Raw genomic sequence first — 53,047 nt, forward strand, 5'->3', positions numbered from 1 at the left:
CGGATCGTGAACTCATAGGTCTTCTCGCTGTCGAGCATTCGCCCGCATAGCTTGGTCGCTTCGCCCAGCGCGATCGGCAGCACGCCCGAGGCAAGCGGGTCGAGCGTCCCGCCATGGCCGACCTTGACCTTGCCCCAAAGGTCGAAGACGCCTGCCTCGCGCAGATTGCGCTTCACCGCCGCAACATCCTGGATCGAGCCGAGGCCGACCGGCTGGTCGAGGATGTTCCAGCCATGGAGTAGCGGGCGCATTTCACTCATGCGGGCGCCATAGGACGAGTTAGACTGCCTGTCAGGCGCTTAGCCCTCGGCGGTTTCGTCTTTCTTGTCACGTTTCCCGGGAGGCTCGCCTTCGATCCGCTCGAACGACTTGAAGCTGTAGCTTCGCCCTTTGACGAGGATCTCGCCCCATTTGTCGAGCCGGCTCCCGCGATTGGTGTCGATCCCGATCGTGAGGACATAGGGCAGGTCGTGGGACGGGACCAGCAGCTCGGCCTTGTACCAGTTCTTCCGGCGATCCTGGAAATAGATCGTGTCGCGATCTTCGGCGTACCAGTTCCGTACCCCGCCATGATCGGCAAAGGCGATATAGTCGCGGTTCTTGGCCTTATCGGCGGATGCTTCCGAATCCTGCGCATTCGCAGCGGCAGGCAATATAGCGAAAGCCGCGAGCGGCAGGAGAATTGCAGAGAGTTTCATCGTCATCTCCTTGGCCGCAAACCCTATCCTGTCGAACAATAACCGGTGCTGAACGCCGCGTCCTACCGTGCTGCGACCCAGTCCGCGAGCCGGTAATAGTGATTGAGCATCCATTCGACCGGAGGCCAGACCACATTTTCGATCACACCGCTGTTCGGGAACGCCCAGGTGATCGCGATCAGCAGGATGAAGAGGAACATCCCGTATTGCCGGAATTTCGCATAGCCCTCGGCCGCGGACCGCGGGAGCAGGCCCTCGACGATATGCGATCCGTCGAAGGGCGGGATCGGCAGCAGGTTGAACATCGCCAGGAACACATTGATCAGCAGGAAATACTGCAACATCATCACGGTCAGCGACGACTGGAACTGCTCGGTGGACAAGCCGGCATAGCCGAACAGGAGGCCGAGCAGGATCGCGCCGATGCCTGCCAGCAGCAAATTGCTCGCCGGTCCTGCCGCGCCGACCAGCATCATGTCCCGTCGCGGATTGTTGAGGCGGCGGCCATTGACCGGGACCGGCTTGGCCCAGCCGAAGATCGGCCCGCCGAGCAAAGCCAGCGCGCCCGGGACCAGCAGGGTCCCGACCGGATCGACATGGCGGATCGGGTTGAGCGACAACCGCCCGCGTTCGCTGGCGGTCGGATCGCCGAGCAGTTTTGCGACATAGCCATGCGCCACTTCGTGGAACACGATCGCGACGACGAGCGCCGGGACCAGCGCGATGATGGAGAGGATCGTTTCGTTCATTGACGGGAGATAGGGGGCTGCATCGGTTTGGCCAAGTCAGTCGCCGGAGCGGTGTGGCCATTCTCCGGCGAGGATCGAGAACACCACCGTATCGCGGACATGGCCGGTCCAGGTCACCCGCTCGGCCCGCAGCACGCCCTCCCTCACCGCGCCAAGCCTGAGCACCGCGGCCTGCGACCTGGCATTGCGCTCGTCGACGCGGAACTCGACCCTGGTCAGTCCGCAGCGGTGAAACGCGTGGTCGAGCATCAGCCGCTTGATCCGGCGATTGAGCCCGGTGCCGCGAGTTTCCGGCATGATGTAGCTGTTGCCGATCTCGATTGCCCAGCCCGGCTCGCCCCGTTCGATCCAGGCGGTCATCCCGACGACGCGGCCACGCTGCAAGATCGCGTAGGGCCGCCTGACCGGCGCCGCCGCCAGCAGGCGGTCGAATTGCGGATCGAAATCCGTGCCCTTGTAGCTTACCGGGTAGACCCGCCAGATTTCCGCATCCGCAGCGGTTGCCGCGCGCAATCCTTCGCGATGGGTTTCCGCCAGCGGCTCGAGCTTCAGGTCGCCCTCTGCGAGCGGCACGTAAAGCGCATCGTTCACCTGCCGAGCGCCTCGCTGAAATGCTTGCGGCAGAGCGCGACATAGCGTTCGTTGCCGCCAATCTCGGTCTGCGCGCCCTCGCGGATTGCCTGGCCGCCAGCGTCAACCCGAAGGTTCATCGTCGCCTTGCGCCCGCAATGGCAAATGGCCTTGAGCTCGACCAGCGTATCGGCAATCCCCAGCAGCACCGCCGAGCCGGGAAACAACTCGCCCTGGAAATCGGTCCTGAGGCCATAGCAGAGCACCGGAATTCCCGCTTCGTCGGCCAGCCGCGCCAATTGCCAGGCCTGCTCCTTCGTCAGGAATTGCGCCTCGTCGACCAGCAAGCACGAGATCGGCGTGGCCGCATGGCAAGCGTTCACCGCCTGCCAGAAGTCGGTTTCTCCGTCGAAGAGATGGGCATCCGCATCAAGCCCGATCCGGCTGGCAAGCGGCTTGCCGCCCGAACGGGTATCGAGCGCTGCCGTCCACAGCATCGTCGCCATGCCGCGTTCGCGATAATTGAAATCGGCCTGCAGCAGGGTGGTCGATTTCCCCGCATTCATGCTGGCATAGTAGAAATAGAGCTTGGCCATCGCGTTCCAGCCTGTACCCTCCGAACCCGCAACAGGTAATCCCCTTTCGGGGTATAGCAGGGGTACAGTCGACCATGGCGAGCGAAACACTGGCGGCAGTGCCGGCGAAGGGATTTCTGGGCTGGATCGAACGGACCGGCAACAGGCTGCCCGATCCGGTGTTCCTGTTCCTGTGGCTGATCGCCGGGCTGATCGTGCTCTCGCTTGTCGCCGCCGGGATGGGCTGGTCCGTGACTCACCCGACCGAAATCGACGAGGCGACCGGCCAGGCGCGAATCATCGCCGCGACCAGCCTGCTCTCGCCCGAGAATATCCGCCGCTTGTGGGTCGAAATGCCGACAACCTTCACCCATTTCCATCCGCTCGGCTATGTCCTGGTGGTGATGCTTGGCGCGGGCGTGGCCGAACGTTCGGGCCTGTTCGGAACGGCGATGCGCGCCGGCGTGCGCAATGCGCCGCTGTTCCTGCTCACCCCGATCGTCGCCTTGGTCGGGATGCTGGGCAACCTCGCCGCCGACGCCGCCTATGTCGTGCTGATCCCGCTTGCCGGGATCATTTTCCACGCCGCCGGGCGCAACCCGATCGTCGGCATCGCGGCCTGTTTCGCGGGCGTCGCGGGCGGGTTTTCGGCCAACCTCCTCCCGGGCCAACTCGATGCGCTGCTGTTCGGGATCACCGAGGCGGCGGTGGAGAGCGCGTTCGGCGAATTCACCGCCAATATCGCCGGCAACTGGTATTTCATCATGGCGATGCTGGTGCTGTTCCTGCCGGTGATCTGGTACGTGACCGACCGGATCATCGAGCCGCGGCTGGGGCGATGGGATCCCGCAAGGGCCGGTTCGGCCCATGCCGACGAGCAGCAGGACCGGGCATTGACCGATGGCGAACGCAGGGGGCTACGTTACGCCGGCCTCGCCCTGCTCGCGGTGGTCGCGCTGTGGCTGGTGTTCGTGTTCGGCCCGGGCACGCCGCTGATCGACATAGAGGCCACGCCCGAGGCGCGGCTGACCCCGTTCTACCAGAGCCTGGTGGCCGGATTCTTCCTGCTGTTCCTGCTGGCAGGCTGGGCCTACGGCAAGGGCGCGGGGACGATTACCGACCATCGCAGCCTGGTGAAGATGATGTCGGGCGCGATGGAGGACATGGCCTATTATCTCGTGCTGGCTTTCGCCGCGGCGCATTTCGTGGCGATGTTCGCGTGGTCGAATCTCGGCCTGATCACTGCGGTCGAAGGCGCGGACGTGCTGCGCTCGACTGGACTGCCGGCTTGGGCGCTGCTGGTGATGATCGTGATCTTCGCCGCCCTGCTCAACTTGTTCATCGGCTCGGCCAGCGCCAAATGGGCGTTGCTTGCCCCGGTGCTGGTGCCGATGCTGATGCTGCTGGGGATCAGCCCCGAAATGACCACCGCCGCCTATCGCATGGGCGACAGCACGACCAACATCATCACCCCGCTGATGGTCTATTTCCCGCTGATCCTGATCTTCTGCCAGCGTTGGCAGACCGATTTCGGCCTGGGCAGCCTCGCCGCGACGATGCTGCCTTATTCGCTGTGCCTGCTGGCGGTCGGGCTGGTGATGGTGGGCGGCTGGGTCGCGCTCGACCTGCCGCTGGGTCCGGGCGCCAGCGTGTTCATGGAGATACCCGGCAGCTCGGCGGGTTAGTCGTCGCTTGCGCCCAGATCCCGTTTCACCTTCGGGTCGTTCAACAATCGCTCGATCCGGCTCGCTTCGTCGAAGCTCTCATCGGCTCGGAACTGCAGTTTCGCAGCGAATTTGAGGCCGAGCCGCTTGGCCACCTCGCGCTGGAGATAGGCAGTGTTCTGCTGCAGCGCCTTGACCACCTCGTCCTCGTCCGCGCCGAGCAGCGGCTTCACATACACGGTGGCGTTCCTGAGGTCCGGCGTCATCCGCACTTCGGTAACGCTCACCGTGTGGCCGGTCAGGGTCTCGTCGTGGACTTCCTGCCGGGTAAGGATTTCCGCGAGAATATGGCGCACGCGCTCGCCCACCCGCAACACGCGGACGGAATGTTCTTCGGCGCTGTATTGCTGCCTGCGGGCCATAGTTTTCCTGGCGACTCCCTGGGTGGGACTCGAACCCACCAAACAACCAACCGAAATTAGTCGCCCTCGCCGACCGAGTCAGGAGCCAAAAGTTACAGCGTCCTCTCGCGCAGCTCGATCTCGAACACCTCAAGGCTGTCGCCCGGCTTGACGTCGTTGGTATCGGCCAGCACCACGCCGCATTCGAGGCCGGCGCGGACTTCCTCAACATCGTCCTTGAAGCGCCTGAGCGACGCGATGGTGGTCGCCGAGACGATGACATCGTCGCGGGTGAGCCGTGCATGGAGGCCCTTCCTGATCGCCCCTTCGGTGACCAGCAGGCCGGCCGCCTTGTCGCGCTTGCCGGCCGGGAAGATCTCCTTGACCTCGGCCCGTCCGACGACGTTCTCGATCTTCTCCGGACCGAGTTCACCCGCCATTTCGGCGCGGATGTCGTCGGTCAAATCGTAGATCACGTCGTAATATTTCATCCGCGTCTTGTTGCGCTCGATCAGCTCGCGCGCCTTGGCGTTGGGGCGGACGTTGAAGCCGATGATCGGCGCGCCGCTGGCCGAAGCCAGGGTCACGTCGCTTTCGGTGATGGCGCCGACCCCCGAATGGAGGATGCGGGCCTTGATCTCGTCGTTCGAGATCGCGTGGAGCGCATTGACGATCGCTTCCGCCGTACCCTGGACGTCGGCCTTCACCACCAGCGGGAACTCGATCACGTCGCTCTTGAGCCCGGCGAACATCGCATCGAGATTGGTCGGCGCGGTCGCGGTGCGCTTCTCGGTCGCCTTTTCCTGGCGATATTGCGAGACTTCCCGCGCGCGCTGTTCGTTTTCGACCACGGTCAGCATGTCGCCCGCCATCGGGACGCCGGCCAGGCCCAGCACTTCGACCGGGGTTGACGGCCCAGCCTCCTTGACCTGCCTGCCCATGTCGTCGACCAGCGCGCGCACGCGCCCGCTCTCGGTGCCGACCACGAAGACATCGCCGCGCTTCAAGGTGCCGCGATTGACCAGCACGGTCGCGACCGGGCCGCGGCCCTTGTCGAGCTGCGCCTCGATCACGGTCGCTTCGGCATTGCGATCGGGCCGCGCCCTCAATTCGAGCAATTCGGCCTGGAGGGTGATCTTCTCGATCAGTTCGTCGAGCCCGGTCTTCTTGGTGGCCGAAACTTCCACGTCCTGCACGTCGCCCGACATTTCCTCGACGATCACTTCGTGTTCGAGCAGCCGTTCGCGAATCTTCTGCGGGTTGGCTTCGGGCTTGTCGCATTTGTTGATCGCCACAATCATCGGCACGCCCGCCGCTTTGGTGTGATGGATCGCCTCGATAGTCTGCGGCATCAGCCCGTCGTCGGCAGCGACCACCAGCACGACGATGTCGGTCACCTGTGCGCCGCGCGCGCGCATCTGGGTGAAGGCCTCATGGCCGGGCGTGTCGAGGAAGGTCAGCCTGTCGCCATTCTTGGTGGTGATCTGGTAGGCGCCGATATGCTGGGTGATGCCACCGGCTTCGCCCTTGACGATATCGGTACCGCGCAAGGCATCGAGCAGCGAAGTCTTGCCGTGATCGACATGGCCCATGATCGTTATCACCGGCGGACGCGGCTTGAGCGTCTCTTCCGGATCCTTGTCCACGGTCGTGTCGATGTCGACGTCGCTCTCGGATACACGCTTGATATTGTGGCCGAATTCTTCGACCAGCAATTCGGCGGTATCCTGGTCGATCGTCTGGTTGACCGTGACCATCATGCCCATGTTGAACAGCGCCTTCACCAGGTCGGCGCCCTTTTCGGCCATGCGGTTGGCCAGTTCCTGGACGGTGATCGCTTCGGGCACGACCACATCGCGCACCTGCTTCTCGCGCGGCTGGCTGGAGCCGCCGCCATGCAGGCGACGCTCCTTTTCGCGGGCGCGCTTGAGCGCGGCAAGGCTTCGCGCACGGCGGCCTTCGTCCTCGTTCAGGGCGCGATTGACGGTCAGCTTGCCCGATCGGCGGTGGTCGCCGCGTTCGCCGCGATCGCGGCCAGGCTTCTTTTCCTCGCGGGCCTTCTTCTCGCTGCGCTTGGGTTCGGGACGCGCAACCGGCGTAAACTTGCGCGCTGCGGGCGCGCCGGCTTCGGCTTCGATTGGGGCCAAATCCGCTTCGGGTTCGGGAGCCGCCCGCTCGGCCTCTTCGGCCTGGCCCACCTTTTCCTTGGCCTTTTTCGATACCTGCGCGCGATTTTCCTCTGCCCGACGCCTTTCTTCCTCGAGCGCCTGCTGCTTTTCCTCTTCCTCGCGCCGGCTCGCTTCCTCGGCCATCTTCAGGCGGGCTTCCTCGGCCTCGCGCTGGAGACGGGCGGCGCGTTCCTGCGCGGTTTCCTTGGGCGCGGCCGGCTTGGCAGGCGCAGGCCTGGCCTCGACAGGAGCGGGAGCAGGCGCCGGGGCCGGCGCCTCGGCAGGCGCCGAGCCGGGCTTCACGATCTTGCGACGCTTCACCTCCACGACCACCTTGTTGGTCCGGCCGTGGCTGAAGGTCTGCTTGACCTCGCCTGCTTCGACCGAACGCTTGATCCCCAGCGGCTTGCGGGTGCGCGTCGGTTTTTCTTCGCTATCGCTCATTGTGCTCAATCAGTCCTTTGTATTCTCATTCTGTCGTTGTTTCGGGCAGGGCATCGTCCGCCGCCCGGTCACCGGAAGCATTCGCAGCCGCAGGAATGGTCCCCGCAAAGCGCATCAGGCGCCGAAGAGGGATTGCGACCCTTTCGGCCGACGCCCGGTCGGCCAGCGCCAGATGAACGACATTGTCGCGGCCCAATGCCACAGACAGCGCCGCCCGGTCCAGTGGCAAGCGAGTTCCAACAATTCCAGACCCTTCCGCATCCATCCCGACGCGCCAGGCCTGGTCGAGCTTGCGGCACCCGTCCTCGCTGGCATCGGAAGCATGCGCGAGCCAGTGGACCAGGCCCTTGCGCGCCTGCTCGGCGATCCGTTCCGAGCCGGTCAGGAGGCGGCCAAAACGAAGTTCCAGTCCCAGCCGCTGGAGGAACGCGCGCAGCAAGGCATTTTCGATCAGCTCGCAAAGATCGGGCGGGATCTCGATCCTCCCGTCCCTGAACGCGCGGGACAGCGCGCCTCTAAGCTGGCCATTGGCGATCGCCGTTTCAAGTTCCGAACGACCGACACCGATCCAGGCGCCCCGCCCCGGCGCACGCGCCAAGGCATCAGGCAGGACCAGGCCTTCGGGCGATATTGCGAGCCGCAACAGCTCGTCGCGTCCCGCGGTCGTCCCGGTCAGCACGCATTTGCGCTCCGGGCAAGCGGGTTCGCTTCCGTTCGCGCGTTTGCGCGAGCGACCCTTGCCAGCGATGTCGGGGCCTAGCGCCTCATTGGGAGGTGTCCGCATCGGCGGCCTCCCCTGTGTCTTCCGGCCCCGGCTTGCCTTCGCCGGCCGCAGGCGCCTCGTCATCGAACCAGTGCGCACGCGCGGCCATGATGATCTCGTTGCCCTGCTCCTCGGTCAACCCGTAGTCGCCCAGCACACCGCCCTTGTCCTCGGTTCGCACATTGCGGCGCAGCGGCGGGCCATCGGTGTTGCGGCGGCGCGGTTCGGTGCGCTTCTTCTGGATCAGTTCGTCGGTCGCCAGGTCCGCGAGGTCGTCGAGCGTCTTGATCCCGGCCTTGCCGAGCGTGACGAGCATTGCTTCGGTCAGATGCGGCATGGTGGCAAGATCGTCTTCGACGCCGAGCGCGCGGCGCTCCTTGCGATGCGCCTCCTCCTGCCGTTCGAGCGCTTCGACCGCGCGCGACTGGAGTTCCTCCGCAAGATCGTCGTCGAAGCCTTCGATCCCGGCGAGTTCTTCCATCGCGACATAGGCGACTTCCTCGAGCTCGGCGAAGCCTTCGGCCACCAGCAACTGCGACAGCGTTTCGTCGACGTCGAGTTCCTCCTCGAACATTTTCGAACGCTCGGCGAATTCCTTCTGGCGCTTTTCCGAGCTTTCCTGCTCGGTCATGATGTCGATCTGGCTTTCGGTCAGCTGCGAGGCGAGGCGGACATTCTGCCCGCGGCGGCCGATCGCCAGCGATAGCTGGTCGTCGGGAACCACGACTTCGATCCGGCCCTCTTCCTCGTCGATCACCACGCGGCTGACGGTCGCCGGCTGGAGCGCATTGACCACGAAGGTCGCGGTGTCCTCGCTCCACGGGATGATGTCGATCTTCTCGCCCTGGAGCTCCTGCACCACCGCCTGGACGCGCGAACCCTTCATGCCGACGCAGGCGCCGACCGGGTCGATCGAACTGTCATGGCTGATCACGCCGATCTTGGCGCGGCTGCCCGGATCGCGGGCGGCGGCCTTGATCTCGATGATCCCGTCATAGATTTCGGGCACCTCCTGGGCGAACAGCTTCTTCATGAATTCGGGATGCGCGCGGGTGAGGAAAATCTGCGGCCCGCGATTGTTGCGCTCGACCTTCATGATCAGCGCACGGACCCGCTCGCCCACGCGGGCGGCCTCGCGCGGGATCTGCTGGTCGCGCCGGATAACACCCTCGGCGCGGCCGAGGTTGACAATCACATGGCCGAATTCGACCGACTTGATCACACCGGTGATGACCTCGCCCGCGCGATCCTTGAATTCCTCGTACTGGCGCTCGCGCTCGGCGTCGCGGACCTTCTGGAAGATCACCTGCTTGGCGCTCTGGGCGTCGATCCGGCCCAGGTCGACCGGCGGCAGCGGATCGACGATGAAGTCGCCCAACTTGGCATTGGGATCGAGCTTCTGCGCCTGCTTGAGGTCGACCTGCTTGAAATAGTCCTCGACCTCGTCGACCACCTCGACCACACGCCACAGGCGCAGATCGCCGGTGTTGGGGTCGAGCCTGGCACGAATGTCGTTCTCGGCACCGTAGCGCGCTCGGGCTGCCTTCTGGATCGCTTCTTCCATCGCTTCGATGACGATCGATTTGTCGATCATCTTCTCGGTCGCGACCGAATTCGCGATCGCAAGCAACTCTGCCTTGTTGGCGGAAATCGCACTGGACATGGGTGTCAGCCTTCCTCTTCTTCGAGAATCTCTTCGGCGCCGCTGCTATCGAGCGGGCGGGTGGCGGCAATCAGCCGGTCGGTCAAGACCAGCTTTGCCGAATGAACTGCGGCGAACGGGAAAGTGACTGTCCCGTTCTTCCGGTCTTCGATAGTGACGAGCTCGCCTTCAATGCCAGCGAGGTCGCCGCGCAGGTCGCGCAAACTCCCGGACTCCGTGACGACCTTTTCGGACAGCGAGACCTTGGCCTCGTGACCCGCCCAGTCGGCGAAATCCTTCAGCCGGGTGAGCGGCCGGTCGATCCCCGGCGAGGATACTTCGAGCCGGTAGGCGCCTTCGACCAGCACTTCGCCCGCTTCCTCGAGGGCATCGATCTTATCAGAAATCCGCCGCGAAAGCTCGGCACATTGTTCGATCAGGAGCTGGCCCGTCGCCGGGTCCTCGGCCATCACCTGGAGCGCGGGCTCGCCTTCCCCCGCTTCCGCACCGATCATCTTCACGCGCACGAGCTCGAAGCCCAGGGCCTTAGCCTCGGGTTCGATAATTTCGGTCAGGCGCGCCAGTTCGGCCATTCGTGCTCCAACTATCCGACTTGTGTGGTAAACGGGTTTTGGGCCGGCCCCTGCGGCGCCAGCATCCAAACCTGATCAACAATGTCGGGATGGCGGCGAGATAGGCGCGATTGCAGGCAAATGCAAGTAAATTGGGCAGCGACCCGACGCTATTGCACCAGCCCATGCTTCTTGATGCAGTGGCGCAGTTGGTCGTAGGTCAGGCCGAGCGCCTTGGCGGTCTGGCGCTGGTTCCAGCGATGCTTGCCCAGGGCATGTTCGACAATCGACTTTTCGTGTTCGTCGACCGCCGCGCGCAGATCGTCGATCGCATCGTAATCGGGCGGAGCCGAACTTGCAGGCGCGATCTGCGCAACCGCGCCAGGCTCGTTCGGCTTCGGTTCGCCTTTGGGAATCCAGGGACTCTCGAACGGGTCGAACTGGACATAGGCGATCGGCTCGTTCCAGTCGTCCCAGCGATAAACCGCGCGCTCGACGACGTTGCGCAATTCGCGGACATTGCCCGGCCAGTCATATTCCTCGAGCTGCCGCTGGACGTGTTCGGCAAAGCCCGGCCATGCTTCCCAGCCGATCTCCGCCGCCATCCGGCGAGCAAAATATTCCGCCAGCACGCCGATATCGCCTTCGCGCGCGCGCAGGGGCGGCAGCGTGATCACTTCGAAGCTCAACCGGTCGAGCAGGTCCGAGCGGAACTTGCCCTGCCTGGCCAGCCTGGGGAGGTTCTCGTTGGTCGCGGCGACGATCCTGACATCGACCCGGATCGGGCGCGAGGAGCCGATCCGCGTGACCTCGCCATATTCGACCGCGCGCAATAACCGCTCCTGTGCCGCCATCGACAGGGTTGCCAGTTCGTCGAGGAACAGCGTGCCCCGGTCGGCTTCCTCGAACCGGCCCTCGCGCGTTTTGGTAGCACCCGTGAACGACCCGGCCTCGTGGCCGAACAGTTCGGCCTCGATCAGGGTCTCGGGCAGCGCCGCGCAGTTCATGGTGACGAGCGGCTCTTCCCAGCGGTTGGACAGACGATGGAGGCGCTCGGCGATCAGTTCCTTGCCGGTCCCGCGCTCACCGATCACCAGCACGGGGCGACGCATCGGCGCGGCGCGGCTGGCGCGCTCGACCGCATCGAGGAACGCGCCGGATTGGCCAATGAATTGAGTGGTTTCCCGCTCCATTCCCATCTTATAGTGCCGAATCCCAAGACATGGCAATAATTACCAACGCACATGGGAGAATCTTGTGGAATTCCTTCGGATTCGGGCGGCCTTGGGAAATTGGCACGCAGCTTGCAAAGCAACTTTCAAGACGCTGAACGGATTATTTGGAGGAATGAAAGCCATGTACGACCGCCGCTTTTTCGCCAGCAAGCTCGGCAAGGCCGCGATCATCAGCATTGCCGCCATGCTCGCTTTCAACGTGCTGGCGCTCAGCCAGCAGTTGCAGGCTTCGCCGGTTTCGGTTGCCGTCGCTTCGACCGGAGTGGAGCTCGCGTGAGCAAGCCGGAAGACAATCCCTTGTCCCCGATCGGGACGCAGCAGGGCTCGGGGCGCGCTGACCCCCCCGAGAGCGGGAACCAGTCCCCCCGCTCTACCAGCGCCCAGGGCTTTGCTGCGTCCCAACCGCACCGCTCGCGCCTCGACCGGGAAGTCGAGCGCTTGCGCCGGAGCCCGACGCCGACCACAACCGAAGACACATCGATCAACTTCCTTGGAGGAGTCCCTTGGATGGGCATTTTCTCGCGCACCCGTGACATCATCGCCGCCAATTTCAACGAGCTGCTCGACCAGGCCGACGACCCGTCGAAGATGATCCGCATGATCATCCTCGAGATGGAAGAGACGCTGGTCGAGGTGCGGGCGAGCGCGGCGCGGACGATTGCCGACCAGAAGGAAATGCATCGCCATACGGTCAAGCTCGAACGGTTGCAGGCCGATTGGGGCGAAAAGGCCCAGCTGGCGCTGTCGAAGGATCGCGAGGACCTGGCCCGCGCGGCCCTGGTCGAAAAGCGTAAGGCCGCCGACATGGCCGACCAGCTCAAGGCCGAGATCGCCGTGCTCGACGACGCGCTGCGCGCTTATGAGGACGACATCCAGAAGCTTCAGAGCCGGTTGCGCGAGGCTCGCAGCCGCCAGACCCAGATCGCCGCGCGGCTCGAAAGCGCCGAGAACCGGGTCAAGCTGCGCACCCTGCTTTCGACCGAGCGGGTCGACGAGGCGCTTTCGCGCTTCGACCAGCTCGAACGCCGGGTCGATTACGCCGAAGGCCGCGCCGATGCGCTGAGCATCGCCGAAGGCAACCGGCCGCCGAGCCTGGCCGACGAGATCGCCGCGCTCGAAGGCGCGGACAAGGTCGACGAGGAACTGGAAGAGATGAAGCGCGCGCTCGGAATGGGCGGCGGCGACAAGAAGTCGAAGGAGGACTGATCCGTGGATGACGTGTTCGCATTTTTCGCCATTGCATCGGTCTTTGTCGGCCTGCCGTGGATCATCCTCCATTATGTGACCAAGTGGAAAACGGCGGCGACGATCACCACCGACGACGAGGTGCTGCTGGAAGAGCTCTACCAGCTCGCCAAGCGGCTCGACGAGCGGATGGACACGGTCGAGCGGCTGGTGGCGGCCGACAACCCGGATTTCCACGCACCGCGGATCGCCCACGACCTTGAGTCGGACAACCAGAAGCTGCGCGAATTGGACCGCCTGATGGCGGAGAAGGAAGGCCGCAAATGAACAGTCCACGCACCACACTCTACAAGGACAAGAGGGGCGCAAAACTGATGGGCGTCTGCGCGGGGATCGCGGATTATACCGGGATCGACGTGCTGTGGGTCCGCCTCGGCGCGCTGATGCTTGTCCCGATTACGAGCGGCGGCATCATCCCGGCCTATTTCATCGCCGGGATTTTCCTGAACAAGAAGCCGGCCGAACTCTACACCGACAAGGACGAGCAGAAATACTGGCAGCGCGTGCGCCAGAGCCCGACCCGGACCGCGCGCGAAGTGCGGGCCCGCTTCCGCGACATCGACCGCCGCCTGGCCGAGGTCGAGACCTATTACGTAACCAACAATCCGCGCCTTTCGGCCGAGATCGAACGGCTGCGCTGAGCAGAGGCATGAGAGGGGACGAGATATGGACTGGGGTTTCCTGATCCCGATCGTTGCGATCGTGATGGGCATTTCGATCCCGATCACCGCGATCAAGCTGAAGCACAAGGAGAAGATCGAGCAGCTTCGGCTCGCCGCCTCGGGCAATCACGACAGCGTCCGCGCCCAGCAGCAGGACGCCAAGATCGAGCTGCTCGAAGACCGGATCGCGGTGCTGGAACGGATCGTCACCGACAAGGGCTACGACCTGGCGACCCAGATCGAGGCGCTGCGCGACGCCCGCACCGATAACGGCGTGCCGTTCGAAATGGGCCGGCAACAGGAAAGGCAATAGGCAATGGGTCCCGACACCATCTGGGTTCTGATCCCGCTGACAATCTTCGCGATCCCGATCATCGCGATCTGGACTCATCATCAGCGCAAGGTGCTGGAAATGCAGGCGAAGATTTCGGCCGAAAAGGCTGCCCAATATGCCACGAACAACACCGACCTCGAAGAGCGCGTTCGCGTCCTCGAACGGATCGTGACCGACAAGGGCTACGACGTATCGGCCCAGATCGAGGCGCTGCGCGACCAGCAGCGGGTCGAGGAATTGCTGGCCGACCAGCGCGAGAAGAAGGAGCAAGTGTGATGGACCCCACTTTCGCAGCCATCCTGCCCTATGTCGGCTGGATCGTCGGCGCGGGCGCGGCAGTGGCGCTGGCCGGGATTTTGGCTTCGGTGCACTCCACCCGGCTCAAGATCAAGAACGGCTATCCGCTCGAAGGTATGTGGGGCCAGTCTCTCAAGCCGGAAATGACCAGCGAGGCGATGGAGCGGGTGAAGCTAATCACACAAGAAAACGCGGCTTTGCGGGCCGAGCTCGGATCGCTGAAGGATCGCCTGGCAGTGGTCGAGCGGATCGTGACCGACAAGGGCTTCGATGTCGCCCGCCAGATCGAGCAATTGCGCGACCAGCGGACCGAGGACCTCAAGGTCGAGGACCAGCGCGACAAGACATTCAATTGAGCATTCCAGAGGAAGGGGAACACAGGACATGGATTGGGGTAGCCCGCTTTTCGTACTCGCAATTATCGGGATGGCGATGTTCGCCGGCGTCCTGAAGAGCTGGGGCAAATCCGCTCACGGCATCGAGGGCAAGCGCGGACGGCGGGGGGCGATCGGGGCTGAGGCGGGCGAGGTGACCCGCCTGCGCGAAGAGAACGCCCAGCTGCGCGACCGGCTCGAACTCCATGAGGACCGGATCATCGTGCTCGAGAAGATCGTTACCGACAGCGGCTACGATATCGCCCACCAGATCGAACGCCTGCGCGACCGCGATCCCGCGCCGCGGATCGAAACCAGCCGCGACCGCGCGCCGAATTGAAAGAGATGAACATGTTTCCATCCAGTTTCGTCATCACGATCATCGCGCTTGCGATGGGCGCGTGGGTTTTCACCACCTGGATCCGGGCCAGGCACGGCTATCCGCTCGACGACGGCGCCGGCGGCAAGATCGAGCGGCGCGACGACGGCGAAGTCGCCCGCCTGCGCGAGGAAAATGCGCGGCTGACCGACCAGCTCGAGAATTACGCCGACCGCCTGGCGGTGCTCGAACGGATCGTGACCGACAAGGGCGTGATGCTGGCCGACGAGATCGAGGCGCTACGCAGTCGGGACCACAAGCTTGAGGACAGGAGCAAGGCGGAATGACTGAAGGTGGCGGCATATTACTGTTGATCGGACTGGTCATAATCCTGCCGCTGTTGATCGTCGGCGGTGCCGAAGTGCTCAAGCGCTATATCGGTTTCCGCGAAAAGAAGCTCGAGCTCGAAATCCGCGACAAGACGGTGGAAGCCGAGACCTATCGCGCCGAACTGGAGGGACTGAAGCATCGCACGCAGGTGCTTGAGCGTATCGCGACCGACAAGGGCGTGATGCTCGCCGACGAGATCGAGGCGCTGCGCGACAAGGAAGTCCGGCTCGAAGACCGGCGCAATGCGAAATCCGACTGAGGAGGCTTGACTAGATGGACCCTGAAATCGCCGCCATGATGATTATCGCAGCAGTTGCGATCGTCCTGATCATTTCGGTTGCTTCGGTAGTCGGCACGGTCAAGGCCGCGCGGCTTCGGGCCGAACGCGGTCTCAGGAAAGACTGGCTCGGCAACGAATTACCGGTCGAGGATGGTGCTTCGAAGGCCCGCCAGGGCGAGATCGAGGAACTGCGCGAGCGGGTGAAGGTGCTTGAGCGAATTGCGACCGACAAAAGCAGCCAGTTGGCCGATCGGATCGACGATTTGCGCGACAAGGAACGGACAAGGGACTGAATTACTACGCCGCGAGTGAAAGGCCGGCGTACAAGGAGGTAATGCGATGATGAGCGACAATTTGCTGATTGCTGCGGCTTCGTTGACTGGCCTGCTAATCGTGGCGGCCACGGTCCTGAGCGGCTGGCAAGGCTGGCTGGCGCTGAAGCGCCGCGAGCTTGACGTGCGCCGGCCGGTCGAGATCGAAGGCGGCGCCGGCGAAGGCGCGGCCCGGATCGAAATGGCCGACCTCAAGGAACGCATCCGCAAGCTCGAAGCGATCGCTTCCGGGGTGGACCTCTAGGTCCACCCTGCTAGAGGCGCGCAGATGCGCAGCCTCGAAGACATCTATGAAGAATACGAATTTCTCGAAGGCGACGAACGCTATCGCCTGCTGATCGAGCTCGGGCGCGAGCTCGACCCGATGCCCGATGCGCTCAAGACCGACGCCACTTTGGTGCGCGGCTGCTCCGCGCAGGTGTGGGTCTACCCGACCGAGGAGAACGGCAAGCTCCACTTCCTCGCCGACAGCAATGCCGCGATCACCAAAGGCATCGTCGCCCTGGTCCTGAGCGCGGTGCAGGACAGACCCGCTGCCGAGGTCGCCGCAACCGACATTGCCAATGAGCTCGAACCCTTCGACCTCAGGAACCAGCTCAGCTCGAACCGCACCCAGGGCGTGCCCAACATGATCGCGCTGGTGAAGGCAACGGCGGAGCGGCTTTCCAACTCCTGAGTCCCCGCGCAGGCGGGGGCCTTGTTCGAACTTGCACAAGGCTCCCGCCTTCGCGGTAGCTCACGGTCCGGTCAATAGCCCCGTGAATCGACCTCGCGCAAGGTCACCAGCCCGGCCTCGCGCTGGGCCCTGAGCTCGGCCTTGAGCACCGCCGGATCGCGCGCGATCACGAAGCCGAAGCTCACCCCGCCCTCCTTCGAAGTCGTCGCATGGTGGAGATTGTGCGCCTGGACGATCCGCTTGAGATAGCCGCCGCGCGGGACGTAGCGGAACCAGCGCTGGTGGACGAGCCCGTCATGCACCAGCGTATAGATGATCCCGTAGAACAGGATGCCGAGCCCGATCCAGGTGCCGGGTAACCAGGCGTCGGCACCCATCACCCAGGGGCTGCCCACCGCGAACATGGCAATGCTCGCCGCCGCGCCGACCACGCCATAAAGGTCGTTCTTCTCGAACGCCTTGTCATGCGGCTCGTGGTGGTCGCGGTGCCAGCCCCAGCCGAAGCCGTGCATGATGTATTTGTGGCTTGCCCACGCGACCCATTCCATCGCGAACACGGTCGCAAGCACGATCAGCAGGGGCAAAAGCCAGTCCATCGGGCGTAAATAGGGAGTTTCGCCCGCTAAAGACAGCCCCGGCTTGCAAACTGCGCCATTCGGCCTAAGTCGCCCCCTACCCCGTTCGTCTCGAGCGGAATCGAGAGATGAACGCCCAAACGTGTCTCGACTTTGCTCGACACGAACGGATAAATGGAACGCATGGCATCGAAACCGCGCACCTTGTACGAGAAGATCTGGGACGCCCATGTCGTCGAACGGCAGGACGACGGCACGACCCTGATCTTTATCGACCGGCACCTGGTCCATGAAGTGACCAGCCCGCAGGCGTTCGAGGCGCTGCGGATGAACGGGCGCAAGGTCCGCCGGCCCGAACTGACGCTGGCGGTGCCCGATCACAACCTTCCGACCACTCCGCGGATCGACGCCGACGGCAATCGCGTGCCGATCGAAGACCAGGAGAGCCGCGAGCAACTCGCCGCACTCGAACGCAACGCGCCCGAATTCGGCATCACCTATTTCGGTGCGACCGCCGCGCAGCAGGGCATCGTCCATGTCGTGGGTCCGGAGCAGGGTTTCTCGCTCCCCGGCGCGACGATCGTCTGCGGCGACAGCCACACCGCCTGCCATGGCGGGCTGGGCGCGCTGGCCTTCGGGATCGGCACCAGCGAAGTCGAACATGTGCTGGCGACCCAGACCCTGCTGCTGCGCCAGTCGAAGACGATGGAGGTCAAGGTCGAAGGCGAGCTTGGCCCCGGCGTCACCTCGAAGGACCTTATCATGCACATCATCGGCGTGATCGGGACTGCGGGCGGCACCAGCCATGTGATCGAGTATCGCGGCAAGGTGTTCGAGGAGATGTCGATCGAAGGTCGCCTCACCGTCTGCAACATGTCGATTGAGGGCGGAGCACGCGGCGGAATCATCGCGCCCGACGAGACCACCTTCCGTTACCTCAAGGGCCGCCCCTTCGCACCCAAGGGAGAGGACTGGGAGCGCGCGGTCGCCTATTGGAGGACGCTGCGCACCGACGAGGGCGCGACCTTCGACAAGAGCGTTACGATCCAGGCCGCCGAGGTCGAACCGAGCGTGACCTGGGGCACCAGCCCCGAAGACGTGGTGCCGATCGGCGGCGTGGTCCCCGCGCCGGAGAGCTTCGCCGACCCATCCAAGCAGCGCGCCGCGCAGGCGAGCCTCGATTACATGGGGCTCACTCCAGGTACCAAAATGACCGAGATCGAGGTCCAGAACATCTTTATTGGCAGCTGCACCAATAGCCGGATCGAGGATTTGCGCGCCGCCGCCGCAGTGCTCAAGGGCCGCAAGAAGGCGCCCAATATTCGCTGGGGGATCGTCGTTCCCGGTTCCGGCCTGGTCAAGCAGCAGGCCGAGCAAGAAGGGCTCGACAAGGTGTTCATCGAAGCCGGGCTCGAATGGCGCGAGCCGGGCTGCTCGGCCTGCCTCGGCATGAACCCCGACAAGGTTCCGCCGGGCGAGCGTTCGGCATCGACCAGCAACCGCAATTTCGTCGGCCGCCAGGGCCCGGGCGCGCGCACGCATCTCGTTTCGCCCGCGATGGCCGCGGCTGCCGCCGTGACCGGCCGGCTGACCGATGTGCGCGAGCTAAGCGATTGATCGCACTTGAAAACCGATACTGGAAACCCACCTAGGTAACCATGAACGACGAGACAAAAAAGAAGGCCATGATCGCCGGCGCCGCCATCGGTTCGGCCGCCGTCGCCGCCGCGCTGCTCTATGCCTCGCGCAGGAAGAAGGCCAAGCCTGCGCAACCGCCCATGCCGCCCAGCGGCGAACCGCCGGAAACCGACTAATGCAGCCGGTCAAGCAGGTCGAAGGCCGCGCCTATCCGCTGGGCATGAAAAACGTCGATACCGACATCATCATCCCCGCGCACTGGCTCAAGACGGTCACCCGCGAAGGGCTCGCCAAGGGCGCGTTCGAAGCGCTGCGCAAGGACCCGGGCAATGTGTTCGACAATCCGGAATACGCCGCTGCCCCGATCATCGTCGCGGGCGACAATTTCGGCTGCGGGTCGAGCCGCGAACACGCCGCCTGGGCGCTGATGGATATGGGCGTGAAGGCGGTGATCGCGCCGAGCTTTTCTGATATCTTCTCCGGCAATGCGTTCAAGAACGGGATCCTGACGGTCGCCCTGCCGCAGGCAGCGATCGACCGGCTGATGGAAGTGGCCGAGACCGATCCGATCACGATCGACCTCGAAAGCCAGACCGTGACTACCCCGTTCCAGGACCGCTTCACTTTCGAAATCGACCCGTTCCGCAAGCATTGCCTCTTGAACGGTCTCGACGAAGTGGCGCTGACATTGGCGCGCAACGATGCGATTGCAGGCTATGAAGCGCGCCAGGCACAGAGCGCCCCGTGGCTCGCCAAGGGCACCGCCGCCTGAACCACCTTGCCGCGCGCCGCCGGCTGGCGCTATCTGGACCCGACGAAGTTCTTTTTCAGGGAATCACTCATGACCGACTTCAACGATCGCAAGCGGGGCGAAGAAGCCAAGCACGCCATGGACGAGGAAACCGCGTTCCGGATTGCCGCGCGCGCCAACAGGCTGCTCGGCCAATGGGCTGCCGGCGAGATGGGCCTCACCGCCGAGGAGACCGATGCCTATGCCAAGGCGGTGGTCCAGGCCGATTTCGAGGAAGCCGGACACGAGGACGTCATCCGCAAGGTGGTCGGCGATTTCACGTCCGCCGGGATCGATATCGATGCCGAGCAAGTGCGCGCGATGCTCGAGGAAAAGACCGTCGAAGCCCGCCGCCAGCTGATGAGCGATTCCTGACCTATGGCGATGCAAGCCTCGCAGATCGAGGCCCTGATCAGGTCCGCACTGCCCGATGCCGAGGTCGAGATCACCGATCTTGCCGGCGATGGCGACCATTACGCCGCCAGGGTTACCTCCGCCGCCTTCGCGGGAAAGACCCGCGTCGCCCAGCACAAGCTGGTCTACGAGGCGCTTGGCGGGCGGATGGGCGGCGCGCTCCATGCCTTGCAACTGACTACCGCCGTTCCCAAGTGAAGGCTTACCCCTAAACATTATTCCAGGGCCGTATCATGACCGACGTCAACGAACGCATTTCCAAAATTGTCAGCGACAGCGATGTCGTGCTGTTCATGAAAGGCACCCCGCTGTTCCCGCAATGCGGCTTTTCGAGCCGCGCGGTCGCGATCCTGCAGCATTGCGGGGTCGAATTCGGCAGCGTCGATGTGCTGCAGGACATGGAAATCCGCCAGGGGATCAAATCCTATTCCGACTGGCCGACCATTCCCCAGCTCTACGTGAAGGGCGAATTCGTCGGCGGCAGCGACATCATGATGGAAATGTTCGAGGCCGGCGAGCTCCAGCAGCTGCTCGACGAGGCGCAGGTAGCGAAGGCGGGCTGAACCTCCTCTTCCCCCTCGATGGGGGAAGGATAGCGTAGCTTGCTCCTTCCGGAGCTAGCGAAGCTTGGAAGGGGGTGGCTCTGCGGCGAGCGGTTGCCTCACCCCCACCCAACTCCGACTAGGCCCGGCGGGCCAAGTCTTCGTATCCCTCCCCCGTCGATGGGGAGGGCGAATCCTGTTCCGAAACGTCCGGGATTGTCCTGGAAATAAGAGGCGGGACCGGGAGACCAGGTTTTGGGGGACAGGGGTCGGTCCCGCCTCTTTGAATAAACCAGAGACGTACATAACACTGCAATCCCCGTGCCAGTTCTTGCGTTGCGTGCTTTCCTGCGCCTGGCGATGGTTTCCGGCGCATTAACCTTCTTGCAAGTGTAAGCAATCCCGACAGGTGAATGGCAATTCCGATTGATGCCGCGCAAAGACTTGCGCAGTGCCCCGCTGCAGCCCTACGCTGCGTGTTTGAACCTGCCGTGGAGATTTTTCAGATGAGTGACCATGCCGAACTTGCAAAAGTGCTGGAGGCAAAGCTTGCCGAACTGCTGGGCCGCTCGCGCGAGATCCGCGACGAATTGCGCCACGAGCTCGACGCGGATTCGAGCGAGCAGGCGGTCGACCTCGCCGACGACGAGGCGCTGGCGGGCGTGGACGATGTCCTGCGGCGCGAGATCGCCGAGATTCGCCAGGCGCTGCTGAGGATCGAGAACGGCACCTATGGCACCTGCGCCAGTTGCGGCAAGGACATCAGCGAAGGCCGCCTCAAGGCGATGCCCACGGCGACGCTGTGCATCGAGTGCGCTTGATCGCGCTCAAGTAGTAACGCGGTGGCACGGAGAGGAAACTGGCGCGCCCGGCAGGACTGTCCTCGCGCTGCGCGCTCGTTCGTCTCCGCTTTGCTCCGACTCCGAACCCAAGGTCCGAGCCCGCCCCAGCATGCCAGCCAAGAAGGCCCATTTATTGGGCCCTCTTGGCTGGCGCGCCCGGCAGGACTCGAACCTGCAACTCCAAGCTTAGAAGGCTCGTGCTCTATCCAGTTGAACTACGGGCGCGCGCAGCGTTCCATTAGCGCGCTTTCCCCTTTGCGCAAATCGGGTTAGTCCCCTGCCATGAGCGGGGAACCCAGGCAGATCGGCGGCAAGGCGGGCGCGCGGCGGCATTTCCGCTATTCCGATTATGTGATGGCGGCGTTCGTCACCATCCTGTTGCTGTCGAACCTGATCGGGGCGGCCAAGCAGGCGCAGGTCGACCTGCCGCTGCTTGGCACGATCACTTTCGGCGCCGGGGTGCTGTTCTTCCCGGTGAGCTACATCATCGGCGACGTGCTGACCGAGGTCTATGGCTATGCCCATGCCCGCAGGGTGATATGGACCGGGCTGTTCGCGCTGCTGTTCATGGTGCTGATGTCGGTGGTGGTAGTGAACATCCCGCCCGCGCCCGGCTGGGCGATGGCGTCGGCCGAATATGTCGTCAATGGCGAGACGGTGACCGCGCCCAACCAGGCCGCCTATTACTCGGTGTTCGGGCAGACCCCGCGGATCGTGTTCGCTTCGCTGATCGCCTTCTGGTGCGGCGAATTCGTCAACAGCTTCGTGCTCGCGAAGATGAAGGTGCTGATGCAAGGGCGGCATCTGTGGATGCGCACAATCGGTTCGACCGTGTTCGGCCAGGCGGTCGACAGCGCGCTGTTCTATCCGCTGGCATTCCTGTTCGTTCCGGGCTGGACGGTGAGAGATGTGATCATGCTGGCGATCACGCAATGGGTCATCAAGACCCTGTGGGAGGCGCTGTTGACGCCGGTGACCTACCAGGTGGTCGGCTTCCTCAAGCGGCGCGAGGGGGTCGAGGTCTATGACGACGATACCGATTTTTCGCCCTTCGCGCGGGAAGGCTTCGATTAGAGGGCTGAGCGGGGCTGTTTGGTGCGCTCAAGCAGCAAAGCGTTAGCGCAATCCAAGTCCCATCCCCGGCTCAGCGGTTTACCAGCGCGGTAATGATGCCGATCGCCAGATAAAGCAGGATCGGTGATCCGAAGCCGATCAGCGTGGCGAGGACAAAGCCGCCCCGCACGTAATTGGCGTTGATCCCGAAAAAATTGCCGATCCCGCCGCAAACGCCCATCACCATCCCGTTGGTACGATCGAGCTGGAATGAGCGCTTGCTTGCGGGGGCGCGGCCGTCGCTGTGTTTGAGCGAGCTCATGCGACAATTCCGACGGCAGCGCTGGCGGGCGGTGCGAAATAGGCGGTCAGCATGAGGCCGGTGATGGCCATGGCGCTGAAGAAGGCGGCTACGCGGCTGCCGATGGAAACAGTGTTCTGCATTTCAATTCCCCTTCGTAAACTCTGTGGAAGGAACCATTCCGTCCACGCCAGATGTATTGCAGGAGCCGTGCCAGTTTTGAAAAATGCCGAATTTCCGCCATTTCCTGCCCGGAGGAATTTGCTTTACGGGAGGTGAATGCCATGTGTTGGGAATATTCACTAACTAGTGGGATCGACAATTTTGCGTGGCTAGCGCGACTATGCGCCGCTATCGCACCTGCCATACATGGCGCTCGACCGGATCACCCTTTCAAGCTTTCGCAACCACCGGGATAGCCGCCTTGACGGCACCGCCCGGATCAACCTGCTGATGGGCGATAACGGGGCGGGCAAGACCAATGTGCTCGAAGCGATTTCGCTGTTCGCCCCGGGGCGCGGGCTGCGCCGCGCGACACTCCCCGAGATGGCTGGCGATCCGGGACCGGGCGGATTTGCGGTGAGCGCCGAGCTTCTGACCGAAGACAGCCCCGATCCTGTCCTGCTCGGGACCGGCGCCGATCCCGCCCGGCCGGGGCGCAGGATCGTCCAGGTCAATGGCGCCGATGCCAGCGCGACCAGTCTCGGCGAATGGCTGGCGGTGACCTGGCTTACCCCGTCGATGGACGGACTGTTTGCCGACAGCGCGGGCGCGCGGCGGCACTACATGGATCGGCTGGCGCTGGCGCTCGAACCCGCCCATGCCCGCCGGGCGAGCCGCTACGAGGCGGCGCTGCGCGAACGCAACCGGCTCCTCGCGGACGAACGCGAGCCCGAGCCGCAATGGCTCGATGCGGTCGAAGCCCAACTGGCCGAAGCGGGCGAGGCCCTGGCGGCGGGACGCGCGACGCTGGTCGCAAGGCTCACCGCCGAACTCGCCAGCCTGCCCGACGCGCCCTTTGCCCGCCCCGCCCTCGCCTATGTCCCGGGTGGCCCGCTGGAGCGCGGCGAACTGGCGGAGGCGCTGCGCAAGGGCCGAAAGCGCGACCGCGCGGCCCAGCGGACCCTCACCGGCCCCCATCGCGACGAACTCGAAGTAACCATGGCCGGCAAAGGCCAGCCGGCCGCCAATTGTTCGACCGGCGAGCAGAAGGCGATGCTGATCGCGATCACCCTTGCCCATGCCGGCCTCGCCGCCGGCGAGCGCCCCGGCCTGCTGCTGCTCGACGAGGTCGCCGCGCATCTCGACCCGGTCCGGCGCGCGGCGCTGTTCGATCGCCTGCGCGCGGGCAAGGCCCAGGCCTGGCTTTCAGGGACCGAACTTGCGCCGTTCGAGGAGCTTGCGGGAGAGGCCGCGACTTGGCGGGTGTCAGACGGGAAGGTGGAGCGACTCTGAAGTTGGCTGAGCTCCCGCGCAGGCGGGAGCCAACTTTCGCACATGGCGTAAATCAGATTGGAGGTCCCCGCCTTCGCGGGGACTCACTCGCTCTCCGGCAGGGCCTCGACCACGTCCTCCACCGTGGCCTCGACCAGCACCTCGATCCCCTGTGCCGTGGGATGGATATGGTCGGCCTGCATCAGCTCGGGCTTGTCGTAGACCGGGCCGAGGAAGAACGGCACCAGCGGCACGCCCTTCTCCCGCGCCAGTTCGGCATAAAGCGCATCGAATTGCTGCTGGAATCCTTCGCCGAGATTGGGCGGCGCGCGCATTCCCACCAGCAGCACGTCGATCCCGCGCGCTTCGATCAGGTCGATGATCGTCGCCAGGTTTTCCTTCGTTTCTTCCGGCGAAAGGCTGCGCAACAAATCGTTCCCGCCCAGTTCGACGATCGCCAGCTCCGGCGTCTGATCCAGGTTGTCGAGCAGAAAAGGCAGGCGCTGCAAGGCCGCCGCGCTCGTATCTCCCGAAACCGCGCCATTGGTGATCACCGCATTGATCCCGCGCGCGCGCAGCGCCGCCTGCAACCGGTCGGGATAGCTCTCGCCCTCCGCGACGCGATACCCCGCGAACAGGCTGTCGCCGAAAGCGAGGATGCGCCGCTCCGGCCCCGCAACGACCGCCTCCTCCTGCGGGGCAGCAATTGCCTCCTGGGGCCCGGGTGCAGGTGCCTCCGCCCCGCAGGCGGCCAGCGCCAGCGCCATACTTATCGACAGACACCTCAAAGTCATCGGCCAATGCCCTTATTGCCGGGTTGCTCTCTCGCCCATCCCTAGGCAAACGCAGAAATGTGACAAGCCCAAGCAACAATCAAAGCGCCATATCGGCGCGCAACCTCACCCTGACGCTCGGAACCGGAGAGGCCGCGGTCGAAATCCTGCGCGGAATCGATCTCGAGGTTCCAGCGGGCGAGACGCTTGCCCTGCTCGGTCCCTCGGGCAGCGGCAAGTCTTCGTTGATGGCCGTCCTGTCGGGCCTCGAACGCGCCAGCGGCGGGACGCTCAGCGTCGCCGGACGCGATTTTGCCGCAATGGACGAAGACGAATTGGCCACCGCGCGGCGCGGGCGGATCGGGATCGTGCTGCAGGCCTTCCACCTACTGCCGACCATGACGGCGCAGGAAAACGTCGCGACGCCGATGGAACTCGCCGGCGACGCGGACGCCTGGGAGCGTGCCAAGGCAGAACTCGAGGCGGTCGGACTCGGCCACCGACTGACCCATTATCCCGCCGAGCTTTCGGGCGGCGAGCAGCAGCGCGTGGCGATCGCCCGCGCGATCGCGCCGCGCCCCTCGCTGATCTTCGCCGACGAACCGACCGGCAATCTCGACGCGCATACCGGGCATGAGATTATCGACCTGCTGTTCAATCGCCGCGCCGAGACCGGCGCCACGCTGGTGATCATAACCCACGACGCCGCACTCGCCGAACGCTGCAACCGGATCGTCACGCTCGGCGACGGGCGGATCGAAAGCGATACGAGGGCCGCATGAGCGCTGCCCTGCCCTGGCGAACCGCCTGGGCGATTGCCCGGCGCGACCTGCACCGCCGCTTCCGCGGCTTGCGGCTGCTACTGATCTGCTTGTTCCTCGGCGTCGGGGCGCTCGCCGCGATCGGCACGCTGACTGGAGCGATCCGCGGCGAACTTGCATTGCGCGGGCAGGAAATCCTTGGCGGCGACCTCGAAGTGCGGGTGTGGCAGCGCCCGCCCAACGCCGAAGAGCTCGCGGTCCTTCAAACCTATGGCACGGTTTCCGGCGGCCTACGGATGCAGGCCACCGCCAGTACCGAGGAGGCCGCCGCGCCGATCGAACTGAAAGCGGTTGACGAGCTCTGGCCGCTTTACGGCACCTTTACCCTCGCCGATGGTCGGACTGCCGGAGCGCCGGGTCCCGGCGAGGCCTGGATCGCGCAAGGCGCCGCCGACCGGCTCGATATCGGACCGGGCGACTCCTTCCGGCTGGGTACGATTGATATGCGCGTGGGCGGAATCATCGAGGACGAGCCCGACCGGCTGAGCGAAGGCTTCGCGCTCGGCCCGGCGATGATCGTTGCCGCCGAGGTTCCCGAACGCGCGGGGCTGGTCGCGCCCGGCTCGATGTATGAAAGCAAATACCGCATCGCCTTCGACCGCAGCCGCGCTGCCGAGGAGGTCGAAGAGGAAATCGAGGAGCGATTCCCGGTTGCCGGCTTCTCGTTCCGCACCGCCGAAATGGCCTCTCCCGGCGCCGAGCGCTTCGTCTCCCGGATGGGCGAGTTCCTGACGCTGGTCGGGCTCGCCGCGCTGGTAATCGCGGGAATCGGGATCGGCGGCGGGGTCGCATCCTATCTGCAAGCCCGCCGCAACAGCATTGCGACGCTCAAGATCCTTGGCGCGACCAGTCGCGACATTGCCCGCATCTATGCCCTCCAGATTGGCGCAGCGGCGGTTGCCGGCGCGTTTGCCGGACTCGTTGCCGGGATTGCCGTGACCCCGCTTCTGGCATTCGCCTTGGGCTCGCTGCTACCGGTCGAGACCGGGCTGGTGATCGATCTTGCCGCGCTTGGCCGCGCGGCCGCGTTCGGACTGCTGGTGGCGCTGGTCTTTGCCGCCCCGCCGCTGCTCAAGGCGAAGCGCTTTCCGGCGATGGCGCTGATGCGCGAGCGGGTTGCCCCGCTGGCGCGCGACTGGAAGAGCGCATTGCTCCCGGTCGGTGGCGGGTTGCTGGCGATTCTCGCATTGGCGCTGATCGGCGCGCCGCAACCATGGGTCAGCGCGCTGTTTCTCGCCGGTGGCGCATTGCTGTTGATCCTCCTTTCGCTGCTCGGCTGGATCATCCGCAATTTCGCCGCCTCCGCCCCGCGCCCGCGGGACCCGCTGCTTCGGAACGCACTCGCCAATCTCCACCGCCCCGGCGCGCAGACCGGCGCGCTGGTGACGGCGCTCGGCTTCGGGCTTTCGGCCTTCGTCCTCCTGGCGGCGATCCAGACCAGCCTCGACGCCAATATCCAGCGCAGCGTGCCGCAACAGGCACCCGACTATTTCGTGCTCGATATCCCGCGCGAGCGGATTGGCGAGTTCGAGGAAATGGTGCGCGCCGACAGTCCCGATGCGGCGTTCCGCAGCGTCCCGACGCTGCGCGGCAGGATCCTCGCCTATGGGCCCGAGGGCGCCATGACCCGCGTGGCCGACCTCGAAGACACGCCCGAAGGTGCCTGGCAGCTGCGCGGCGAGCGCGGCCTGACCTATTCGGTCGAGGTTCCCGAAGGAAACACGGTCACTGCAGGCGAATGGTGGGACGAGGATTACGCCGGCGAGCCGCTGGTCTCGGTCGACGAGGAACTTGCAAATGCAATCGGCCTCGAAATCGGCGACAGGATCACGATCGGGCTGCTCGGCATCGAGCGCAGCGCACGGGTCGCCTCGTTCCGGCGGATCGACTGGGATTCGATGGGCTTCAACTATGTGCTGGTATTCTCGCCCAACGCGCTGATCGATGCACCGCACAATCTTGCGGCGATGGTCGACCTGCCCGAAGGCAGCGAAACCGGGCCGCTGCTGCGCCAGATGGTGCGCAATTTCCCGTCGAGCTCGGTGATCGAAGTCGGCCAGGTGCTGACCGAGGCGCGCGCGATCCTGGGCCAGGTCGGCAATGCGATCCTCGCCGCGGCCTCGGTCGCGGTGCTGGCCGGGATCGCGGTACTGCTCGGCGCGATCGCCGCGGCCCGGGCCAGCCGGCTTTACGACAATGTCGTGCTCAGGGTGCTCGGCGCCAGCCGCAGGCAATTGCTGGTGCTCCAGCTCGCCGAATACGGGCTGCTCGCCGCAATCCTTGCCTTGGTCGCGCTCGGCCTCGGGACGACGCTGGCCTGGCTGGTAATCGTCGAGATGTTCGAATTCGACTGGCTGCCCGACTGGCCGCGGATTATCGCGGTGCTCGGAGCGGGAATTGCGCTGGTGCTGGCCTTCGCCTTCGCCGGTTCGCTACCGCTGCTGCGGGCCAAGCCGGCGCAGACGCTTAGGGAGCTTTAGCGACCTAGTCGAAGATTGCCGGATCCGTCCGGTGCGGGTCTCCCTTCCACACCAGCGTCCCGGCCAGCATGTCGTGGAGGCCCTGCTTGCGCACGGTAAAGGCAACCATGATGTATCCGATCAGCAGGATCAGTGCGGAAAGGATCTTGGCGAAATAGCGGCCCAGTGCCCGCAGGAAACTGATCCGGTTGCCATCGAGGTCGGTAACCACCATGCCGAGCGCCTTCTTGCCGAGGGTGGCCTGCATCTTCGAGCTTTCCAGGCCGGCGAAATAGGCAATTCCCAGCGCCAGGCTCAACAGGCTGCTCTCGGCATCGTCGACGCTATAGGAATAGGACGCGGACAAATCGCCGAATTCGGAGGTCGTGGTGCCAAATCCGAATATCGACCCGAGGGTGCTGGCGACGATTCCCAGAAGGATCACATCGATCAGATAGGCACCCACCCGGCGCCAGAACCCGCCATATTCGCCCATGGAATCCCCCCGCGTGCAATTGATCGCGATGTGGAAATCCTATGGCCAATATCCGATACTTACAAGGCCAGGAAAAAGGGGGGCAAATTGCCCCCCGATTCCTTCGCTCAATTTGGCGCGATCACCATTTGAAGCGCACCGTACCGCCATAGGTGAGCGGCTGGTTGGGATAGCCGGAGATCGACAACGGCTGGGCCGGGGTGTCGAAGATGTTCACGAAATAGCGGTCGTCGAGCAAGTTGCGGCCCCAGATCGAGAATTCGAGGCCCGATTCCATCGCGTAGGTAATCGAGGCCGACAGATCGTCGACCGTCCGCGTGAAGGGCACCGCCGCTGCGATCGCGGCGCCCTGTCCCTGAGTGAGATAGCCCGGCAGGCCTTCGACAATCTGGACTTCGGATTCGTGGAGGTAGTTGGCGCGCAGGATGAGGTTGTCGCCATTGCCCAATTCGTGATCGTAATCGCCGCCGATCATGATCGTCCATTCGGGAATGCCCGCCGGGATCGTGCCGGTAAGATCGCCCACCGAGCTGAATTCGAAGTCGTCATAATAGGGATCGAGATAGGTGACCCCGAGATTGAGCGTGAATTCATCGGTCAGATAGACCTGCGATTCGAGCTCGACGCCGAAGGTCGATTGCTTGCCGGCATTGGCCAATGCGAATCCCGAACCGGTGAAGATGTTCGACTGGAAGCCTTCGATTTCCTGCTGGAAAACCGCCAGGTTCGCCGACAGCATGTCCCAGGTTCCCTTGGCTCCGAATTCGTAGACCGTCGCTTCCTCGGGTTCGGCATAGCGGGTGCCGAATTCGAGATTGTTGGTGATCAGCCCGGCGCCGGCCAGCGCCGCCTGGTCGGCCGGGAACGGGCGGCTGTCGCGCGACAGGTTGACCGAGGCCGCCTTGAAGCCCGTCGCATAGGTGGCATAGAGGTTGAAATTGGGCGACACGTCGTATGACAACCGGACCGTGTAGCTGAAATCCTCATCGTCGATCTCGCCGTCCTCGACCGCGTTCGGGACCTTGAGGAAGGGCGGGATAAACTGCAGCGGGCGCGCGACAGCCAGCGGATTGGCTGCCGGATTGTTCATATTGGCCATGGCAAAGGCATCGACCCCGGCTTCGATCAAGGCGTAGATCGGAGCTGTCATCGGATCGGTCGCGAAGGCAAAGATTTCGCCCGCGGTTGCCCCGCGGCCCAACATCAACGCCGCGCCAACCTGTTGCGAGAGCCCGCCCTCATACAGCAGCTGGTAGCGGAACGGCGCATATTGCGGCGCATCGAGATCGATGCTGGAAAACACGTCGGTCGCCACGGAGTCGAGCACGAAGGTCTTGCTGTCGAACGTGTAGTTGCCGCCCAGGGTCAGAGTCAGCCCGGGGGCGAGCTCGACATCGAACTGGCCGAAGATCGAAAGCGCTTCGCTGTCGAGCGTATAGGCTTCCTCGATCCCGGTTCCGGCACGGAAGAAATCGCCAAGATACTGGGTTGGATCGCCGTCGAAGAACCCGAAGGTCTGTTCGAGCGCGGCGACATCGAGCGCGCCGCCGGTTGCCGCCATCACCTGGATGTCGACATAGTCGCGCATGTCCGCGCCGTATCGCAAAGCGCCGGTCTGGTCGACGCTCTCGGAGATGTAGAAAGCACCGAGCAGCGCGGTCACCACGTCGCCAAATTCGGCCGCAAGCCGCAGCTCCTGGGTGAAGGTATCGACCTTGATATCGGTCAGGAACGGATAGATCAGGTCGGCGCTCGAAAAGTCGACATCCTGCCGGGTCAAGGCATCGCTGCGGCGGAACGAAGTGATCGAGGTAAGATCGAGCGCGCCGATCGCATAGTTGATCTCACCGGAAATGCCGTAATTCTCGATCTCGTTCTCGGCCACGAAATTGTTGAAGGTGACGTCGGCAAAGGGATCGTCCGGATCGCTCTGCATCCCGCCCAGGAGTTGGATCACGCCCGAAGCAGGGGATGGCTGCAGCAGCATGACCCCGCAGCAATTCTCGTCGAGCATGTCGTAATCGGCGATCAGGCGGATCGAAAGATCCGTGCTCGGCTCGAACAGCATCTGGCCGCGAACGAACCAGCGGTTGCGATCGTTGATATCGGTCCCGGTCCCGAGGTCGTCGATATAACCGTCGCGCCAATTGCCGCCGGCGGCGAGGCTCATCGCCACGTTGTCCGATACCGGACCGGTCACATGGCCTTTAAGGACGAAGGAATTGAAATTGCCATAGGTCGCTTCGAGCGACCCGCCAGGGCGGAACTGCGGCGGTTGCGTCCGAATCGAGATCACGCCGACCGAAGCGTTCTTGCCGAACAAGGTCGATTGCGGGCCACGCAGGACCTCGACCCGCTGGATATCGGGGAAGTCGCTGATGCGGCCGGTGATGCGCGAACGGTAGACGCCATCGACGAACACGCCGACCGAGGGCTCGATCCCGGCATTGTTCGCCCCATTGCCGAAGCCGCGAATGGCGAAGGTCGACTGCGAAGAGCTCTGGTTGGTGTGCACCCTTAACGAAGGCACGACAGTCTGCAGGTCGCTGATGTCGCGGATCTGGGCGCGCTCCAGCGTTTCCGCCAGGGTCACGGAAACCGCGACCGGGGTTTGCTGCAGGGTCTGCTCACGTTTGACCGCGGTCACGATGATCTGGTTGCCGAACGCATCTTCCTCCTCGTAAGGCGGCGGCGCCTCGACGGAATCTTCGCCTTGCGCCAGGGCCACGCCAGGCGTCCCCAAGGCAATTCCGGCGGCTCCGAACATCAGGCATGCACGAAGCGATACGCCACGACCGGCTGTCAGTTTTTTCATTTGGGGCTCCATCTCTCCAATTTCGGGAAACGGTGCGGGCCGTATGCTGGGCTCCTGCTTTGATCGTTCCCGGTTTCCTGCGTTATCTTTATGTTTTCCATCATCATCGCACAATCGACAACCCAGATTTGGTTGCTGTCGCAACCGCCTCTGTTGTTTTGCAGCCACACAGGGATTTTCCGCTAATCCTTGCCGCAGCGCAGCAATTCGGTTAGGGGCGCGGCGCCCGGCCAGAGCAGCGCATTCGGGCTCCTGACAATACGCACCGAAAGCCCGAGAAATGCCCGGCCAAGACACCCTGCGCAATATCGCGATCATCGCCCATGTCGACCATGGCAAGACCACGCTGGTCGACCAGCTGTTCCGCCAGTCCGGCACGTTCCGGGAGAACCAGCGGGTCGAGGAGCGGGCGATGGATTCGAACGACCTCGAGAAGGAACGCGGGATCACGATCCTCGCCAAGTGCACGAGCGTCGAGTGGAACGGACACCGGATCAATATCGTCGACACCCCCGGCCATGCCGATTTCGGCGGCGAGGTCGAGCGCATCCTGTCGATGGTCGACGGGGTGATCCTGCTGGTCGATTCGGCCGAAGGGGCGATGCCGCAGACCAAGTTCGTCACCGGCAAGGCGCTCGCGCTCGGCCTGCGGCCGATAGTCGTCGTCAACAAGATCGATCGTCCGGACGAACGCCATGCCGAAGTGCTCGACGAGGTGTTCGAAGTGTTCCTCGGCCTCGACGCCAATGACGAGCAGCTCGATTTCCCGCATCTCTATGCCTCGGGCCGCAACGGTTATGCGAGCGAAGACCCCGCCGCTCGCGAAGGCACGCTCGAGCCGCTGTTCAGGACGATCGTCGAGCATGTCCCGCCGCCGGGGCTGGACACGTCCGGCCCGTTCAGCTTCCTCGCGACCCTGCTCGATCGCGACAATTTCATGGGCCGCGTGCTCACCGGGCGGGTGCAATCGGGCACGATCAGGGTCAACGATCCGATCCATGCGATCGACATGGACGGAAATGTCGTCGAATCCGGCCGCGCGACCAAGCTGCTGAGCTTCAACGGCCTCGACCGGGTGCCGGTCGAGGAAGCCCGGGCCGGCGACATCATCGCGATTGCGGGGCTCGAAAAGGCGACCGTGGCGAACACCATCGCCGAGCCCTCGGTCAGGACCCCGATCGCCGCCCAGCCGATCGACCCGCCGACCCTGTCGATGCGCTTTGCCGTCAACGACAGCCCGATGGCCGGCCGCGAGGGCGACAAGGTCACCAGCCGCATGATCCGCGACCGGCTGCTGCGCGAGGCCGAAACCAATGTCGCGATCAGGGTCACCGAAAGCGCCGACAAGGATTCCTTCGAAGTCGCCGGGCGCGGCGAACTCCAGCTCGGCGTGCTGATCGAGACCATGCGCCGCGAAGGCTTCGAGCTCGGCATCAGCCGCCCGCGCGTGCTCTATCGCGAGGAAGGCGGACAGCGGCTCGAACCCTATGAAACGGTCGTGATCGATGTCGACGACGACTATTCGGGTACGGTCGTCGACAAGATGCAGCGGCGCAAGGCCGAGCTTGCCGAAATGCGCCCCTCGGGCAGCGGCAAGACGCGGATCATCTTCTCTGCCCCTTCACGGGGCCTGATCGGCTATCATGGCGAGTTCCTGTCCGACACGCGCGGCACCGGAATCATGAACCGGCTGTTCGAAAAGTACGGCCCCTACAAGGGCGCGATCGAGGGCCGGATAAACGGGGTGCTGATCTCCAACTGCACCGGCGAGGCAGTCGCCTATGCCTTGAACGCGCTGGAAGAGCGCGGCGAGCTGTTCATTGGCCCACAGGCCAAGGTCTATGAAGGCATGGTGATCGGCGAGAACGCCAAGCCCGAGGATCTCGAGGTCAATCCGCTCAAATCCAAGCAGCTGACCAATTTCCGTTCGACCGGCAAGGACGATGCGATCCGCCTGACCCCGCCCCGGATCATGAGCCTCGAACAGGCGATCGCCTATATCGACGACGACGAAATGGTCGAGGTGACGCCCAAGAGCATCCGGCTGCGCAAGGCAATCCTCGATCCGCACGAGCGCAAGAAGGCGAAACGCAGGGCCGAAGCGGCGTAAGCCCTATTTCGCGCGTGCGGCCTTCTTCTTCGCACGCCAGAACCACCAGCTGTAGACCACCGGCACCAGCGCCGCGCACAGCAAGCTGCCTATCAGCAGCGCGACCCGGCCGCCATTGTCCAGCGGAAGGAACGGGATGGCGATCATCGCGCCCCCGGCCAGCATCATCAGCTTGCCGCCCAGCCTGTGGGTGGCGATCCAGTTGTCGGTGTCGGTCAGGGTCCAGGGGGTCCGGATACCGACGAAGAAACTCGGCCGGCTCTTTGGCAGCATGTTTCCCAAGGCGACGAAGAACAGCCCGATGGCAATGTAGAACAGCATCGGCGGCAGCACCCAGCCGTGGGCCGGTGCAGCGATCGATAGCTGCACGAAGGCTATGATCGCCAGCAGCCCGAGCCAGGCGATCCTGAACAGCGAGGCCGAAGCCTCGAGCTTTTCCTGCAGCGGCTCGATAAACGGGGTTGCCGCCATGAGCAGCGAGACGGCCAGGACCACACCGGGCGCGATCAAGAGCGCGGCAAGCGCATCGGCATAGCGATCAGGCTTGCCCGCCGCGTCGAAATGAACCGGCAATTGCGCCCCTTCGGGGAGCAGGCTCGCCGTGTAGAACGCAAACGCCACCATCGCGGCGGTCACTACCAAGGACGCGACCAACAAACCCCTGACCTTCATAAATGTCCTCCTTCGCCTTCCTCGCCGGGGTCTTTCGCCCGCACGCCCATCCGCCCCATGAAGCCCATCACAGCTTCCTCGAGCGTCGACAGGTTGAGCGTGTAGGTGATCGTCCCGGCCTTGTTCTCGCCGCGGATCAGCCCGGCGGCCTTGAGCTTGGCGAAATGGCCCGACATGGTCGGCTTGGAGACATCGAAATGGCTCGCCAGCTCGCCCGCCGACTTGCCCCCGCTTTTCAGCAGTTCCAGCACTTCGCGGCGGATCGGGTGCGCCAGGGCATCGAAAACGGAACTCATGCGAGGGTTTCTGTCACAGATTAGCTAATTAGGCAATAGGCTAATTAGTACCATTCGGACTTCTCGGCCTGTCACGCTGGCTAACGCCCAGAAACGGGTATGCGGGAAGTTGGCGGATGTCGGTCCGGCAGGCTCGCGGATCAATCCGCAGGCTTGCTTCGCCAGTCTTGCGCCGCCGCCAGCAATTCGATCACTTCGTCGTCGGAAGTCTGGTCAAAATCGACGTAATGCGCCCCGACAGCGTAGAAGGGATCGGGCGTTGCGAGGCATACGACATCGTCGCAGAACGCCCGCAATTCCTCGATCGAAGATCGCGGCGCAACCGGAACCGCAAGCACGATCCGGCCCGCGCCCGATTTTGCGAGACCTTTGAGCGCGGCCTTGACTGTTCCCCCGGTTGCAATCCCGTCATCGACCACGACCAGCGTGCGGCCCTTGAGCGGGACCGGGGGTCCGACCCGGTATCGTGCCCGCCGCCGCTCGAGTTCGGCCAGCTGCCGGGCGACCTCGCGCTCGATATAGGCGGGCGTGGCGCCGACCATGCGGGCAGCCTGCTCGTCAATCACCACTTGCGGAGATGCTCCGTCGACCAGCGCACCGATCCCGTACTCCTCGTGTCCGGGTGCGCCGATCTTGCGCACCAGCAGGATGTCCAGCGGCGCCGCGAGCTTCCTGGCGATCTCGTAGCCAAGGGGTACGCCGCCGCGCGGCAGCGCAAGTACGACCGGATCGTCGAGTCCGAGTGCCGCCACTGCTTGTGCGAGTTCCCGGCCTGCCTCGCGGCGATCGGCGAAGCGACCCGTCCGCCCGCTCATTGCCTCGCTCCGTCAAGGTGTTCGAGAAACCATCTAGTGGCCAGCTCAACGACCTGGTCGAGCGTGCCCGGTTCCTCGAACAGGTGCCCGGCGCCGGGGACGATTGCCAGTTGCCGTTCGCATTGCATGGCCTCTGCCGCCGCACGGTTGAGATCGATCACGATTCCGTCGAGGCTGCCGACGATCAGCAGGGTCGGCGCAGAGACGGTGGCCAGCGCATTCGTCCCGGCAAGGTCGGGCCGCCCCCCGCGCGAAACGATCGCAGCGATCCGTTCATCGCCTGCCGCAGCCCGGATCGCCGCGCCGCCGCCGGTACTGGCGCCAAAATAGCAGGGCCTGTGCCCGGCTGTGTCGGGATAGTCCGCCGCCCAATCCGCTGCCAGCCTCAGGCGGGAGGCGAGCAGTTCGATATCGAAGACATTGCGCCGGTCTCGCTCCTCGGCGGGGGTAAGCAGATCGAGCAGCAGCGTGGCGAGGCCGGCCTCGCGCAAGCGCTGGGCGACATAGTTGTTACGCGGGCTCAGCCGCCCGCTGCCGCTGCCATGCGCAAAGATGACGATCCCGCGGGCGGCGTCCGGCACACCGAGAAAGGCCTTGAGGCGTAGCTCCCGGCCAATCGTTACCTCGTGGCAACCGGGAGGAGGCAGACCGTCGCTCATAGTCCGAATGGCCAAGTTTCCGGCGCGCCTTGCGGGCGCTCATGCCCGAGCGGGGTGACCGCGCGCGTTTCCTCGAACCAGATCCAGGCATCGAACTGGTCGGCCAGGACCGCTTCGAAATAGTGGCTCGCGCGCTCGGTTTCGGGGCGATAGACGACCCCGATTGCACGTTCGAGCAGGACTTCGGACAGCGCCGATACCAGGTCGCGCTGCTTGCGATCGCGCCAGTCGGTCAGCGTCCGGGCCAGGCCGGTCCGGCGAAATGCGCCTTCCCAGCTGTCGTCGCGCGCGGGCCTGACATTCTTGACCTGCATCGCGGCACCCCAGTCGGACGCGGCGGCGACCGTTCCACGATCCGTGCCGAAGCCGACCAACACCGCCTGGTCGCCATAGGCATTGCGCACCAGCTCGCCGATGTTGAATTCGCCGCCCCAGCCCATCGCAGTGGCCGAAGCATTGCCGACATGGGAATTATGCGCCCACACCACCGCGCGGGCATCCTTGTGATGCGCCATCAGCGACTGCAACGTGTCGAACATGTGCCGGTCGCGCAGGTTCCAGCTTTCGGCCGCGCCGCGATACATCGAGCGGTAATAGCGCTCGGCCGCGCGCACGATCCGGGCATTCTGCTCGGCATCGAAATAGGCCTCGCCGTCGCGCGGACCATCATGTGCGATCAGCTCCATCCGCCGCCTGAGGAGTTCGTTGAGCTGGTCGACCATCGTGTCCTCGCATTTGGCGAGCCCGCCATATTCGACTTCCCTCCCGTAACGCTGGGGCTCGTCCTGCCATGGGGTGAGGCAGCCGTAACGCCGGCGCGCCTCGCCGGCTTCCTCGGGGCAGTGCTTCTCGAGATAGGCGACCACCGCATGGATCGATTCCCGCAAGGAATAGACATCGAGCCCGCGCATGCTTGCGCGCTGGCCGGGCAGCAGCTGTGCGTTGTGGTTGTGCAGCCAGTCGGCGAAGGCGAGCACTTCCTCGTTGCGCCACATCCACGTCGGAAAGCGTGCGAAGGGCTCGCCGCGCCGGGGACGCGGCGTACCATGGCGGACATAATCGTCGATCCGGGCGATATCGGGCCAGTCGCCCTCGACCGCGACGATATTGAAGCCGTGCTTTTCGATCAGGCGGCGGGTGATCTGCGCGCGGGCAGTATAGAACTCATGCGTGCCATGGGTGGCTTCGCCCAGGAGCACGATCCGCGCATCGCCGAAGCGATCGAAAGTGCTGGCGAAATCGGGGGCGTCGGGGTTGGGCAGATTCTCCGCATGCTCACGCAATACGGTTGGCAATTCGGCCGAAACCTTCTCGATCTGGCTGTGTGCGGTCACGTCTCGTCTCCCAACACAACTTAATGTTTATCACACTTGGCAAGCAATCTACATTGACTCTGGTCAAGCAGTCCCCCTGAAGGCCGGTGCGGTCTCGATCGAGAGCAGTGGCGCCTCCCTGGACCTTCGGCTAGGGGCTGCCGTGATGACTAGCCCGCCGACCTCGATTTCCGAGCTGCGCGTCGCCCTTTTCAGCGGCAATTACAATTATGTCCGCGACGGGGCGAACAAGGCCCAGAACCGCCTCGTCGGCACGCTGCTCGATCACGGGGCGCAGGTCAGGGTCTATGCCCCGACCGTGGCCGAGCCGGCTTTCGAACCGACCGGTCCACTGGTCTCGCTGCCTTCCGTGCCGCTGCCCGGACGCAGCGAGTTCCATATGCCGCTGAGCCTCAGCCGCCAAGCGCGGGCCGACCTCGAAGCGTTCGACCCGCATGTGCTGCATATTTCTAGCCCCGACCGCGCCGCGCGCCAGGCCGCGGCCTGGGCCCGCAGGCGCGGCATTCCGGTGGTCTGCACGATCCATACGAGGTTCGAGACCTATCCGCGCTATTACGGACTGGGCTTCGTCGAGCCGCTGGTGGTGGTGTGGCTCAGGCGGCTCTATGCCCGCTGCGACACGCTGCTGGTGCCGTCGCCGACCATGGTCGGGGTGATGCGGGAACAGCGAATGAATCCCTCGGTCGAGATCTGGTCGCGCGGTGTCGAGAAGGACGTGTTCCATCCCGGCGCGCGCGACCTCGGCTGGCGGCGGAAGCTGGGACTCGAAGACGAGCTGCCGGTGATCGGGTTCCTGGGCCGGCTGGTGCTGGAGAAAGGCCTCGACGTGTTTGCCGAAACGCTGGCCGACATGCGGCAGCGCGGCGTACCGCACCGGGTGCTGGTGGTGGGCGATGGGCCGGCCCGCGAGTGGTTCGCCGAACGGGCGCCCCAGGCGGTGTTCGCCGGGTTCCAGTCAGGCAAGGATCTTGGCCGGGCGGTCGCCAGCATGGACATGCTGTTCAATCCCTCGATCACCGAGACCTTCGGCAATGTCACCCTGGAGGCGATGGCTTGCGGACTGCCGGTGGTGGCGGCGCGGGCGACCGGGTCGAGCGGGCTGGTCGAGGACGGGGTGACCGGGCGGCTGGTCGAACCGGGCGACATTGCGGGCTTCGCGGCGGCGCTGGGGGCCTATTGCGAGGACCGCGAGCTCGCCCAGCGGCATGGCGCGGCCGCGCTCGAACGTGCGCAGCCCTATGATTGGGAGCGGATCAACCTCGGCGTGGCCGAGACCTATCTCAGGCTGATCCGCGCCAAGGCGGCGATGGCTTACCACCGTTCGTCGTGAAGCAGCCGGAAGATAGACGGCAGGTCAGCGCAGCACGCCCTTCGCGACCATCGCCCGCGCATACCAGATCAACGCCAGTGTAATGACCAGGATTGCGGCGGTGAACGCCAGTGGAATGGCGCTGTCGGTCATTCCCGGAACTGGATTGGCGTAGAGCTGGTAGTAGCTTGCCAGCACGAGTCCGATCAACGACAGGACGAAGGCGTGGAATGCATAGCGGTTGCGCAGCAGCAGCAAGACCGAGCCCGCCACCGCAGTCCACACCGCGATCGCCCAGGAAAGGTTCATCCACAGCGGGAAACCGGTGAAATAGGCGATGGCGGTCTGTGTATCGACTCCCATCGATTCGGTCAGTGCGGCGATGTAGTCGGGGTGCTGGATCTTGGTCAGGATGTAGTCCATTGCGCCGACGCAGTTCCACAGCAGGCTGACCACGCCCACGGCCCACAGGTGCCAGGGCGCCTTGGCGGTCTGATCGATGTTCATGGATCCTCTCCCCTCCACACCGGGTGGAGCGGAGAAGATACCACTCAGGGCCTGCGAGGCAAACTGGATCGTCACCGCATTCAGAGGCGCTCGACCCGCTTGGCGGCCTCGTCGATGATATCGACGATTTCCTCCAGCGTTTCGCGGTCGAACTTGCCCTGGCGGAAGCGATTGGCGACCGCGCGGCCGAAATTGGCGAAGGCCCGGCCGAGCTCGGGCGAGCGCTCGCGATCACGTTTTGCGCCGACTCCCGTGAGCCGCGCCATCAGCCGCTCGACTTCCTCGGCGCGTTCCTCGAGTTCGGCATGGCCGGCATCGGTCGCGGCGAAGGCCTTGCGCGGGCCCTCGCTGGCCTTGCCGCCCTTCTTGTCCTTGCTCGCTTCGCCGATGCTTTCAACGATCGCGCCTTCGTCTTCGAGCAGCGACAATGTCGGATAGACGATTCCGGGGCTTGGCGAATAGGCGCCGCCGGTCATTTCCTCGATCGACTTGATCAGCTCGTAACCGTGGCGTGGTTCGTCGGCGATCAGCTTCAGGAGCACCAGCCGCAGCTCGCCCCCGCCGAACATCCGCTTGCGCCCGTCCCTGCCGTGCTTGCGGTGGCGTTGTCCGCCGAACGGGAAATCTCCGCCGAACGGAAAATCCTCTCCCCAATCGTCAGAACCGCTAGAGCCCGCGTTGAACGGAAATCCCTGGATGAAGGGGAAGCCCCTTCCATGATGATGAAATCCGTGCCTTCCCATGTGATTGTTCCTTACGATGTGTTTTCGATAGCTCTAAGATATATCTTTTATATCGAACCACAAGGGCCGATGCATTTTCTTCGACCAACGCCTATTGAGAGCCGATGGCCGACCTGTTTGCCGACGAGATGCCCCAATCCGCGCCCGATGCGCCGCGCGAAGATGCGCCGCTGGCCGACCGGCTGCGGCCGGCGAAGTTAGGCGACGTGGTCGGGCAGGAGCATTTGACCGGGCCAGAAGGCGCGATCGGGCGGATGGTCGCGGCAGGCAAGCTCTCGAGCATGATCCTGTGGGGGCCGCCCGGCACCGGCAAGACCAGCATCGCCCGGCTGCTGGCCGACGCGGTCGGTATGCGGTTCGTCGCGATCAGCGCGGTGTTTTCGGGTGTTGCCGACCTCAAAAAGGCCTTCGCCGAGGCGGACAGGGCGGCGAAGGCCGGGCAGCGGACGCTGCTGTTCGTGGACGAGATCCACCGCTTCAACCGCGCGCAGCAGGACGGCTTCCTGCCCTATGTCGAGCGCGGCACGGTGACGCTGGTCGGCGCGACTACCGAGAACCCGAGTTTCGAATTGAACGCCGCACTGCTCAGCCGGGCGCAGGTCCTGATCCTCCACCGGCTCGATACCGCGGCGCTGGCGAAATTGCTCGACCGGGCCGAGGAAATCGAAGGTCCCATGCCCCTCACTTCCGAGGCCCGCGCGGCGCTCATCGCCTCGGCCGACGGCGACGGGCGCTTCCTCCTGAACCAGGCCGAGACGCTTTACTCCGCGAAGATCCTCAATCCACTAGACCCGGCGGCACTCGGCGCCTTCCTCCAGCGGCGAGTGGCGGTCTACGACAAGGACCGCGAGGGCCATTACAACCTCATCTCCGCGCTCCACAAGAGCCTGCGCGGATCGGACCCGCAAGCCGCGCTCTATTACCTCGCCCGGATGCTCACCGCGGGCGAGGAACCGCTTTACGTCTTGCGGCGGCTGGTCCGCTTCGCCTCGGAAGATATCGGCCTCGCCGATCCGCAGGCGCTCGTCCAGTGCCTTGCCGCCAAGGAGAGCTACGATTTCCTCGGCAGCCCCGAGGGCGAGCTGGCGATCGTCCAAGCCTGCCTCTATTGCGCCACGGCGCCCAAATCGAACGCCGCCTATGCCGCGCAGAAGGCCGCGTGGAAGAGCGCGCGGGAAACCGGCAGCCTGATGCCCCCGATGAACATCGTCAACGCGCCGACCAAGCTGATGAAGGAGGTCGGCTATGGCGAAGGCTATACCTACGACCACGATGCCGAGGGCGGCTTTTCGGGCGACAATTACTGGCCCGAAGGGATGGAGCCGCAGACCTATTACCGGCCGGTCGAACGCGGCTTCGAGCGCCAGGTGATCGAGCGGATCGAATACTGGAACAAGCTCCGCGCCCAGCGGCGCGATGGCTAGGTTCCGCCACTTCGTAGCTCCTCCTGAGCTCCCGCGAAGGCGGGAGCCTCAGGCCAGTGTAGCGAAAAGCCGATGGAGGTCCCCGCCTGCGCGGGGACTCGGCTCTTGACCCACCGCTTCCGCCACTTCCTCGCGATCGACTGGTCGGGCGCGAAGGGCGAGCGGCAGAAAGGCATCGCGCTCGCCATCGCCGATGCGGGCGGCGGGCCGCCGGTGCTGGTCGAACGGGAGAAACCCTGGAGCCGCGAAGAAGTCCTCTCGATCCTGCTCGACCTGCCCGACGACACGCTGGTCGGGATGGATATGGGCATTTCGCTGCCCTTCGCCGATACCGGAGCGTACTTTCCCGGCTGGAGCGAGAGCCCGCGCGATGCCAGGTCGCTCTGGGCGCTGATCGACGATATCTGCGCGGGCGATCCCCATCTCGAAGCCGCCAGCTTCGTCGCCCATCCCGAAGCCTCGCGCTATTTCCGCCATTCGAACGAGCGCATTGGCGATCGCTTCCACCTGCCCGGTGCCGCGACCCGCGAAGGCCGCTTTCGCCGCGCCGAAGAGGCCCAGCGCACAATGGGCGTGCGGCCGGTCAGCAATTTCAACCTTGTCGGCGCGGCGCAGGTCGGCAAATCGAGCCTGACCGGCATGCGCCTGCTCAACCGGCTCGGCGGCAGGCTCCCGGTCTGGCCGGTGGATCCCTTGCCCGAAGGCGGCTCGGTGCTGGTCGAGATGTACACCTCGCTGGCGGCGCGCGGCGCCAAGGTGCGCAAGGGCGCTAGCAAGCTACGGACGGTCGAGGACCTGAACCTGGCGCTGCGCGAGCTGGGATCGCCGCCGGTGCGCGGAAGCGGCCGGATCGACGATCATTCTTCGGATGCGCTGGTCACCGCGGCCTGGCTCAGGGCGATTGCCGGCGAGCTCTCGCGCTGGATGCCGCCCGGAATGTCGCCGGATATCGCCCGGACCGAAGGCTGGACCTTCGGCGCCTAAAACCTGTCTCTCAACTTGCGAAATCGGCTTCGGCCCAGCTCACGGATTTCCTCGACCCTGGGATCGAGCGAGCGAGGCGGAGCATGTTCGATCCGCCGCGCCGGCACGGGATCGCCGAATATGCCCAGGCGAAGCTCGTCCGCGATCTCTGCGTTCTTCCGACCGGCCATGCCGGGAATGAGGAAGGCATCGGCAATCCACCAGGGAAGCGTCACGAGCAGGCCTATCCCCGTTAGCGTGAGGATCAATTGCGCGATACCGGATCCGGTGCGTTCCAGATAGATGCGGTGGGCCCCGAAGAATCCGAAAAAGAGCCACAGGAGATAGGCAACGCCCTTTGACTTGCGCTTCTTCTCGTAGAGCAATTGCTGTTGTGTCGCGACGTCCACTCACCGCCTCCCTCGTCCCGACGCAAGATTGGGTCAGTTCTCCCGCTTGGCAAGGGCCAATCCGCTGGCCGCCGCTCGGGATCGTTCGATTGCGTGCAACAGGCTGGACCTCGCGGGCAGTTTGGAGCAAAGGGCGCGCGTTCCGTTTCGCCCCGGCACCTTGCGGCTCGAGGGCATGGGCCGGCTTAGCTCAGTTGGTAGAGCAGTTGATTTGTAATCATCAGGTCAGGGGTTCGATTCCTCTAGCCGGCACCATTTTTCCCGACCTCGGCACTGGCATGCGGCGCGTTAGCGGCTATGATCCCCCGACCGAAAGCTTGGGAGGGAGGATCGCGATCATGGCAAGGTTATGGAATTCAAGCGCGAAGCGCGCTGCACTTGGGGCAGCTTCGCTGGCGGCGCTGGCCTGCCTTGCCACGCCCGCCACAGCCGCCGAATGCGGCGATCTTGCCGATCTCGACATCGGAGAGGGCCGGGTTACATCCGCATCGTTGATAGAGGCGGGAGAATACCAGCCGCCCGCTTCCCCGTTCGGCGCGCCTCCGGGCGTCGCAGGATCGCCCTATGCCGCACTGCCCGCCTTCTGCCGGATCGAGGCGACACTGACCCCGACCTCCGATTCCGAAATCCGGGTCGAGATCTGGATGCCGGCCGAAAACTGGAACGGGAAATTCGTCGGCATCGGCAACGGCGTATGGGCCGGTGTGCTGAGCATCTCGCAACTGGTCGAGCCGCTTTCGCGCGGATATGCCACCGCAACCACCAATGCCGGCCACGACACCGGCGGCATGTCGGGCCAGTTCGCCGCGGGCCATCCGGAAAAGCTCATCGATTTCGGCCATCGTGCGGTCCACGAGATGACCGTCACCGCCAAGACCGCGATCGAGGCCTATTACGGGTCGGGACCGACCGTCTCGCTGTGGAATTCCTGCTCCACCGGCGGACGCCAGGGCCTGATGTCGGCCTATCGCTATCCCGAGGATTACGACGTGATTTCGGCGATGGCTCCGGCCAATCCGATGACCGATCTCATGACCCAGTCGATGTTTGCCGGGTTCTACCCCCCACGGACGCCCGAAAACACGCTCACTCCGCAGTTGCTGCAAGCGATCCACCAGGCCGCGCTCAGGGAATGCGACGACGATGACGGGCTGGTCGACGGGGTCATTTCGCGCCCCGACGCCTGTGCCTTCGAACCGCGAACGCTTAGCTGCAAGCAGGGCGAGTCCGGCAACTGCCTCACGCCAGGCCAGCTGGCGACGATCGAAAACATCTATCGCGGGATCGTCGATCCCCAAAGCGGGGCGCAGCTGCTCCCGGGCTGGCCGATCGGCAGCGAAGTGCAGCTGTCCTTCATCATCAGCGGCAATGAGCCCTTCCCCGTCGCCTTCACTTATTTCGACTTGCTCGTGCATGGCGGGGACGAAGATTGGGACTGGACAAGGATGGATTTCCCGCGCGAGGTTTACCTGGCGCGCGAATTCGGTAGCGACGCGCTCGACGTACCCTATACCGGGCTCAACGCATTTTTTGCGCGCGGCGGGAAGCTGCTGATGAGCCATGGCTGGACCGACGGGCTGATCCCCGCGACCAACGCGCTGAAGTTCTATAGCGGGCTCTATTACGCGATTCCGCTCGAACAGGCGCAGAACCAGCTGCGCCTGTTCATGGTTCCCGGTATGGACCATTGCGCCGGCGGGGCCGGCGCCAGCCAATTCGACACACTGGCGATCATCGACGAATGGGATGCGACCGGCCAGGCTCCCAACCGGCTGGTCGCAAGGCGTCCAGGTGGCCCCGCTGGCGGACCCCCGGGAGCCCCGGCTGGGCCCTCACGGGAACCGATCACTCGGCCGCTGTGCCCCTATCCGCTCTACCCGGCCTATAGCGGCGAAGGCGACGAATCCGACGAAGCCAGTTTTACCTGCGCCAACCCGTCCTAGTCATTGCGATCGGGAAACCGGCAGCTGAAGCTGGCGGCCTTGCTGGCATCGCCGCCGTCATAATGCGCATAGGACGGATACGGGCATAATGGCCGAGTCTCGTCCGGATTGCCGCTCCTGTGGGCAACGACCGAGCTTGGAGCCTCATCCTTTTCGACCCAGTCGACAATCTTCCCGAGCAGGTCGAACTGGTCGAAAGCATTGCCGCCGCCGCAATGCATCATGCCGGGAACCATGTAGAAGCGGCTGGCATCGGTGAAGGCCTCGCCATTGGTTTCGGCGGCGCGCTCGTAGTAATCCCAGGTTGCGAAGGGCGAGAACCAGAAGTCCGACACGCCGTGATAGAAGATCATCTTCCCGCCCCGGTCGAGGAAGGTGTTGAGATTGGTCCAATAGGGCGTGTCGGTCAGGCGGTTGGCCGCGTCCCAGCGCAGCGCATGAATCCGTGCGTCGAGGTCGATTTCGGTCGCCGTGCTGGCCGGGCCGAGCGGCCCCGGCGCCCCGGTGGGCAAATAGCCGCCGCGCAACTCGACAATTCCCGTGTCGAACGCGTTGGGCACGTAGATTGGATAGCCGGCCGCGTCATATGGCCCGGCAAAGCCCTGTTCGAGCGCATCGGCCAGCCCGGCACTGATGCAGCTCTCGCTCTCGCCCGGCCTGCAGACCATCTGCCTGGGTTCGAAGTTCCGGCAAGCCGAGACATTCTCGATCATCCCGTCCATCAGTCCGTCATTGCCATCACATTGCGCGAGCATGCCGTCGAGGATCGTCCGGCGCACCGCCGGGGTCAGCAGCGCAGCGAGATCGGGCAGGCCATCGGCATTCTTCGGCGCGGCCCGGTTGATCAGCACTTGCGTGTATTCGATTGCGAGGTTCGAATCCCCCGCCCGCATCGCCGGGGCACCGACGACGATGCCGTCAAACAGCTCCGGATAGCGCTGCGAGGCGAGCATTCCCTCGCGCCCACCGGTCGAACAGCCGGTCATGTAGCTGTGGCCGATTTCGGCGGAGTAATAGGACTCGGTGATCTCCTTGCCCAGGAGGGCAATCGTCCGCACCGAGGCCTCGGCGAAATCGAGCGCGGCGCGCTGGTCGGCCATGAACGAGGGATCGAACACCGCGCCCTGGTGCCCGCTATCGTGACTGATCACCGCGAAGCCGCGCGCAAGCGCCGGAATCCCGTCGGAAGCGACCGGGCCGGTCGGCTCACCCACCGAGCCGTTGAGCCCGCCGCCGCCCTGCAACAGGAAACGCCCGCTCCATTCATCCGGCAGGGCGATCGCGAACCTGATGCCGTAGGTCGAGCCGCCCGCGCCGATGCGCTCGTTGACGATCCCCTCGACCCTGCAATGGGATGGAAGCGCGGGGCGTACAGTCGGTCCGAACGGTCCCGGCGATTCCTGCTGCGCGCTCGCCGGGTTGTGCGTGGCGGAAACAATTCGAACGTCTTCGCCGAACGCTGCCCTGGCCATGGCCTCGCACTGCGCTGCCGGGTTAGCGGCAGGTTGGGACGCTGCGGGCGCAGCAGCCTGCAACGACAGCGCGGTCCCCACGAGTAGGGCGGCCATGCCGCCGGCTTTCGTTAAATTGATCAATCCATCCTCTCCGATGTCGGGCATTGCCTTTCGCCCATGCAGAACTTGCCTAACCCCGCCCGCGATAAGGCGCTACTCCCTGGTCGGGCAGCCACAATCCTTCGGGCGGCGGCCCGCTTTGCCAGAAGACGTCGATCGGCATGCCGCCGCGCGGATACCAATAGCCGCCGATGCGGAGCCAGCGCGGCCGCATCTCCTGCTTGAGCCGCTGGCCGATCCCGACGGTCACATCCTCGTGGAATCCGGCATGGTTGCGGAAGCTGCCGAGGAACAGTTTCAGGCTCTTCGATTCGACAATGGAATCGCCCGGCGCGTAATCGATCACGAGATGCGCGAAGTCGGGCTGGCCGGTCACGGGGCACAGCGAAGTGAATTCGGGCGCGGCAAACCGCACGAGGTAGAGCTCGCCCGCGCGCGGATTGGGCACATAGTCGAGCACGGCCTCATCGGGCGAAGCCGGCAAGGCGCTGGACCTGCCCAGATGGAGCGGGTCGGGCGGAGAGTCTTCGTTGGACATGCGGCAGGTGATGCCGCGATCAGCCCCTTCACACAAGTCAGCCGTTTGACGCGGCGAATTCAGCCGCTATTCAGCGCGCCCTGCGCTTCCAGCACGATCGCGGGACGCGCGCGACAGCGGGGAACATGACAAGGGCTCAACCAAAGCCGTCGAGGAGTACGATCCGGCTCGCCTTGCTGGCGGGTTGCGCCACCGCGCTGGCGCTTGCCGCGCCGCTTCGTGCCGCGATCACGGATTTCCAGCTGCCGCCTTCGCCCGACCAGACCCCGCAGGCGCAGGGACCGGTGATCGAAGGGGAGACACCTGCGCCCCGGGTCACGGCGCCGCCGCCTTCGCCAACGCCAAGCCCGGCTCCGGCCCCGACACGCACGACCCCCCCTCCGCCCACTTCCGAACCCCCGGCAAACACGGCGCCCCCGGCCCCCGTCACACCGACGCCGACACCCGCCGCCGCCTCACCTGCCCGCGCCGGGGTGACGCCCACGCCTGCCCCGGCCCAGCCGGAAGCGGAACAGCTCCCGGTCGAAACCGAGGTTGAGCCGGTCGAGATCCAATCCGTGCCTCCTGCCGCCGCAGTGCCGGTCGAGGCCGATCCTGTCCAATCGAACGAACCATCCGGACGGGTTCGCTCGCTTTCCTGGTGGTGGCTGTCGGTACCGTTGTTGCTTGTCCTGATCGCGCTGGTCGCGATCGCCGTCCATGTCCGGCAGCGCCGCAAGCAGGTACCCGAAATCGTCGTGCCGCAGGTGGTCAAGCCGCAGGTAAGGCCGAGCGAGGCTCCCCAGGCCGCCGAGCAAGCTCCGCAACCGCCACCAAGGCCCAGCCCGACCCCGGCCACGATTGCCAACACCCCGGAAGGCCCGCTCAGCATCGGGATCGAGGCGCGCTATCTCAGCATTTCGCTGACCGCAGCGACCCTGTCATACCGCCTCACCATCACCAACAGCGCCAAGACATCGCTGCGCGATGTGGTGATATCGGGTGACATGATCTCGGCCCATTCCTCGATCTCCGAAGCGGACCAGATTGCCACCGAGACCGTTGAACTGGAGCAGCGCCACGTAATCGATCGCCTGCCAGCGCGGGAAAGCGTCCAGGTCTCGGGAGAGTTCCGCCTCCCCTTCACGCGGATCAGGCCGATCCGCAAGGGCGATGCCGCGCTGTTCGTGCCGCTCGCCCGGCTGCGCGCCAATGCGGGGGAGGCCGGTACGATCGTCCAGACGGCGCTTGTCGGCCAGCGCTCGACGCGCCCCGGCGCACGCCTCCAACCCTTCCGCCTCGATCTCGGCCCGCGGGTCTACCGGGAGGTTACCCAGCGAATCTTTTCTTAATCGAGTCTCGACGCGGCTCGGCGAGCCGATTAAGCTTTTGGGTTCACGCGATGAGGAGCGCGCGGCATGGAATCGCTGGTCTCGACCGATTGGCTGGCCGAGGAAATGGGCAGCGACGATCTGCGGATCGTGGATGCCTCGAGCCACTTGCCCACGGCGGGACGCGATGCCCGGGCGGAATACGAGGCAGGCCATATCCCGGGTGCGGTGTTCATGGACCTGGCGGCGCTGGTCGATCCGCTGTCCCCCGTCCCGGCAGCGCTGCCCAAGCCCGAGATGTTTGCCAGCCGGATGCAGAAGCTCGGGATCGGCGATGGCAGCCGGATCGTGCTTTACGACGACAGCGACGTGAAGACTTCGAGCCGGGCCTGGTACATGCTGACCATATTCGGGGCGACCAATGTCGCGATCCTCGATGGCGGGCTGGCCAAGTGGAAGGCCGAGGGCCGCCCGCTCGAGCGAGGCAAGCGCGAGCACAAGGACCGGCACTACACCGCCTGGGAAGACACCGGCAAGGTGCGCAGCAAGGCGGAGATGCTCGCCAATATCGAGAGCAAGAGCGAACAGGTGGTCGATGCGCGCGATGCCGGGCGCTTTTCGGGCGAGGTACCCGATTTCCGGCCCGGCGTGCCGAGCGGGCACATTCCCGGATCACTCAACCTTCCCTTCTACGATCTCTATAATCCCGACGGGACCTTTAAGGACAAGGAAGGGATCAGGGCGGCGTTCGAGAATATCGGTATCGATCTCGACAAGCCGATCACCACCACTTGCGGCGGCGGAGTGACCGCCGCGGTGCTGTGCTTCGCCCTGCATCTGCTGGGCAAGGACAAGGATGTCGCGCTCTACGACGGCAGTTGGAGCGAATGGGCGGTCGATCCCGATACGCCCAAGGAGACCGGGCCGGCCCTTCAGGATGGCTGAGCGCAAGGGCCCAGGCAAGGCTGGCACCAGGCTGGTCGGTGCCGGAAGGAGCAAACGCTATACCAGCCTTGCCGGCCAGCCGGGCAGCGTGGTCAACCCGCCGGTGTGGCGGGCAAGCACCCATCTCTACGAGGATTCGGCCGATCTCGCGGGCGGACGTCCGAACGAGGACGGCCATTTCTATTACGGCAGGCGCGGATCGCCCACGCAATGGGCGCTGGCCGATGCGCTGACCGAACTAGAGCCCGGGGCGGACGGTACCCTGCTGTTCCCCAGCGGGGTTGCGGCGATCGCAAGCGCGCTCCTGGCGGTCCTGCGCCCCGGCGACGAATTGCTGGTGACCGACAACGCCTATGAGCCGACCCGCAACATTGCTTTCGGCATGCTCAAGAAATTCGGGATCGAGGCGAAGGCATTCGATCCGCTCGACCTCGAATCCTACACTGCCATGTTCAGCGACAAGACGCGGGCGGTGATGATCGAAAGCCCGGGCAGCCTGACGATGGAAGTATGCGACGTGCCCGAGTTGGCGCGGATTGCCCGGGAGCATGGTGCGCTGTCGCTGCTCGACAACACCTGGGCCTCCTCGCTCAATTTCGCGGCGCTCGCCCATGGCTGCGATATTGCAATCATGTCGCTCACTAAGCATGTGGGCGGCCATTCGGACCTGATGATGGGCAGCGTGAGCACGAGGGAGCCGCTTCTTGCCCGGCTGCGCCGCTATTCGCAGTTCCTCGGCCAGGTCGTTTCGCCCGACGATGCCGCCCTGGCGCTGCGCGGCCTCAGGACGCTGGACATCCGGCTCGAACGCGAGACTGCCAGCGCGCTGGCGATTGCCCAATGGCTGCAAGGCAGGCTCGAGGTGGCGCGTGTGCTTTGCCCGATCCTGCCGGGTTCGCAGGGACACGAGCTGTGGAAGCGCGACTTTACCGGGGGCTGCGGCCTGTTCAGCTTTGTCCTCAAGGGCGGCGACGAAGCAGCCCGCGCGCGCTTCATCGATGCCCTGAAGCTGTTCGGGATCGGCTACAGTTGGGGCGGGTTCGAGAGCCTCGCGATACCTTTCGATCCCGCTGCGATACGCTCCGCATCGCCCTGGCCGCCGACGGGAATGGATGAAGCTGACCGGCTGGGAATACGTTTGTGGATCGGGCTTGAAGATGTTGACGACCTGATTGCAGACCTAGAAGGTGGCCTCGCAGCCATGGAGAGAGGATGACCGCACAGCCGAATACAGCGTTGGAGGACACACCTGCCGACACGCCGGCGCATGCGGATGTGCCTGTCGATAGCGGCGTCGAAGCTGGCCCGGCCAATGCACCGCCGCCGGAGACCAGCCAAGCGGTTGGCGCGGCGACCGACCTCAAACAGGTCGTCGCGCAGGAAAACAGCACGATCGCCTCGATCATCGAAACGCTTGACAGCTATGCGATCGAGATCGGCGACACCCATATCTCGATCTGGAGCGCGCTGGTTGTCCTGCTCGTCATCATCGGCGTGTGGTTTTTCGCCCGGTTCGGAAGCAAGCTGGCTCACAAGATCCTCGGCAAGCTGACTGCACTCGATTCGACCCAGCAATTGCTGGCCGAAAAGCTGATCACCGTCGCGGTCTGGGCGCTCGCGATCCTGATCGGCATCGACATGCTCGGGATCGACCTCACCGCGCTGGCAGTCTTTTCCGGCGCTTTCGGCCTCGCGATCGGCTTCGGCCTGCAGAAGACCTTCGGCAATCTGATCGCCGGGATCATCCTGCTGATGGACCGCTCGATCAAGCCCGGCGACGTCATCACGGTCGCCGATGCCAGCGGCGCCGAGAGTTCGGGCCAGATCCGCAAGATCGGCATTCGCGCGATCTCGGTGGTTACGCGGGACCGTACGGAATACCTCATCCCGAACGAGAACCTGATGATCAACCAGGTGGTCAACTGGTCCTATTCCTCGAAGGATGTGCGGGTGAAGGCCCCGGTCGGAGTGGCCTACGATACCGATCTCGATCTGGCCGAAAAGCTGATGCTCCAGGCCGCGAAGGAATCCCCCAGGGTGCTCGATGAGCCCGAAACCCGGGTCCTGCTGATCGGTTTCGGGGAGAGTTCGGTCAATTTCGAGATCCGCTTCTGGATCGACGATCCGGAAGACGGCCTCAGCAATATCCGCTCCGACGTTCTCAAGCGGGTCTGGAAACTGTTCCATGAGCACAACATCGGAATCCCTTTCCCGCAGCGCGATCTGAACCTCAAGAACAACGCGCAATTCGAACAGCTTGTCGCGGCAATCTCGCAGCGAGCGGAGAAGCGGGCCTGAGGGTCTAAAGCTTACCTAACGCGCCCCAAAACCATTCTCGCTGGCGGTTTCGCGCGGGCGGGGCCATTTGCCCCTCATGAGAGCGGGAACTGTCTATCTGGTCGGCGCGGGTCCGGGCGATCCGGAGCTGCTGACGCTGCGCGCCGCGCGCCGGCTGGCAAGCGCTGGGATCGTTGTCCATGACGGACTGGTCGATCCGGCGATCCTTGCGCTGACGCGGCCCGATGCGCGCCTGGTTTCGGTCGCCAAGCGCCGCTCGCGCCACACCATGCCGCAGGAGGAAATCAACGCCCTGCTGGTGCGCGAGGCGCTGGCCGGAAACGATGTAGTCCGGCTCAAGGGCGGCGATCCCTTCATTTTCGGGCGCGGCGGCGAGGAAGCAGAGGCCTGCCGGGCCGCTGGCGTAACGGTCGAAGTGGTTCCCGGAATCAGCGCCGCGATCGGCGCGGCAGCGGCCGCGCAGATTCCCCTGACCCACCGCGAGGGCGCGAGCATCGTCAGCTTCGTCGCAGGCCAGTGCAAGGGCCTGACCGAACAGGATTGGGCCGGGCTGGCCGGCAAGGGCCGCACGCTGGTGATCTATATGGGCGTTTCGACCGCCCCGATGATCGCCGAGAAATTGATGGAAGACGGCTTGGCGCCCGATGTCCCGGTCGCGGTGATCGAGAACGCCAGCCGCCCGCGGATGCGCGTCTTGCGCTCGTCGCTGGCGGGCCTGCCCGGCATGGTCGTGGACGAACAGGTCAGGAGCCCGGCGGTGATCGTGATTGGCGACGTAACCGCGCGCGACAACGAAGCCGCGCTGCACGGTCTGGCGCTGGAGGCCCGGAAACTGGAAGAGGCGCAATGAAGATTCTGACTGGAAACGACCTCAAGACCGGGGCGGTGATGTGGTGGGATGGCCAGGAATGGTCGCCCCATGTCGAACATGCCGCCGATGTCGGCGACAAGGCCGAAACGATACTCGCCCGCGAGGAAGCGGCCCGCCGGATCAATGCCTCCTATGCCATCGATGCCGAGATCGACGGCAACGGCAAGGTCCGCCCGGCCCATATCAAGGACCGCGTTCGCGCGCTTGGCCCGACCGTGCGCCCCGACCTGGCGGTCAAGGAAGCCGGCCCCGACAGCTGGAACTGGGTGATCTGATGTACAAATACGACCAATACGACCAGGCGATGGTCGATACCCGCGTCGAGGAATTCCGCGACCAGACCAGGCGCCGGCTCGAAGGCAAGCTGACCGACGACCAGTTCAAGCCGCTACGGCTCAAGAACGGGCTGTACCTCCAGCTTCACGCCTACATGCTGCGGGTGGCGATCCCCTATGGCACGCTCGATTCGCGCCAGATGAGGAAGCTCGCCCATATCGCGCGGCGTTACGACAGGGGCTACGGCCATTTCACCACGCGGCAGAACATCCAGTACAACTGGATCAGGCTGGAAGATGCGCCCGACATCCTCGCCGAGCTGGCCGAGGTCGAAATGCATGCGATCCAGACCAGCGGCGAATCGATCCGCAACGTCTCGGCCGACCAGTATGCCGGGGCCACGGCGGACGAGATCATGGATCCGCGCCCATGGGCCGAGATGATCCGGCAGATGACCAATTTCATGCCCGAATTCAGCTATCTCCCGCGCAAGTTCAAGATCGCGGTGATCGCCAGCGAGACCGATCGCGCGGCCTTGCGCTGGCACGACGGGGCGGTGAAGATCGTGAAGAACGAAGCCGGCGAGATCGGCTTCGAGGTCTATGCGGGGGGCGGCATGGGTCGCTCGCCCTTCATTTCCTACCGCATCCGCGACTTCCTCCCGCCCGGGCAGATCTTCTCCTATTTCCAGGCGATCCTGCGCGTAT

64 protein-coding genes, 2 tRNA genes and 1 pseudogene (1 of these 67 cut by a window edge) are annotated in these 53,047 nt (G+C 64.5%); 38 read left to right on the forward strand and 29 right to left on the reverse strand.

The window, feature by feature from the left end; all coding sequences use genetic code 11:
- The 5 genes and pseudogenes from AC16XC_RS01030 to AC16XC_RS01050 form a co-directional block, all read right to left on the reverse strand.
- Window positions 1-260, reverse strand: a pseudogene (locus tag AC16XC_RS01030) (tRNA pseudouridine(55) synthase TruB); the annotation flags it as partial.
- A 39-nt stretch (window positions 261-299) separates the two neighbouring features.
- Complete coding sequence (locus AC16XC_RS01035) at window positions 300-698, reverse strand: DUF6491 family protein (protein WP_484032773.1); 399 nt, start codon at window positions 696-698, stop codon at window positions 300-302.
- A 62-nt stretch (window positions 699-760) separates the two neighbouring features.
- On the reverse strand, window positions 761-1,447 hold the full coding sequence (locus AC16XC_RS01040) for a site-2 protease family protein (protein ID WP_484032774.1): 687 nt from the start codon (window positions 1,445-1,447) through the stop codon (window positions 761-763).
- Window positions 1,448-1,483: 36 nt separating this feature from the next.
- Window positions 1,484-2,038 carry a GNAT family N-acetyltransferase gene (locus AC16XC_RS01045; RefSeq protein ID WP_484032775.1) on the reverse strand — a complete coding sequence of 185 codons (555 nt, stop codon included), beginning with the start codon at window positions 2,036-2,038 and terminating at the stop codon, window positions 1,484-1,486.
- Window positions 2,035-2,613, reverse strand: coding sequence for a thymidine kinase (locus tag AC16XC_RS01050; protein WP_484032776.1), 579 nt, complete (start codon window positions 2,611-2,613; stop codon window positions 2,035-2,037). Before AC16XC_RS01050 ends, AC16XC_RS01045 begins: the two co-directional genes overlap by 4 nt.
- Before the next feature lie 74 nt (window positions 2,614-2,687).
- Between AC16XC_RS01050 and AC16XC_RS01055 the strand changes: the two genes are divergently transcribed.
- The gene (locus tag AC16XC_RS01055) at window positions 2,688-4,277 is read left to right on the forward strand and encodes an AbgT family transporter (protein ID WP_484032777.1); all 1,590 of its coding nucleotides are present in this window, start codon (window positions 2,688-2,690) and stop codon (window positions 4,275-4,277) included.
- On the opposite strand, the gene rbfA is transcribed toward AC16XC_RS01055, so the two are convergent.
- The 6 genes from rbfA to pspF all read right to left on the reverse strand — a co-directional run bounded on the left by rbfA (window position 4,274) and on the right by pspF (window position 11,439).
- Window positions 4,274-4,678, reverse strand: a complete 405-nt coding sequence (gene rbfA, locus AC16XC_RS01060) for a 30S ribosome-binding factor RbfA (protein WP_484032778.1) — start codon at window positions 4,676-4,678, stop codon at window positions 4,274-4,276. The genes AC16XC_RS01055 and rbfA overlap by 4 nt on opposite strands.
- 92 nt (window positions 4,679-4,770) lie before the next feature.
- Window positions 4,771-7,269, reverse strand: coding sequence for a translation initiation factor IF-2 (gene infB / locus AC16XC_RS01065; protein WP_484032779.1), 2,499 nt, complete (start codon window positions 7,267-7,269; stop codon window positions 4,771-4,773).
- A 25-nt stretch (window positions 7,270-7,294) separates the two neighbouring features.
- Entirely contained in the window at window positions 7,295-8,053 is a 759-nt protein-coding gene (locus AC16XC_RS01070; RefSeq protein WP_484032780.1) for a DUF448 domain-containing protein, read from the reverse strand.
- A complete protein-coding gene (gene nusA, locus AC16XC_RS01075) occupies window positions 8,034-9,695 on the reverse strand; it encodes a transcription termination factor NusA (protein ID WP_484032781.1) in 1,662 nt (553 codons plus the stop codon). Before nusA ends, AC16XC_RS01070 begins: the two co-directional genes overlap by 20 nt.
- Window positions 9,696-9,700: 5 nt before the next feature.
- Window positions 9,701-10,267 carry a ribosome maturation protein RimP gene (rimP, locus tag AC16XC_RS01080; protein WP_484032782.1) on the reverse strand — a complete coding sequence of 189 codons (567 nt, stop codon included), beginning with the start codon at window positions 10,265-10,267 and terminating at the stop codon, window positions 9,701-9,703.
- 149 nt (window positions 10,268-10,416) lie between these two features.
- Entirely contained in the window at window positions 10,417-11,439 is a 1,023-nt protein-coding gene (pspF, locus tag AC16XC_RS01085) for a phage shock protein operon transcriptional activator (protein WP_484032783.1), read from the reverse strand.
- A 154-nt stretch (window positions 11,440-11,593) separates the two neighbouring features.
- Between pspF and AC16XC_RS01090 the strand changes: the two genes are divergently transcribed.
- The 13 genes from AC16XC_RS01090 to AC16XC_RS01150 all read left to right on the forward strand — a co-directional run bounded on the left by AC16XC_RS01090 (window position 11,594) and on the right by AC16XC_RS01150 (window position 16,390).
- Window positions 11,594-11,758, forward strand: coding sequence for a hypothetical protein (locus tag AC16XC_RS01090; protein ID WP_484032784.1), 165 nt, complete (start codon window positions 11,594-11,596; stop codon window positions 11,756-11,758).
- Between the two features lie 161 nt (window positions 11,759-11,919).
- The gene (gene pspA, locus AC16XC_RS01095) at window positions 11,920-12,687 is read left to right on the forward strand and encodes a phage shock protein PspA (protein WP_484032845.1); all 768 of its coding nucleotides are present in this window, start codon (window positions 11,920-11,922) and stop codon (window positions 12,685-12,687) included.
- 3 nt (window positions 12,688-12,690) lie between these two features.
- Complete coding sequence (gene pspB / locus AC16XC_RS01100; RefSeq protein WP_484032785.1) at window positions 12,691-12,993, forward strand: envelope stress response membrane protein PspB; 303 nt, start codon at window positions 12,691-12,693, stop codon at window positions 12,991-12,993.
- Window positions 12,990-13,367 (forward strand): envelope stress response membrane protein PspC, encoded by a 378-nt coding sequence (gene pspC / locus AC16XC_RS01105; protein ID WP_484032786.1) that lies wholly within the window; start codon window positions 12,990-12,992, stop codon window positions 13,365-13,367. The genes pspB and pspC overlap by 4 nt, the downstream gene beginning before the upstream one ends.
- A gap of 25 nt (window positions 13,368-13,392) precedes the next feature.
- Window positions 13,393-13,701 carry a hypothetical protein gene (locus tag AC16XC_RS01110; protein ID WP_484032787.1) on the forward strand — a complete coding sequence of 103 codons (309 nt, stop codon included), beginning with the start codon at window positions 13,393-13,395 and terminating at the stop codon, window positions 13,699-13,701.
- Between the two features lie 3 nt (window positions 13,702-13,704).
- On the forward strand, window positions 13,705-13,998 hold the full coding sequence (locus tag AC16XC_RS01115) for a hypothetical protein (RefSeq protein WP_484032788.1): 294 nt from the start codon (window positions 13,705-13,707) through the stop codon (window positions 13,996-13,998).
- Entirely contained in the window at window positions 13,998-14,375 is a 378-nt protein-coding gene (locus AC16XC_RS01120; RefSeq protein WP_484032789.1) for a hypothetical protein, read from the forward strand. Before AC16XC_RS01115 ends, AC16XC_RS01120 begins: the two co-directional genes overlap by 1 nt.
- Before the next feature lie 28 nt (window positions 14,376-14,403).
- Window positions 14,404-14,733 carry a hypothetical protein gene (locus AC16XC_RS01125; protein ID WP_484032790.1) on the forward strand — a complete coding sequence of 110 codons (330 nt, stop codon included), beginning with the start codon at window positions 14,404-14,406 and terminating at the stop codon, window positions 14,731-14,733.
- 5 nt (window positions 14,734-14,738) lie between these two features.
- On the forward strand, window positions 14,739-15,059 hold the full coding sequence (locus AC16XC_RS01130) for a hypothetical protein (RefSeq protein WP_484032791.1): 321 nt from the start codon (window positions 14,739-14,741) through the stop codon (window positions 15,057-15,059).
- Window positions 15,056-15,361, forward strand: coding sequence for a hypothetical protein (locus tag AC16XC_RS01135; RefSeq protein WP_484032792.1), 306 nt, complete (start codon window positions 15,056-15,058; stop codon window positions 15,359-15,361). Before AC16XC_RS01130 ends, AC16XC_RS01135 begins: the two co-directional genes overlap by 4 nt.
- Window positions 15,362-15,375: 14 nt before the next feature.
- Complete coding sequence (locus tag AC16XC_RS01140) at window positions 15,376-15,675, forward strand: hypothetical protein (protein WP_484032793.1); 300 nt, start codon at window positions 15,376-15,378, stop codon at window positions 15,673-15,675.
- A 49-nt stretch (window positions 15,676-15,724) separates the two neighbouring features.
- Entirely contained in the window at window positions 15,725-15,958 is a 234-nt protein-coding gene (locus tag AC16XC_RS01145) for a hypothetical protein (protein WP_484032794.1), read from the forward strand.
- Between the two features lie 24 nt (window positions 15,959-15,982).
- On the forward strand, window positions 15,983-16,390 hold the full coding sequence (locus AC16XC_RS01150) for a SufE family protein (RefSeq protein ID WP_484032795.1): 408 nt from the start codon (window positions 15,983-15,985) through the stop codon (window positions 16,388-16,390).
- Window positions 16,391-16,461: 71 nt separating this feature from the next.
- Here the strand turns inward: AC16XC_RS01150 and AC16XC_RS01155 are convergent, their stop codons facing one another.
- Complete coding sequence (locus AC16XC_RS01155; RefSeq protein ID WP_484032796.1) at window positions 16,462-16,986, reverse strand: sterol desaturase family protein; 525 nt, start codon at window positions 16,984-16,986, stop codon at window positions 16,462-16,464.
- A 162-nt stretch (window positions 16,987-17,148) separates the two neighbouring features.
- Here AC16XC_RS01155 and leuC point away from each other — a divergent pair, with 162 nt between their 5' ends.
- The 7 genes from leuC (at window position 17,149) to AC16XC_RS01190 (ending at window position 21,170) form a co-directional block, all read left to right on the forward strand.
- Complete coding sequence (gene leuC, locus AC16XC_RS01160) at window positions 17,149-18,582, forward strand: 3-isopropylmalate dehydratase large subunit (protein ID WP_484032797.1); 1,434 nt, start codon at window positions 17,149-17,151, stop codon at window positions 18,580-18,582.
- Window positions 18,583-18,623: 41 nt separating this feature from the next.
- Window positions 18,624-18,779, forward strand: a complete 156-nt coding sequence (locus AC16XC_RS01165; protein ID WP_484032798.1) for an isopropylmalate isomerase — start codon at window positions 18,624-18,626, stop codon at window positions 18,777-18,779.
- Entirely contained in the window at window positions 18,779-19,375 is a 597-nt protein-coding gene (gene leuD / locus AC16XC_RS01170) for a 3-isopropylmalate dehydratase small subunit (protein WP_484032799.1), read from the forward strand. Before AC16XC_RS01165 ends, leuD begins: the two co-directional genes overlap by 1 nt.
- Before the next feature lie 69 nt (window positions 19,376-19,444).
- Window positions 19,445-19,768: a DUF1476 domain-containing protein gene (locus AC16XC_RS01175; RefSeq protein WP_484032800.1), complete on the forward strand. Its 324-nt coding sequence runs from the start codon at window positions 19,445-19,447 to the stop codon at window positions 19,766-19,768.
- 3 nt (window positions 19,769-19,771) lie between these two features.
- Window positions 19,772-20,005 (forward strand): BolA family protein, encoded by a 234-nt coding sequence (locus AC16XC_RS01180; RefSeq protein WP_484032801.1) that lies wholly within the window; start codon window positions 19,772-19,774, stop codon window positions 20,003-20,005.
- 35 nt (window positions 20,006-20,040) lie between these two features.
- Complete coding sequence (gene grxD / locus AC16XC_RS01185; RefSeq protein ID WP_484032802.1) at window positions 20,041-20,370, forward strand: Grx4 family monothiol glutaredoxin; 330 nt, start codon at window positions 20,041-20,043, stop codon at window positions 20,368-20,370.
- A 485-nt stretch (window positions 20,371-20,855) separates the two neighbouring features.
- A complete protein-coding gene (locus tag AC16XC_RS01190) occupies window positions 20,856-21,170 on the forward strand; it encodes a TraR/DksA family transcriptional regulator (protein WP_484032803.1) in 315 nt (104 codons plus the stop codon).
- Between the two features lie 169 nt (window positions 21,171-21,339).
- Here AC16XC_RS01190 and AC16XC_RS01195 read toward each other — a convergent pair.
- A tRNA-Arg gene (locus AC16XC_RS01195) sits at window positions 21,340-21,416 on the reverse strand.
- Between the two features lie 57 nt (window positions 21,417-21,473).
- Between AC16XC_RS01195 and AC16XC_RS01200 the strand changes: the two genes are divergently transcribed.
- Window positions 21,474-22,265, forward strand: coding sequence for a queuosine precursor transporter (locus AC16XC_RS01200; RefSeq protein ID WP_484032804.1), 792 nt, complete (start codon window positions 21,474-21,476; stop codon window positions 22,263-22,265).
- A gap of 70 nt (window positions 22,266-22,335) precedes the next feature.
- On the opposite strand, the gene AC16XC_RS01205 is transcribed toward AC16XC_RS01200, so the two are convergent.
- Together AC16XC_RS01205 and AC16XC_RS01210 are read right to left on the reverse strand one after the other, a co-directional pair.
- The gene (locus AC16XC_RS01205) at window positions 22,336-22,566 is read right to left on the reverse strand and encodes a PspC domain-containing protein (protein WP_484032805.1); all 231 of its coding nucleotides are present in this window, start codon (window positions 22,564-22,566) and stop codon (window positions 22,336-22,338) included.
- A complete protein-coding gene (locus AC16XC_RS01210) occupies window positions 22,563-22,688 on the reverse strand; it encodes a hypothetical protein (protein WP_484032806.1) in 126 nt (41 codons plus the stop codon). Before AC16XC_RS01210 ends, AC16XC_RS01205 begins: the two co-directional genes overlap by 4 nt.
- 226 nt (window positions 22,689-22,914) lie before the next feature.
- Here AC16XC_RS01210 and recF point away from each other — a divergent pair, with 226 nt between their 5' ends.
- A complete protein-coding gene (gene recF / locus AC16XC_RS01215) occupies window positions 22,915-24,000 on the forward strand; it encodes a DNA replication/repair protein RecF (protein WP_484032807.1) in 1,086 nt (361 codons plus the stop codon).
- 83 nt (window positions 24,001-24,083) lie between these two features.
- Here recF and AC16XC_RS01220 read toward each other — a convergent pair whose 3' ends face one another.
- The gene (locus AC16XC_RS01220; protein ID WP_484032808.1) at window positions 24,084-24,773 is read right to left on the reverse strand and encodes an arylesterase; all 690 of its coding nucleotides are present in this window, start codon (window positions 24,771-24,773) and stop codon (window positions 24,084-24,086) included.
- A 59-nt stretch (window positions 24,774-24,832) separates the two neighbouring features.
- Here AC16XC_RS01220 and AC16XC_RS01225 point away from each other — a divergent pair, with 59 nt between their 5' ends.
- Together AC16XC_RS01225 and AC16XC_RS01230 are read left to right on the forward strand one after the other, a co-directional pair.
- Window positions 24,833-25,534, forward strand: a complete 702-nt coding sequence (locus AC16XC_RS01225; RefSeq protein WP_484032809.1) for an ABC transporter ATP-binding protein — start codon at window positions 24,833-24,835, stop codon at window positions 25,532-25,534.
- Window positions 25,531-28,053 (forward strand): ABC transporter permease, encoded by a 2,523-nt coding sequence (locus tag AC16XC_RS01230; RefSeq protein WP_484032810.1) that lies wholly within the window; start codon window positions 25,531-25,533, stop codon window positions 28,051-28,053. The genes AC16XC_RS01225 and AC16XC_RS01230 overlap by 4 nt, the downstream gene beginning before the upstream one ends.
- A 4-nt stretch (window positions 28,054-28,057) precedes the next feature.
- Here AC16XC_RS01230 and AC16XC_RS01235 read toward each other — a convergent pair whose 3' ends face one another.
- Both AC16XC_RS01235 and AC16XC_RS01240 read right to left on the reverse strand, forming a co-directional pair.
- Window positions 28,058-28,528 (reverse strand): RDD family protein, encoded by a 471-nt coding sequence (locus tag AC16XC_RS01235; protein ID WP_484032811.1) that lies wholly within the window; start codon window positions 28,526-28,528, stop codon window positions 28,058-28,060.
- 121 nt (window positions 28,529-28,649) lie between these two features.
- Entirely contained in the window at window positions 28,650-31,343 is a 2,694-nt protein-coding gene (locus tag AC16XC_RS01240; protein WP_484032812.1) for a TonB-dependent receptor, read from the reverse strand.
- A gap of 280 nt (window positions 31,344-31,623) precedes the next feature.
- Between AC16XC_RS01240 and typA the strand changes: the two genes are divergently transcribed.
- The gene (gene typA / locus AC16XC_RS01245) at window positions 31,624-33,453 is read left to right on the forward strand and encodes a translational GTPase TypA (protein ID WP_484032813.1); all 1,830 of its coding nucleotides are present in this window, start codon (window positions 31,624-31,626) and stop codon (window positions 33,451-33,453) included.
- Between the two features lie 3 nt (window positions 33,454-33,456).
- Here typA and AC16XC_RS01250 read toward each other — a convergent pair whose 3' ends face one another.
- The 5 genes from AC16XC_RS01250 to AC16XC_RS01270 all read right to left on the reverse strand — a co-directional run bounded on the left by AC16XC_RS01250 (window position 33,457) and on the right by AC16XC_RS01270 (window position 37,229).
- Complete coding sequence (locus tag AC16XC_RS01250; protein ID WP_484032814.1) at window positions 33,457-34,125, reverse strand: SdpI family protein; 669 nt, start codon at window positions 34,123-34,125, stop codon at window positions 33,457-33,459.
- Window positions 34,122-34,421, reverse strand: coding sequence for a metalloregulator ArsR/SmtB family transcription factor (locus tag AC16XC_RS01255; RefSeq protein ID WP_484032815.1), 300 nt, complete (start codon window positions 34,419-34,421; stop codon window positions 34,122-34,124). Before AC16XC_RS01255 ends, AC16XC_RS01250 begins: the two co-directional genes overlap by 4 nt.
- Window positions 34,422-34,561: 140 nt before the next feature.
- On the reverse strand, window positions 34,562-35,236 hold the full coding sequence (locus AC16XC_RS01260; RefSeq protein WP_484032816.1) for a phosphoribosyltransferase: 675 nt from the start codon (window positions 35,234-35,236) through the stop codon (window positions 34,562-34,564).
- On the reverse strand, window positions 35,233-35,895 hold the full coding sequence (locus AC16XC_RS01265; RefSeq protein WP_484032817.1) for a dienelactone hydrolase family protein: 663 nt from the start codon (window positions 35,893-35,895) through the stop codon (window positions 35,233-35,235). Before AC16XC_RS01265 ends, AC16XC_RS01260 begins: the two co-directional genes overlap by 4 nt.
- On the reverse strand, window positions 35,892-37,229 hold the full coding sequence (locus AC16XC_RS01270; RefSeq protein ID WP_484032818.1) for an erythromycin esterase family protein: 1,338 nt from the start codon (window positions 37,227-37,229) through the stop codon (window positions 35,892-35,894). The genes AC16XC_RS01265 and AC16XC_RS01270 overlap by 4 nt, the downstream gene beginning before the upstream one ends.
- A 145-nt stretch (window positions 37,230-37,374) precedes the next feature.
- Here AC16XC_RS01270 and AC16XC_RS01275 point away from each other — a divergent pair, with 145 nt between their 5' ends.
- Complete coding sequence (locus AC16XC_RS01275; RefSeq protein ID WP_484032819.1) at window positions 37,375-38,559, forward strand: glycosyltransferase family 4 protein; 1,185 nt, start codon at window positions 37,375-37,377, stop codon at window positions 38,557-38,559.
- Between the two features lie 24 nt (window positions 38,560-38,583).
- Here AC16XC_RS01275 and AC16XC_RS01280 read toward each other — a convergent pair whose 3' ends face one another.
- Together AC16XC_RS01280 and AC16XC_RS01285 are read right to left on the reverse strand one after the other, a co-directional pair.
- Window positions 38,584-39,045, reverse strand: a complete 462-nt coding sequence (locus AC16XC_RS01280; RefSeq protein WP_484032820.1) for a hypothetical protein — start codon at window positions 39,043-39,045, stop codon at window positions 38,584-38,586.
- 80 nt (window positions 39,046-39,125) lie between these two features.
- Window positions 39,126-39,788, reverse strand: a complete 663-nt coding sequence (locus AC16XC_RS01285) for a PadR family transcriptional regulator (protein WP_484032821.1) — start codon at window positions 39,786-39,788, stop codon at window positions 39,126-39,128.
- Window positions 39,789-39,892: 104 nt separating this feature from the next.
- Here AC16XC_RS01285 and AC16XC_RS01290 point away from each other — a divergent pair, with 104 nt between their 5' ends.
- Both AC16XC_RS01290 and AC16XC_RS01295 read left to right on the forward strand, forming a co-directional pair.
- Window positions 39,893-41,212: a replication-associated recombination protein A gene (locus tag AC16XC_RS01290; RefSeq protein WP_484032822.1), complete on the forward strand. Its 1,320-nt coding sequence runs from the start codon at window positions 39,893-39,895 to the stop codon at window positions 41,210-41,212.
- Between the two features lie 105 nt (window positions 41,213-41,317).
- The gene (locus AC16XC_RS01295; RefSeq protein ID WP_484032823.1) at window positions 41,318-42,196 is read left to right on the forward strand and encodes a hypothetical protein; all 879 of its coding nucleotides are present in this window, start codon (window positions 41,318-41,320) and stop codon (window positions 42,194-42,196) included.
- Here AC16XC_RS01295 and AC16XC_RS01300 read toward each other — a convergent pair.
- Window positions 42,193-42,585: a TM2 domain-containing protein gene (locus tag AC16XC_RS01300; protein ID WP_484032824.1), complete on the reverse strand. Its 393-nt coding sequence runs from the start codon at window positions 42,583-42,585 to the stop codon at window positions 42,193-42,195. The two genes, AC16XC_RS01295 and AC16XC_RS01300, sit on opposite strands and share 4 nt — an antisense overlap.
- A gap of 179 nt (window positions 42,586-42,764) precedes the next feature.
- Between AC16XC_RS01300 and AC16XC_RS01305 the strand changes: the two genes are divergently transcribed.
- Window positions 42,765-42,840: transfer RNA gene (locus AC16XC_RS01305), tRNA-Thr, on the forward strand.
- Window positions 42,841-42,923: 83 nt separating this feature from the next.
- Window positions 42,924-44,528 (forward strand): tannase/feruloyl esterase family alpha/beta hydrolase, encoded by a 1,605-nt coding sequence (locus AC16XC_RS01310; RefSeq protein ID WP_484032825.1) that lies wholly within the window; start codon window positions 42,924-42,926, stop codon window positions 44,526-44,528.
- On the opposite strand, the gene AC16XC_RS01315 is transcribed toward AC16XC_RS01310, so the two are convergent.
- The 3 genes from AC16XC_RS01315 to AC16XC_RS01325 form a co-directional block, all read right to left on the reverse strand.
- Entirely contained in the window at window positions 44,525-46,096 is a 1,572-nt protein-coding gene (locus tag AC16XC_RS01315) for a tannase/feruloyl esterase family alpha/beta hydrolase (protein WP_484032826.1), read from the reverse strand. The genes AC16XC_RS01310 and AC16XC_RS01315 overlap by 4 nt on opposite strands.
- 76 nt (window positions 46,097-46,172) lie before the next feature.
- Window positions 46,173-46,640 (reverse strand): preQ(1) synthase, encoded by a 468-nt coding sequence (queF, locus tag AC16XC_RS01320; protein WP_484032827.1) that lies wholly within the window; start codon window positions 46,638-46,640, stop codon window positions 46,173-46,175.
- Window positions 46,641-46,776: 136 nt separating this feature from the next.
- The gene (locus AC16XC_RS01325; RefSeq protein WP_484032828.1) at window positions 46,777-47,124 is read right to left on the reverse strand and encodes a hypothetical protein; all 348 of its coding nucleotides are present in this window, start codon (window positions 47,122-47,124) and stop codon (window positions 46,777-46,779) included.
- On the opposite strand from AC16XC_RS01325, the gene AC16XC_RS01330 reads away from it, so the two are divergent.
- The 7 genes from AC16XC_RS01330 to AC16XC_RS01360 all read left to right on the forward strand — a co-directional run.
- Window positions 47,114-47,971 (forward strand): hypothetical protein, encoded by an 858-nt coding sequence (locus tag AC16XC_RS01330; RefSeq protein WP_484032829.1) that lies wholly within the window; start codon window positions 47,114-47,116, stop codon window positions 47,969-47,971. The genes AC16XC_RS01325 and AC16XC_RS01330 overlap by 11 nt on opposite strands.
- 66 nt (window positions 47,972-48,037) lie before the next feature.
- A complete protein-coding gene (gene sseA / locus AC16XC_RS01335) occupies window positions 48,038-48,895 on the forward strand; it encodes a 3-mercaptopyruvate sulfurtransferase (protein WP_484032830.1) in 858 nt (285 codons plus the stop codon).
- Window positions 48,888-50,111 carry a cystathionine beta-lyase gene (gene metC / locus AC16XC_RS01340; protein ID WP_484032831.1) on the forward strand — a complete coding sequence of 408 codons (1,224 nt, stop codon included), beginning with the start codon at window positions 48,888-48,890 and terminating at the stop codon, window positions 50,109-50,111. Before sseA ends, metC begins: the two co-directional genes overlap by 8 nt.
- The gene (locus tag AC16XC_RS01345) at window positions 50,108-51,193 is read left to right on the forward strand and encodes a mechanosensitive ion channel family protein (RefSeq protein ID WP_484032832.1); all 1,086 of its coding nucleotides are present in this window, start codon (window positions 50,108-50,110) and stop codon (window positions 51,191-51,193) included. The genes metC and AC16XC_RS01345 overlap by 4 nt, the downstream gene beginning before the upstream one ends.
- A gap of 76 nt (window positions 51,194-51,269) precedes the next feature.
- Window positions 51,270-52,043 (forward strand): uroporphyrinogen-III C-methyltransferase, encoded by a 774-nt coding sequence (cobA, locus tag AC16XC_RS01350; protein WP_484032833.1) that lies wholly within the window; start codon window positions 51,270-51,272, stop codon window positions 52,041-52,043.
- On the forward strand, window positions 52,040-52,339 hold the full coding sequence (locus tag AC16XC_RS01355) for a DUF2849 domain-containing protein (protein ID WP_484032834.1): 300 nt from the start codon (window positions 52,040-52,042) through the stop codon (window positions 52,337-52,339). Before cobA ends, AC16XC_RS01355 begins: the two co-directional genes overlap by 4 nt.
- Window positions 52,339-53,047: the 5' end (the start) of a nitrite/sulfite reductase gene (locus AC16XC_RS01360; RefSeq protein WP_484032835.1), read on the forward strand. 920 nt of this gene lie beyond the right edge of the window; only the first 709 of its 1,629 coding nucleotides appear in the window; its start codon is at window positions 52,339-52,341; its stop codon lies off the right edge, out of view. Before AC16XC_RS01355 ends, AC16XC_RS01360 begins: the two co-directional genes overlap by 1 nt.

This window comes from Candidatus Andeanibacterium sp., assembly GCF_057143545.1.

Excerpts from the sequence above, each read along its gene's own strand:
- AC16XC_RS01145 (WP_484032794.1), top strand. The coding sequence starts at position 15,725 with ATGAGCGACAATTTGCTGATTGCTGCGGCTTCGTTGACTGGCCTGCTA.
- AC16XC_RS01250 (WP_484032814.1), bottom strand. The coding sequence starts at position 34,125 with ATGAAGGTCAGGGGTTTGTTGGTCGCGTCCTTGGTAGTGACCGCCGCG.
- AC16XC_RS01345 (WP_484032832.1), top strand. The coding sequence starts at position 50,108 with ATGACCGCACAGCCGAATACAGCGTTGGAGGACACACCTGCCGACACG.
- sseA (WP_484032830.1), top strand. The coding sequence starts at position 48,038 with ATGGAATCGCTGGTCTCGACCGATTGGCTGGCCGAGGAAATGGGCAGC.
- AC16XC_RS01130 (WP_484032791.1), top strand. The coding sequence starts at position 14,739 with ATGAACATGTTTCCATCCAGTTTCGTCATCACGATCATCGCGCTTGCG.
- AC16XC_RS01175 (WP_484032800.1), top strand. The coding sequence starts at position 19,445 with ATGACCGACTTCAACGATCGCAAGCGGGGCGAAGAAGCCAAGCACGCC.
- AC16XC_RS01155 (WP_484032796.1), bottom strand. The coding sequence starts at position 16,986 with ATGGACTGGCTTTTGCCCCTGCTGATCGTGCTTGCGACCGTGTTCGCG.
- AC16XC_RS01315 (WP_484032826.1), bottom strand. The coding sequence starts at position 46,096 with ATGGCCGCCCTACTCGTGGGGACCGCGCTGTCGTTGCAGGCTGCTGCG.
- AC16XC_RS01210 (WP_484032806.1), bottom strand. The coding sequence starts at position 22,688 with ATGCAGAACACTGTTTCCATCGGCAGCCGCGTAGCCGCCTTCTTCAGC.
- AC16XC_RS01135 (WP_484032792.1), top strand. The coding sequence starts at position 15,056 with ATGACTGAAGGTGGCGGCATATTACTGTTGATCGGACTGGTCATAATC.
- pspF (WP_484032783.1), bottom strand. The coding sequence starts at position 11,439 with ATGGAGCGGGAAACCACTCAATTCATTGGCCAATCCGGCGCGTTCCTC.
- AC16XC_RS01280 (WP_484032820.1), bottom strand. The coding sequence starts at position 39,045 with ATGAACATCGATCAGACCGCCAAGGCGCCCTGGCACCTGTGGGCCGTG.
- cobA (WP_484032833.1), top strand. The coding sequence starts at position 51,270 with ATGAGAGCGGGAACTGTCTATCTGGTCGGCGCGGGTCCGGGCGATCCG.
- infB (WP_484032779.1), bottom strand. The coding sequence starts at position 7,269 with ATGAGCGATAGCGAAGAAAAACCGACGCGCACCCGCAAGCCGCTGGGG.
- AC16XC_RS01180 (WP_484032801.1), top strand. The coding sequence starts at position 19,772 with ATGGCGATGCAAGCCTCGCAGATCGAGGCCCTGATCAGGTCCGCACTG.
- AC16XC_RS01235 (WP_484032811.1), bottom strand. The coding sequence starts at position 28,528 with ATGGGCGAATATGGCGGGTTCTGGCGCCGGGTGGGTGCCTATCTGATC.
- AC16XC_RS01090 (WP_484032784.1), top strand. The coding sequence starts at position 11,594 with ATGAAAGCCATGTACGACCGCCGCTTTTTCGCCAGCAAGCTCGGCAAG.
- pspC (WP_484032786.1), top strand. The coding sequence starts at position 12,990 with ATGAACAGTCCACGCACCACACTCTACAAGGACAAGAGGGGCGCAAAA.
- metC (WP_484032831.1), top strand. The coding sequence starts at position 48,888 with ATGGCTGAGCGCAAGGGCCCAGGCAAGGCTGGCACCAGGCTGGTCGGT.
- AC16XC_RS01110 (WP_484032787.1), top strand. The coding sequence starts at position 13,393 with ATGGACTGGGGTTTCCTGATCCCGATCGTTGCGATCGTGATGGGCATT.
- AC16XC_RS01240 (WP_484032812.1), bottom strand. The coding sequence starts at position 31,343 with ATGAAAAAACTGACAGCCGGTCGTGGCGTATCGCTTCGTGCATGCCTG.
- recF (WP_484032807.1), top strand. The coding sequence starts at position 22,915 with ATGGCGCTCGACCGGATCACCCTTTCAAGCTTTCGCAACCACCGGGAT.
- AC16XC_RS01255 (WP_484032815.1), bottom strand. The coding sequence starts at position 34,421 with ATGAGTTCCGTTTTCGATGCCCTGGCGCACCCGATCCGCCGCGAAGTG.
- AC16XC_RS01200 (WP_484032804.1), top strand. The coding sequence starts at position 21,474 with ATGAGCGGGGAACCCAGGCAGATCGGCGGCAAGGCGGGCGCGCGGCGG.
- leuC (WP_484032797.1), top strand. The coding sequence starts at position 17,149 with ATGGCATCGAAACCGCGCACCTTGTACGAGAAGATCTGGGACGCCCAT.
- AC16XC_RS01230 (WP_484032810.1), top strand. The coding sequence starts at position 25,531 with ATGAGCGCTGCCCTGCCCTGGCGAACCGCCTGGGCGATTGCCCGGCGC.
- AC16XC_RS01070 (WP_484032780.1), bottom strand. The coding sequence starts at position 8,053 with ATGCGGACACCTCCCAATGAGGCGCTAGGCCCCGACATCGCTGGCAAG.
- AC16XC_RS01040 (WP_484032774.1), bottom strand. The coding sequence starts at position 1,447 with ATGAACGAAACGATCCTCTCCATCATCGCGCTGGTCCCGGCGCTCGTC.
- leuD (WP_484032799.1), top strand. The coding sequence starts at position 18,779 with ATGCAGCCGGTCAAGCAGGTCGAAGGCCGCGCCTATCCGCTGGGCATG.
- AC16XC_RS01285 (WP_484032821.1), bottom strand. The coding sequence starts at position 39,788 with ATGGGAAGGCACGGATTTCATCATCATGGAAGGGGCTTCCCCTTCATC.
- grxD (WP_484032802.1), top strand. The coding sequence starts at position 20,041 with ATGACCGACGTCAACGAACGCATTTCCAAAATTGTCAGCGACAGCGAT.
- AC16XC_RS01190 (WP_484032803.1), top strand. The coding sequence starts at position 20,856 with ATGAGTGACCATGCCGAACTTGCAAAAGTGCTGGAGGCAAAGCTTGCC.
- AC16XC_RS01275 (WP_484032819.1), top strand. The coding sequence starts at position 37,375 with ATGACTAGCCCGCCGACCTCGATTTCCGAGCTGCGCGTCGCCCTTTTC.
- rimP (WP_484032782.1), bottom strand. The coding sequence starts at position 10,267 with ATGGCCGAACTGGCGCGCCTGACCGAAATTATCGAACCCGAGGCTAAG.
- AC16XC_RS01115 (WP_484032788.1), top strand. The coding sequence starts at position 13,705 with ATGGGTCCCGACACCATCTGGGTTCTGATCCCGCTGACAATCTTCGCG.
- rbfA (WP_484032778.1), bottom strand. The coding sequence starts at position 4,678 with ATGGCCCGCAGGCAGCAATACAGCGCCGAAGAACATTCCGTCCGCGTG.
- AC16XC_RS01265 (WP_484032817.1), bottom strand. The coding sequence starts at position 35,895 with ATGAGCGACGGTCTGCCTCCTCCCGGTTGCCACGAGGTAACGATTGGC.
- AC16XC_RS01150 (WP_484032795.1), top strand. The coding sequence starts at position 15,983 with ATGCGCAGCCTCGAAGACATCTATGAAGAATACGAATTTCTCGAAGGC.
- AC16XC_RS01260 (WP_484032816.1), bottom strand. The coding sequence starts at position 35,236 with ATGAGCGGGCGGACGGGTCGCTTCGCCGATCGCCGCGAGGCAGGCCGG.
- AC16XC_RS01205 (WP_484032805.1), bottom strand. The coding sequence starts at position 22,566 with ATGAGCTCGCTCAAACACAGCGACGGCCGCGCCCCCGCAAGCAAGCGC.
- AC16XC_RS01050 (WP_484032776.1), bottom strand. The coding sequence starts at position 2,613 with ATGGCCAAGCTCTATTTCTACTATGCCAGCATGAATGCGGGGAAATCG.
- AC16XC_RS01055 (WP_484032777.1), top strand. The coding sequence starts at position 2,688 with ATGGCGAGCGAAACACTGGCGGCAGTGCCGGCGAAGGGATTTCTGGGC.
- AC16XC_RS01310 (WP_484032825.1), top strand. The coding sequence starts at position 42,924 with ATGGCAAGGTTATGGAATTCAAGCGCGAAGCGCGCTGCACTTGGGGCA.
- AC16XC_RS01355 (WP_484032834.1), top strand. The coding sequence starts at position 52,040 with ATGAAGATTCTGACTGGAAACGACCTCAAGACCGGGGCGGTGATGTGG.
- AC16XC_RS01140 (WP_484032793.1), top strand. The coding sequence starts at position 15,376 with ATGGACCCTGAAATCGCCGCCATGATGATTATCGCAGCAGTTGCGATC.
- AC16XC_RS01035 (WP_484032773.1), bottom strand. The coding sequence starts at position 698 with ATGAAACTCTCTGCAATTCTCCTGCCGCTCGCGGCTTTCGCTATATTG.
- AC16XC_RS01120 (WP_484032789.1), top strand. The coding sequence starts at position 13,998 with ATGGACCCCACTTTCGCAGCCATCCTGCCCTATGTCGGCTGGATCGTC.
- AC16XC_RS01165 (WP_484032798.1), top strand. The coding sequence starts at position 18,624 with ATGAACGACGAGACAAAAAAGAAGGCCATGATCGCCGGCGCCGCCATC.
- AC16XC_RS01220 (WP_484032808.1), bottom strand. The coding sequence starts at position 24,773 with ATGACTTTGAGGTGTCTGTCGATAAGTATGGCGCTGGCGCTGGCCGCC.
- typA (WP_484032813.1), top strand. The coding sequence starts at position 31,624 with ATGCCCGGCCAAGACACCCTGCGCAATATCGCGATCATCGCCCATGTC.
- AC16XC_RS01125 (WP_484032790.1), top strand. The coding sequence starts at position 14,404 with ATGGATTGGGGTAGCCCGCTTTTCGTACTCGCAATTATCGGGATGGCG.
- nusA (WP_484032781.1), bottom strand. The coding sequence starts at position 9,695 with ATGTCCAGTGCGATTTCCGCCAACAAGGCAGAGTTGCTTGCGATCGCG.
- AC16XC_RS01290 (WP_484032822.1), top strand. The coding sequence starts at position 39,893 with ATGGCCGACCTGTTTGCCGACGAGATGCCCCAATCCGCGCCCGATGCG.
- queF (WP_484032827.1), bottom strand. The coding sequence starts at position 46,640 with ATGTCCAACGAAGACTCTCCGCCCGACCCGCTCCATCTGGGCAGGTCC.